The following is a 57,671-nucleotide window of genomic DNA, read 5'->3' on the forward strand; positions in this document are numbered from 1 at the left end:
TCAGTTTTCAAAGATCTATTTCTTTGTTGCCGTAACAACTTTTTAATAATATCAAACTCGTTAATGTTTGTCAACAAGTTTTTTATTATTTTTTTGTGTTGATGTTTGTTACTTCTTCTCTTGAAGCAACTTCAAAATAATAACATGTCTCAATATTAATTGTCAACATTTTTTTTAATGTTTTTTTATTATTTTCGCCATCACTGGCAACACATAGTAATATACTACTTTTTAAATTATTTGTAAACATCTTTTTAAATGTATTTTTTGTTTTTAAATATTTGGTACAATAGAACTATAATAATTGAAGTGGAGGAAATATGTTATGAAGATACTTGTTGTTGATGACGATAAAGAAATTGTTGAGTTATTAAGCATTTATGTCAAAAATGAAGGCTACGATGTCATCAAAGCCTATGATGGTAAAGAAGCTTTAAGCAAAATCGCAACAAATCCTGATATAAATTTAATGATCTTAGATATTATGATGCCTAAGATGGATGGGATGGAAGTTGTTAAAGAACTACGTAAAGAATCGCAAATTCCAATCATTATGTTAACAGCCAAAACAACTGATATGGATAAAATTCAAGGTCTAATTGCTGGTGCTGATGATTATGTAACTAAGCCTTTTAATCCACTAGAAATTATGGCTCGTGTCAAATCCTTACTACGCCGTACTAATATGCAAATCAAAAGTGAAGTGCCTGACGTATTAGAGATTGGTCCTTTAGTTATCAAAAAAGATTCTCATGAAGTAGTCACTGATAAAGGAATTAGTATTCAATTAACTGCTTTAGAATTTGGTATTCTTTATTTATTAGCTAGCCATCCGAATCGCGTGTTTAGTGCTGATGAAATTTTCGAGCGTGTCTGGCAACAAGAAAGCCTTGTTTCTGCCAAAACAGTTATGGTACATGTAAGTCATTTGAGAGATAAAATTGAAGAAGCAACAAATGGCGAAAAGGTCATCCAAACAGTTTGGGGTGTTGGCTATAAAATCGAAGGATAAGTCTCAAACCTATAATCGTATTCGTCTCACATCAAAGGAAAAAAGTGAGCTCTTAATAGAAGGTTTGGTAACAATCATTCTATTAATTCTCCTTAACCTTGCTATGTATATGATTCTTGTCCAAATAATTCAAACTAGTGTATCCCTTGAAAGTTTTACCAATCGTTTCATGCCCTCTATCTATGATGCTTTTTATAGCCCTAGAGCGATGATTTGGAAAAAACCTATTTTTGCTTTAATGGCAGTACTTGATATTGCTATTCTTTACTGGCGATTAATTCGTCGTTACAAACAAATGCAGCAACGTCATATCATTAGTGAACTCCATTATATCTCTAGTGGTCATTATGATCATCGTATTCCATTTGATTTAGGTGGGGACTTAGGTAAGCTCATTCGAAGTATTAACGCTTTAGTAGATAGTACAGTAGAAGCTATTGAAGAAGAACGTCGCATCGAACAATCAAAAGATGAGCTGATCACTAATGTTAGTCATGATATTCGAACCCCGTTAACTTCTATCATCGGTTATCTGGGTTTAATAGAAGAAAGGCAATATTCTAGTGAAGAAGAATTGCTCAAATACACCCACACAGCTTACTTAAAATCTAAACAAATGAAACTCTTAGTTGATGATTTATTTGAGTATACTAAAGTAAGGCAATCAAACACACCCATCAATCTAGTGACGTTTGACATGCAACAACTAATTGCCCAAGTAGTCGTAGATTTTGAATTAGATGCTCAAAAAAAAGAAGTTACTATCGATTTTGAACCGTCTCCTCCTTCTCTACTTATGTCAGGAGACACAGAGAAATTGGTTCGAGTCTTTGATAACCTCTTATCTAATGCTATTAAATATGGAACAGACGGAACACAAATTATTGTCATTTCCGAGAAAAAAGAGAATGAAGTTATTATAACCGTCAAGAACGATGGCAAGGAAATCCCTAAAAAATCCCTAGATCTATTATTCGATCGCTTTTACCGTGTAGAGGAGTCACGTTCTCAACAAACTGGTGGGACAGGTCTTGGCTTAGCTATCACCCAAAGTATTGTGGATCTTCATCATGGTCAAATTTATGCTACATCAGAAAAAGGTTGGACTTCTTTTATTATCCATCTACCTCTTGAGCAGCCTAATCATTCTAACAATTAAAGAATCTAGTCGTTTGCCTAGATTCTTTTTTTTTGTTAAATTCTATATAGGATAAAAAGATACAACTGAAAGGATTCTTTTTTATGAAACATACCACGCGCCATCTGAGAAGGATTGCTTGCTTTATTGCCATTATTTTTTTATTAATAGCACCTTTTCAAGTTCAAGCAAAAAGTAATGCTTTTTCAGTCAATGCTAAAGCGGCTCTTGTCGTTGATGCTAACTCTGGAAAAATACTTTACAATCAAAATGGTGATGAGGTACTAGGAATTGCCTCAATGACCAAACTTCTATCAGCTTATTTAATTTATGAACAAATCGAGTTAGGAACTATTTCTCTAAGTGATCCGTTACCTATTAGTGACTACTTAGTTAAACTTAGTCAAGACCCTGACTTATCTAACATTCCTATTGAGAAAGAGCATGCTTACACAGTGGAAGACGCCTTAGCTGCTTCTCTTATTAGTTCTGCTAACTCTCTCACATCAGCTTTAGCTGAGTATGTAGCAGGTTCTGAGGTTGCCTTTGTTCAAATGATGTACGACAAACTAGATGAGTGGGACATTCACGATGCCCTTTTAGTCTCTGCATCAGGTCTTAGCAACGAGTATATTCAAGCACCCTATTACGGCCAGACAAAAAAACTAGACGAAAATATGATGAGCGCTAAAGATATTGCCATTGTTGCTCGCCATCTTCTGGAGGATTACCCAGAAGTACTAAACTTTACTTCTCTACCTAGTATGACTCTTTTTGAAAATAGCAAAGACCCGTTAACTATCTGGAATTCTAATAACATGTTACCTGGATATGATTACTTTATGAAAGGCGTGGACGGACTTAAAACAGGAACATCTCCTGTTGCTGGCGCTTGCTTTATCGGTACTCTTAAACAAGATAACACGCGCTTAATTACGGTTGTTATGGGTGTTGATGACAAAGAATACAATCGATTTGACGAGACAACTCGTATGATTAATTATGTTAATAGTACTTGGCAACATAAAACCCTTATGACTAAAGGTGAGGCACCAACTGTACCTACCGTTGATGTTAAAGGCTCAAAATACAAAAAAGCCGACTTAGCTCTTAGTCAAGATGTCACTGTTTGGACTCATCCTGAAGACACTATTGAGATGACTCTAGATCTAACAACCAAACAAGTCAGCTCATCAGGAAAAATAAAAGCACCTATGAGTAAAAAAACAGTAATCGCTCACCAGTATGTAACGAACAAAAGTGATACTCTAGGCTACTTAACGCCTGAGGATAAACAAAAGAACTATGTTCCCGTGACCTTAAAAAATAACCTAGAAAAAGACAATATCTTCTTACAAGCTTGGTATCTCATCTCAGGAAAAGCTTAATTAGACTTGATTTGACAGATACAAAAAAAATAGCTATACTCTAGCTAATAATAAGTGTCGAAAGATTAGTACTTAATCTCTACTGTTTTAGAGAGCTAACGGTTGGTGAAAGTTAGCACAGTAATTAAGGAATCCACTTTCTAAAGACGTGTAACGAAAACAATGATTAAGTTACACCGGAAAACAAACTCCGTTAACAATAGTCAATGAAGGCACGAAACTGTGCAAATCTGGGTGGTACCGCGAAATTCAACCTCTCGCCCCAAAAATCTGAATGGATTTTTGGGGTTGAGAGGTTTTTTATTTTCATTATTAATAAGGAGGAAGACATATGTTAGATGTAAAATTTATTCGAACAAATTTTGATACGGTCAAAGAAAAATTAATGACTCGTGGGGTAAACGAAGAGGTTCTTAATGATTTTGTCGCTCTTGATCAAGAAAGACGTAACCATTTAGTTAAAGTAGAAACTCTTAAAAAAACACGTAATGACGTGTCTCAAGAAATCGCTACTTTGAAACGCAACAAAGAAAATGCTGATGATAAAATCAATGAAATGAAAGAAGTTGGGGAAACAATCAAAGGATTAGACGAAGAAATTCGTGTCATTGATGAAAAACTCCAAACAATCTCTCATACATTACCTAACTTACCTCATGCTGATGTACCAGTTGGAGCAGATGAGGAAGATAATGTAGAAGTTAGACGTTGGGAAACACCTAAAACATTTACCTTTGAGCCAAAACCTCATTGGGAAATTGCTGAAGATTTAGGTATTTTAGATTTTGAACGTGGAGCTAAAGTTTCTGGTAGCCGTTTTGTCTTCTATAAAGGCTTAGGTGCTCGCTTAGAAAGAGCTATCTACAACTTAATGTTAGATACTCATGTTTATGAGCATGGCTATATTGAAATGATGACACCTTATATCGTTAATGAAGCTTCTATGTTTGGGACAGGACAATTTCCTAAATTTAAAGAAGATGTCTTCCAAATTGAAGATAGCAACTATACATTAATTCCAACAGCTGAAGTACCATTAACAAACTACTACCGTGATGAAATTTTAAACAATGAGCAATTACCTGTTTATTTCACTGCTCTAAGTCCATCATTCAGATCTGAAGCTGGTAGTGCAGGGCGTGACACTCGTGGGTTAATTCGCCTTCACCAATTCAATAAAGTAGAGATGGTTAAACTAAGTCATCCGGAAACTTCTTATGATGAGTTAGAAAAAATGACCGCAAACGCTGAAGCTATTTTACAAAAATTGAATTTACCATACCGTACTATTACTCTTTGTACAGGAGATATGGGCTTCTCTGCTGCAAAAACTTATGACATTGAAGTTTGGATTCCAGCTCAAGATACTTACCGTGAAATCAGCTCTTGTTCAAACTGTGAAGACTTCCAAGCAAGACGTGCTAAAATTCGTTTCCGTAACGAAGAAGGTAAAACAGATTATGTTCATACATTAAATGGTTCTGGACTTGCTGTTGGTCGTACAGTAGCTGCTATTTTAGAAAACTATCAAAATGAAGATGGTAGTGTTACTATTCCTGAAGTACTTGTTCCTTACATGGGTGGGTTAACTACTATTACTAAATAATAAAAAATCATCTGTCACTACATAGCGACAGATGATTTTTTATTGTTTTTAAGATTCGATTGAATAGTTTGGTGCTTCTTTTGTAATTTGAACGTCATGAGGATGAGATTCACGTAAACCTGCTCCACTCATTTGAACAAATTGAGCGTTGTCACGTAACTCTTTTAAGTTACCTGCGCCAACATACCCCATACCTGCACGAAGTCCACCAATCATTTGGAAGACGATATCTTGAGCACTACCTTTGTAGGCAACACGTCCTTCAATACCTTCTGGAACTAATTTATTAGCTTCATTGACTGAGCTTTGGAAGTAACGGTCACTTGAACCTTTAGCCATAGCGCCAAGAGATCCCATACCACGGTAAGTTTTGAAACGACGTCCTTGGAAGATTTCAAATTCACCTGGTGACTCATCTGTACCAGCTAACATAGAACCAAGCATTACTACATGTCCACCAGCTGCAAGAGCTTTAACGATATCTCCTGAATATTTAATACCACCATCAGCAATAATCGCTTTACCATACTCACGTGCCACACTAGCTGCGTCATAAATAGCTGTTAATTGAGGTACCCCAACACCAGCGACTACACGTGTTGTACAAATTGATCCAGGACCAATTCCCACTTTAACCACGTCTACACCTACATCATAAAGAGCTCTTGCTCCTTCAGCTGTTGCGATGTTACCAGCAATGATAACAACATCTTGAAATGTTTCGCGAATTTCTTTAATTTTACGAATAACGCCAGCACTATGTCCATGAGCTGTATCAATAATTAAAGCATCTACTCCTGCTTCAATTAAAGCTTCAGCTCGCTCAAATGTATCACTTGTTACACCAACAGCTGCTGCTGCTAATAAACGTCCGTGCTCATCTTTTGCGGCATTTGGGAATTCGATTACTTTTTCAATATCTTTAATAGTAATTAAACCACTTAATTTACCTTCGTCATCAACAAGAGGTAATTTTTCAATTTTATGTTTTTGTAGAATGTTTTCAGCATCTTTCAAAGAAGTCCCCACTGGTGCGGTTACCAAGTCTTCTTTTGTCATCACGCCTGAAATTGGTTGTTGGTAATCAGAGATAAATCTCAAATCACGGTTAGTTAAAATACCAACTAATTTTCTATTTTCTAATGTCTCAACGATTGGAACACCACTAATACGGTAAGTTCCCATTAAGTTTTCAGCCTCAGCTACTAAACTTTCTGGTGTTAAGAAGAATGGGTCAATGATAACGCCACTTTCAGAACGTTTTACCTTTCTTACTTCATCAGCTTGCTCTTCAATCGACATGTTTTTGTGAATAACCCCTAATCCACCTTGTCTTGCCATTGCAATCGCCATTTTACTGTCTGTAACAGTATCCATACTTGCACTCATAATTGGAATATTTAGTTTTAAATTCGGTGCAAGTTCCACTGATAAGTCCACATCATTTGGTAACACATGGCTTTCGGCTGGAATTAATAACACATCATCAAATGTAAAACCTTTTTTTGCAAATTTTGATTCCCAATTTGTCATTAGAAAATAGCACTCCCTTATTTTTGTTTTGTTTACAAACATATCAAAAAAAAAGACTTTCGTCAATCAATTAAGGTTATAAAGAAAACAAGATGGGAAAAAACTTACCTAACTCTTAGAATCTAAGCATTAAGTTATTTTTTCTCATCTTGTTAATTATGATATTAACGACGCATAAACATCGTTCCTTGGAAATTGTATTTTTTCTTCAACCAGTAACGTAAACCAAATGTACCTGCTCCTAAAGCAATCGTAATCATTGGGTCTAAAACTGGGTTGATTGATGGTGGTAAGAATACAGATACACCAAAAATTAAGAACCATGGCAAGAAACTCACAGCCATAATTAAACCTGTTTTTAATACGCCTGGACGTTTACTTTGATCAGCACCTGGCTCATCATAGATATAGATATAACGGTAAATCAGGTAGAATGATAACGCTCCTGATAACCCACCTAAGACTAATGATAAAATCCCTTGGCTACTTGCTCCTGTTTTAGACATCATGGTAAATAATGATGTTAACACGGCTAAGAAAGTAAATAGCATTAAGAAATTATCTAACATAATCGTTCCAAAAGTCATTTCACGTAATGGTTCTGGCGCATTAAGGATACTTTCTGCGGCTTCAGTTGGTGTTCCAAACAATTGTTTAGCTGTTATACCAGTTTTTTGTCCTTCAACTAATTGAGTCAATAAGTCGTTTAAAGCCACTACTTTTTTCTCTTCAGCAATATCACTTGTTGAAAGAGCTTTGTTGATATCAAAAATAAATTGGTCATTTTTTTTGGTTAATTGAGTCATTAACTCACGATTTTGAGCCACTTTTTGTTGTAGTTCTTCTCTTGTTTCTTCCACTTGTCTCACCTTTATTTTCTTTTTTAGACGTTAAATCTAAACAACATAACGTCGCCGTCTTTAACGATGTACTCTTTACCTTCTAAACGCACACGACCAGCTTCTTTAGCGGCTGGCATACTACCATGCTCTTTTAAATCAGCATAAGAAACAGTCTCTGCACGAATAAAGCCACGTTCAAAGTCTGTATGGATGACCCCTGCACATTCAGGTGCCTTCATTCCATTTTTAAAAGTCCACGCTCTTACTTCTTGCTCACCTGCTGTAAAATAAGTCGCTAAACCTAATAAATGATAAGCGGCGCGAATTAATTTATCTAAGCCTGATTCTTCAATTCCTAATGCTTCTAAAAAGTCAGCTTTATCTTCATCATCTAACTCAGCAATTTCTTCTTCTGCACGAGCACAAACTGTAATTACTTCAGCGTTTTCTGTTGCTGCAAATGTTTTAACTTGTTGTACGTAATCATTACCTTCTTCATCTGCCACTTCGTCCTCAGCAACGTTAGCTACATAAAGAACTGGTTTAGTTGTTAATAAGAATAACCCTTTAACAATTGGTAATTCATCGTCAGAAAACTCAATGGTTCTTGCTGATTTTCCTGCTTCTAATACAGGTTTGATTTTTTCTAATACTGCTAATTCAGCAACTGCTTCTTTGTCTTTCGTTTTAGCAATTTTTGCTACACGAGTCATACGTTTATCAACTGATTCTAAGTCAGCAAAAATTAATTCTAAGTTGATGATTTCAATATCTTCTAAAGGATTCACACGACCTTCTACGTGAGTAATGTTTTCATCATCAAAACATCTAACCACATGACAAATCGCATCTACTTGACGAATATTACTTAAGAATTTATTTCCTAAACCTTCACCTTTACTAGCACCCTTAACAATTCCTGCAATATCTGTAAATTCAAACGTTGCTGGGACTGTTTTTTTAGGTTTTACTAATTTAGTTAATTCATCTAAACGATAATCTGGTACTTCAACCATTCCAACGTTTGGATCAATCGTTGCAAATGGGTAGTTAGCAGCTTCTACTCCTGCTTTTGTAATTGCATTAAACAAAGTTGATTTACCAACGTTTGGTAAACCGACAATTCCTGCTGTTAAAGCCATTTATTTATCACTCTTTCTTTTTAGTTATCTTCGCTTTTTTTCTCTAACACTTTTTTCATTTTTTTAGCAAATTCTTTTCTAGGCATCATCACAATATGTTGACAGTTGACACATTTAATCTTGATGTCCATGCCCATTCGAATAATTTCCCACCTATTAGTTTGGCAAGCGTGGGGCTTTTTCATTTCAACAATGTCGCCTAAATCATACATAAAGACGCCCTCCTAATTCTTATAATTCACAACGTATATCTTAACACAAAATGCCTATCTCTTGTTGGTGTAATAGAAAATAAATTTCCACCTAAACGAAAACAGAAGTATCTCAAAAGGTTGACTCTTTTTGAGATACTTTAACTGTTTTAATCATCAAATTTAATCTCAAGTATATCAAGAATACGAGTTAAATCAGATTGAGATAAGTATTCAATTTCAATTTTACCTTTGCCATTTTTTTCTTGAATGGCCACACTTGTACCGAACTTATCCGTCAAACGATCTTCACTTGCTCTAATATAGTAAGGTTTTGGTGTTTGTTTTTTCGCTTTTTTAGCAGGTTTTAGTTGTTTATCATTCATTTCTGAAACAATTTGTTCCAACTGACGCACAGTTAATCCTTCTTTTAACACACGATTGGCTAATGGAATAATGTCTTTTTCATCTTTTAACCCTAATAATGTTCTAGCTTGCCCCATAGATAGTTGCTCTTTTTGCACTAAATCTTTAACCACTTGAGGCAATGTTAATAGTCTTAAGTAGTTTGCAATATAAGGACGACTCTTACCTAATTGCTCAGATAATTCTACTTGCGTTAACTTTAAATTCTTCATTAACATTTCATAGGCTTCTGCTTCTTCCATTGGGCTTAAATCTTCCCGCTGTAAGTTTTCTAAGACAGCAATTTGCATCATACGAGCTTCATCAAATTCTCTAACGATTGCAGGGACTGTTTCTTTACCTGCTAGTTTTGATGCTCTAAAACGACGTTCACCTGCAATGATTTCATAACCTTTAATCGTTGATTTTCTAACGATAATAGGTTGGAATACACCTGACTGGCGAATCGACTCTGATAATTCTTTTAAAGCATGTTCATCAAAGGTTTTTCTTGGTTGATATGGATTTGGACGTAAGTCACTTAAAGGGATCTCCATGACTGTGTCTTTTTTCTCATCTACTTCTTCAATTTCTGAAAAATCTTTAAATAAGGCATCAATGCCTCGACCTAACCCTTTATTAGTCTTGCTCACGATTCATCACTTCCTTCGCTAAGGCATGATAATTCTCTGCACCTTTTGATTTTGGATCATAGTCAATAATCGATTGACCATGACTTGGAGCTTCTGACAGTCTGACATTTCTTGGAATAATCGTATCATACACACGTTCTCTAAAGTATTTTCTGACTTCTTCAACCACTTCAGAACCTAAATTAGTTCTTGCATCATACATAGTTAATAACACACCTTCAATGCGAAGATCTGCATTAAAATGTTTTTGAACTAAGCGGATTGTATTAAGTAACTGACTTAATCCCTCTAAAGCGTAGTACTCACACTGCACAGGAATTAAAATGGAATCACTGGCAGAGAATGAGTTAATTGTTAAATGCCCTAAAGACGGTGGGCAATCAATTAACACATAATCATATTCATCGATTACTTCTTTTAAAGCTAATTTTAAACGTGATTCTCTAGCCATCATTGAAGTTAACTCAATTTCAGCACCTGATAATTGAATCGTTGCTGGTGCGATTTCTAGTCTTTCTCTAGCAGTTTGTTGAATGACTTCTTTAATAGGAACTTCATTCACTAATACATCATAAATATCTTGTTCTACATCTGATTTTTTTATCCCAATCCCACTTGTCGCGTTTCCTTGAGCATCCATATCGATTAGTAAAACGCGTTTGCCTGCATCTGCTAAACAAGCGCCTAAATTGACAGTAGTGGTTGTTTTACCAACACCACCTTTTTGGTTTGCAACTGATATTACCCGTGCCATTATCTTTCCTCCATTACTTTCCTTAACATGTCTTTTACATTAAAGGTTTCTTATTAGGTGTTCCTGGTTTTCTTGGATATTTATTTGGCGTCTCTTTTTTCTTATCAATAGCTACAATGTAGCGTTTATCTTCACTAAATGGCAAGGACACTTCTGTCTCTTCACCTAGTTTACCACCTAAAATAGCAATGGCTTTCTTGCTTTCTACAACTTCTTCTTCACTTTTAGCCGCTTTTAACGCTAAAAATTGACCGCCTTTTTTAACCAAAGGTAAACACAATTCAGATAATACATTTAATCTAGCCACAGCTCGTGCTGTCACTAAATCATAATGCTCTCTATGAGCTTTATTTTGACCAAATGTCTCTGCTCGGTCATGATATAAATGAACATTTTCTAAGCCTAACTCTTCAGCCAATAACGTTAAAAATTTAATGCGTTTATTTAATGAATCGACGATAGAAACCTCTAAATTCGGGTAAACGATCTTTAAAGGAATACTTGGAAAGCCTGCGCCTGCCCCAACATCACACAATGAGTAATCAGTTGCGCTTAAATCAATAGTTGTTGCTAATGTAATCGAATCATAAAAGTGCTTTAAATACACTTCTTCTAACTCTGTAATCGCTGTTAAATTGATTTTTTGGTTCCACTCAACTAATAGTTCGTAGTAAGTTTTAAACTGAGCCATTTGCTGTTCTGATAACTCGATACCGATTTTAGCTAATTCTTGTCTAAAAATTTCTGGTTTCATCTCTACACTCCTTATTGTGAAACAAAAAATGTTTCACAGATAACTCTACTCTAACGCAAAAAAACAAAAAATACAATGGATATGATGTAAAAAAAGATGTTTCATGTGAAACATTTTAGGTGTTACACATAAATAGACACCTAACTCATATCTATAAAAAAGTAGTAAGGAAACGGATTTCCTTACTACTGTCTCTCTATATTATTGTATTGGTTAATCTCTTTTCGCTATTTTACCTTGTTCGATATAGTCTAAATTGCTATATTTTCAGATATAAAAAAGAAGCAAATTAGAGTGTGAACTACTAACTTACTTCTATTAAATATCATTAATTGTTATTAGTTCTAATATGAATAGCATTCAACATGACATTCAAAAGTAAATCTAATTTATGTGGGCACATATAATTATCTGCATTAACTATAAAAAGCTTTTTTGCATTTCTTCATAATCTTCCATTGCTTTAATTATTATTAATTTTAAACTTTCATCATCATTGTAATTACCTTCAATAACTGCACAAATTATATCTGTACAATCTTCCTCAGATAAAACATTTGCTGCTAGAAGTACCACTATATTTTCAGTTACATCAATAAAATCTGAAAGAACGTTACTATAACCATTAAACAATAAGAATCCTACTGATAATGCTATTGCACTTCTTTTATTACCATCTTGAAAGCAATGAAATTTAGTAATTGCTACAAACAACCGAGATAACTTACTTATAAATGTTGGATAATATAAATCATTTTGTATCTGAGTCAATACACTTTCTAAAGTTTCTGGATTGATAATACCAGAATAAGTACTCTCACTAACTTCCATAGTTTTTAAATAAATATCTTGAACCATTTCTTCGTTTAAATAAATTATTCTTTTTTCTGTCATAATTATTTATCCTTGAGCCTATCAAATGTATCTTGCATCATACTTAATCGTTTGCTTAATTCCATACTTTTTTCTCCAATGAACCGTTCGTATTCACCTTCATCTATAGGCGCTATATACTCTTCTAAAGGTAAATGCTTTGCATTTCTAAAGGCAAAATCTCTACTAGCCATCTTCATTCTTGCTTTTTTTATTAAAGGTTCCCATAGAGGCATAGTACTAAATTCATCTATCATTTGGTCTAATTCACTGGATGTTAGTTTAACATTACCCTTTTCTATATACTTAGCTTGCATCATTTCGGATAGTCCATTTTCATAAGATGAAACTAAATCAATAATTTCAGAGTACATTGTTTCTCTAACTCTATCATTTTTTTCTAATTTTAATATTTTTTTGTAATCCCTGGCTCTCTCTTTAAATATTTTTTGATAAATTTTATCTGTATATATAGCATATTTCACATTTCCCATATCTAAATAATTATTTAAAGCATCCGTATATTTTTTTCTGTAATTTTCATTGATATATACCGATTGTACATAATCTTCATCTCTTTGATTGATATACTTTGTATTTCCTCCAACCTTTGAATTCATAACATCTATAACAATATCTAAAATCGTACTTCTTACTGATCTAGCTTTTTCACTGTTTGTCAAGAGCATAGCATAATTAATTAACGTACGAAAGCTTGATACGCTTAGATTTGTTACTAGGCGACCGACATCAATGTCGGTCGCTTGTCTATTTGCTTTTTCTCTAAATTCTTTTAATTCTTTACCTCGTAGTACTTTTAAATCATTTTTTTCCAACTCTTCTTTATTATCATTAGATAAACGCTCTATTGTTCTGATATCAACTTCAAAAAAATCCGCTATTTGTTGCCGAGTATAGTAAACAATTCCATTCATTTCAATACCTTTTAAATTGAATTGTTTTTCAGCTTCCTTAATTGCAAACCTATTATTTAAGACATTTTGCCTCTCTACTTGATTCTGCATTAGTTTATTCACAAGTTTTCTCCTTAAAATAATTAATTTACGTATATAATCATCAGTATATCAATATACAAACTATGTATCAAATTAGTATTATTTAATTTATAAACTCACTCTTAAGTAGCTTTGTAACGCTGCAACGCAACATGAAACGCAACGCTATTTTTGTGTGCAACCTTTTTTAGTTTTGTGTGCATACTTTTTAAGCTAAATTTTGCATAGAAATGTAATAAAAAGTAGTAGTAATTTAACTATATATTGAATATTATTCTCTCAAACCTATTACTTAGAACATAGCTTAAAAGAGTAAATAATAGCTATTAGAGATGACTTAGTTTTAACCTTATAATCATACTAAAACTATTACAAACCTTGCTATACCCCTTCTATTTTAATCGGGGCATGATTTAATAATTAAGATACAACGCTGCTATCTTTTGTAATCAATTTTCCCTTTTCAAATAAATTAAAAGCCAATACAAACTAATGCAGTGACTTAAATAATTAGCTACTTTATACATTCCTCGATTATCTCAAACAGTTCTATCTTTTCATTAGAGATGTTTCCATAAAAGGCGTTGAGTATTTCATCTTGCCCACCATTTTTTATATTATAGATTTCTGTTTCTAATATGTTTATATCTCTACTTTGTTCTAAGATTAAACTTACTGACTCATCTCTAGAGCCATGTTTTAATGTGTCCAGTAGCTTTTTACCGTCCAGTGCTTCCACTATCCAATTATAAGCATGAAGCCTTAAAGACTGTTTATAAGCTTCTTCTCCAAAGGCTAGTAATGTATCATTTAATATCTCACTTTCTTCTGCTTCTTTTAAAGCATGATCTATTATTGGAATATACAAAGCTTTTCTATCAATGTAAGTTTTTGGTTGATTCATTATATAATTACTTTTTGAGAAATATATTGCTTTTTAGACGATATGGCATTCAATTTAAAAACAAGAATTTTGAGCATAAGAAAAAGGCTTGATACTAAGCCTTTTCCTCATCTCTTTTAGCTATCTTCCCTTGTTCAATATATTCAAAAATATACGGTCAACCATTGTCTTATAACATTAAATACGTTGATAATATAGGCTTTTATAAAAAATAATAATCATTGATTATCATTGATTACTAACAAACCGTAGTCAATATCGTAGTCAAAAACTTAGCTTTGGGGCATGACCTATCTGAAAAAATCAGGTAGGTTTTTTAATTATTAATTACTTTTAAATTACCTAAGTAAATTTTTATTTCTTCCTTAACATCATCATATCTATCGTGAACTTCATCTAAACTTGTTTCAAATATATATTTATAATTATCATCATTCATATCTATAAGCCTTAAAACAAAATGCTGATCAACATAAAAATTTCTTTGATCATTTGTTTCAATAATATTGCTAATTATATCATCAACATTTTCTGGCATCAAAGCTCCATATTTAGTTATAAATTTAACTAACCTATTTCTAGAAATTCTAACTTTTTCTAATCTATCTGAGAACTCCTCCTTCTCTTCTTTTTCATTTCTAACAACTTTCTCTATTTTAGGGGCGACAGCATTAAAATCCAATATAAAATCTCCTAGCAATTCTAATAATTCAACGAATAATTCAAATTCTTTTTCGTACTGTTTGTTAGTCATAAATAACACGCTGTCTTGTTTAGTTTTTATATTTGACAATTCTTTTTCTAATTCATATTGCTTCTTCTGAAGAACATCTTTCTTTTTATAATCTAAATATATTTTTATTAAAAGAATGATAAAACTAGCACCACCTAAGAAAGTAAAAACCTCACCTAACATTTTCATCTTACATATCACCTCAAAAAACATTATATCAAATTAATTAAAATGAGGTAGGGGGGGGTAGTGCGGAAATCTTTGTCGCATTTGCGGAGTTGCCCCCATCCACCGGTATCCCGTTTGACAATTTTTAATCAAACTTTTTAGGTGGGGGTACTTATAAAGCTTGTTACATCAACAAAAAGAGATATCCTCATGGAACAAGGACACCTCTCTCTTACATCGTTAGGTATTTTTATAATAATAATATTTATTCTATATATAGGAACAAATATGCATAAACTACACATGTTTAATCATTACTATTACTTGATATCATCTAGGATAACGAAGTGTGGTTCATGTACTGTCTGCACATCTGCACGTAGGTAAGCTCTAATTTTAAACTTCAAGTTACTGAAGGCATCACCTGCTACTCGTGTCACTTCAATAGTTACACCAGTTCTAACTCCGTACCAAAGCTTAGTGAAGTCACCAATGATAGCAAAGCTTCCGTTCTTATCTGTCCCTAAGTTGTTAGGCACTTGAGTAGTTGTAAGCTTATGAGTTAAGTTCTCATAACTCTTTGGTGCGTTCAATGGTTGACCGCTTGAGTCTGTCAGTGCATCAAGCTCTCCGTATGTTCTTGGTGAATAGATAACTCCGTTCGGTGTTCCGTTCTCTGAAAGGATTGAAGTCACTGCCTTACTGAACTCCTTGTAGTTCTCTAGCTCTTTGCCTACTGGTTGTTTGTTAATACCAGCAATGTTATAGATTCCTTTAGGTTCAATCTTATCACCTTTACCAAGTAAGCCAGCTCTATCAAGCTCTAATGCCAATGAGTTAACAATGCTTTGAGTCACTACTTCATCAATGTTAAGTGCATCTTCAAGCAACTCAATAGTAATGTCAGACATACCAACCAACGTCTTAGCTTCAAACTTCACTGGTTCAAAGTCTGCATCTGATTCATTAATCTTTTCTCCTTCTGCTTTCCAATGTGGTTTGATATCACCTGTCTGTTTAGCAAAAACTAAAGTGCTTGAGTCCATCGGTACTGTTCTAGCTCCTGCTGTCATTAAAACAGATTGAGCACGAACCATATTAATTAACTCATTTGATAATGGTGCAGGAATTAAGACTCCACCACTACCATCTCTATTAGCTGCCACAACCTGTTGCTCCTTATCTGCTCCCTCCCATTTACCTGTCGCCATACCTTTAACCAGTTTACCGATACTCATATTAGAAAACTCTTTACGCTCGTAACTGCTTTGAGTTGTTTTAAACTGTTGATCTGGTGTAAGGATTTGAACTTTTTCACCATCTTTATAAAAATGTTGCTGATCCAATTTATTACTAATATTATTTTGAGTTTGTTGATTTTTAAAATTTTCTTCCTCTAATCGTTTTATTTCTTCTTTTTCCAAAGCGTTTTGGTATTGGTCTTTCAATTCCTTATAATAAGGGTAGTCAGCCATTAATTGATTTTCTGATAAGTCTTTATGCTTATTAACAAACTCCATCATTTCATTTTTTATTTCTTCTGCACTCTTTACGTTTTGATTTAATGTTAATACCATTTTGTCATCCTCTTTCTTTTCTTCAAATTTTATTGGATTGTGTTGCAATTTATTAACTACGTCCGATTGTTTAAATTTTGCCACCATATCAGTGGCTTGTGTTACTTCATCAGTTAGCCCATACTTAAAGCATTCATCAGCAGAAAGCCATGTTTCTTTATCCATCAAATCAATTAACAGATTTTTATTAATCTTTCCTGCAGATTTGTTTAGATATGACGATAAAATACTTTCACGTATCTTATCCAAATCATCTGCTACTTTTCTTAATTCTTTTGCGTTACCATAAGAAACGCCTAACATTGGATTATGGATCATCATCATACTGTTTTGGGGCATGATGATTTTATCTCCTGCCATTGCAATTACTGTCGCAATGCTACAAGCTACTCCATCTATATGGACTGTTACAAACGCTTTGTGGTTTTTTAGCATGTTATAAATGGCTATACCACTAAACACACTGCCACCGTAACTTTGAATGCGTACCTCAATTTCATTAATATTTTGCATCTGCTCCAATTCATTTTTTATATCTAAAGCACTAGTTTCATTTGAATACTCATAGCTTTCATTGACAATATCGCCATAAATACTAATGACTGCTTTATTGTTACTCATTTCTATTTGAAAAAATTTATCCATATTATATTCCTTTCTATTAATTTTATTTTTTATTTTTGAGGTTTATCTCTAATTAAGTTGATTTTTTTCACTCTCACTTTTTTTCGAGCATCAACAACTTACAAATACTTGGACAGTTTGGACACTACTCTTAAAACATTGATATATATAGGTTTTGAAGGTACTGTTTTACTTTTTTTCTGACAATCACTTGGACACCTACTTGGACATCACTGGACACCTGTCCAACCTTTTATATAGAGGTGTCCAACCTTTTGTCAGCATTTAGAGTTTTAAACATACTACAAACATTGTTAAATCAACGTTTATAGATACCTGTCCAATATGTCCAACGTTTTTGAAGTTGTTACATCTCTAAATTATTTCTTCTTGTAAAACTAACCCTATATATCGCCATACTCTAATACCTGATACACTTTGTTTTTTCTTATAAATGCCATACTTTTCTAAATCTTTTGTAAATTTAGGCTGTGACAAAGCTTTTAAGTTTTCATCAAAACAGAAATCTACATATTTATCATAAATTTTCTTGCTAGATTCACCTGTTTTACTTTCTTTGTCAATCTCACAATACTCCTCTATGAACCTAGAGATATGATCTATATCTTTTATCCATTCTTCTTTAGCTTTTGCCATAGGCTCTGATACTGTGAATTCCTTACGTTTCAAAGCTTCATAAAAGATACGCATACAATAAAGAGTAAATACTGGTATTTCTTCCTCAATTGCTTTTAAATCGTGTTTACGGATAAAATCATCATCAATTACTTTAGTGAATGGTATTACATTTAAACGCCTTAGCCAGCCACTTGATACATCTGACCAAGTTGGCAAATTATTAGCAGAAAAAATTAATTTAGCAAAATTTTTAAAGTTAAAACCATCCTTACCTTTTCGCTCTGCCATAAGATAATCTCCACCAGTTAGCGATTTAATCAATCCAGTTTGAGAAATAAAACTTTCTTCTATATCAGCAAATAGATTGGCATTTTTTGCGAATAATTGGCTAGTAGCAAATCTATTTTGTTTATTCCCTAAATCTGATAAATTAACAGTCGAAACATTCTCATCGTTCAACATCTTAATAACATGGTTGATGAATACACTCTTGCCATTTTTTCCTTTGCCATGTAAAATGAAGATAGCTTGAAAAGGTTCATAGCTTCTATAAAAGCAATAGCCTATCATTTCGGATAAATGTCGTGCAGACATCTCATCACCAGTTAAGTCTTTAAGCCAATCTAAAGTCTTGACTGGCCTTTTTGTGTCCTCGACATTAATAGGATATTGATGCGACTGAAATATATAATTTTCTGGATCATGCTTTTCTAATTTATCCGTTTTAAAATTATATGTTCCGTTTTGAAAACTGACTAAGTTAGGACTGCTATTATTAAAAGGATTATCTTTAGTTGTCGTATCATAACTTTTTATCATGATGAATCGTTTAACATCAGATAAAGTCTTTGTACTCCACTTACCAACGCTTTCTAGCTTTTCAGTGATATAAGCATCTAGGAAGTCATTTAAGTCATCTACTCGCCATATACCTTTATCTATTTGAAATCTCGCTCCATAAGTCAGTGAACCTGTTCTTATGATTGGTATTTCTTTCATAATGGCATAACCTAATTTATTAGGAAGGACTTTGCTGTCTCCGTTATCCTTGTAATATATCCAGTCTGGTGTCTCTTCTTTTTGTTGGTTTAAAATTTCTTGATTTTCTTTTATAAATACTTTTGTTTCATCAGATATATTTTTCAAATAATAACCTCCCTCCTAGTTTCCTTTTTAACCATGCTTTTAAATATAGTGTTTACTTCTTTTTCAGCTAAAGGAATATCTACAAAATTTTCATTTACAACTAAAAGTAATGTGTAAATTGTTTCTAAATCTGTTCCTAATGCTAGGCACTTAGAAACGAACCTCATAAGAAAATCATTTCTATTTCCTTCTTTTGCTCCTGATACCATATCTTTTAAAAAAGTTGCCGTATATTTCACTTTTCTAGTGTTCACAGACGCATTCTCAGGCATTTTAAAATTTTGTTGTGATTGATTATCCGTAGAAGTCGCTAGAGTATCTAATAAAAACTGCGGTAACTCTGCCAATTCTGTTATATTCCCACTTACTCGCCTATAAGAGTTTTTATCTATCTTACTAGGTGCTGCGACAATATAAGAATTTTCTGCGATTATATCAATCCCATTAAATTTATTTATTTGTCTTTCGATTGTCAGATTATCAGGATATTTAAAATAAATGTGCAACCCTCCTGAAGCAGTTTTCACTCGTAAAGTATCAGGCAATTTCTCAAAATGATTTTCTAAAGTTTCAAGTGTTTTATAACCATCTTTCTCATGAATATCTATATCAAGGACTACTAAACCACTTTCTTTACCAGTTCTTATACCAATATTAGAAGATATAGCCTGTTCACTACTTAACCAATAGTCAGCAATAATACTTTGGTCTGTTGTGGCAGATTTAAAACCATTTGAGAAATTATCACTCTTAACTGGTATCTTGGTATTTTTAACTAATGGTAGAACTGGAAAACCTAACTCTGCATATTTCAACGCTATATCTAACGTGCTAAATTCTTCCACTGGATCACCTGCTTTTATCTGTTACTAATTTAAAATCTGTTCCTGATATACTTAAAACCCTATTATCATTTGTATATAAGCTTGCGTTTGAATACTCGCCATCTTTACAAAGTGGATAGCTTACACTATGGAAAAATGTTTTAAATAATGGTATTGATTGTTTAATGTTACTGGTATCTTTAAATTCTAAAATTTTCATTTTCTACACCCCTATTCAAAAAACTCAATAATATTATCAGTTTGTTGTCTTGAAGCTATTTCGATACATGAAATTAATCCAATCAAACCGTCTAAATCACTAACACTTATTTTTTCAAGGTAAGTAAATTTATCATCAGCAAAGGCTTTTAATCCTTTAATTGCATTTGATAAATCATTTTGATTTCTCAATAAATCTGTTGAAACTAATTCTTTTTTCATCTTTCTATCTCCTTTATATTTCTACTCATGCCCCTCAGCATGCGTTTTATATACTATTTTTTTCTACAAATTTCTTAACTTCTGATTTACTAATTTTTTGAACTCCATCAACTGTAAAAACCTTAAGACCTAATGAAATATATTTTTTCAATGTATTCCGACTAACGCCGATATACTGACAACATTCTTTTAAACTCATATATTCAGGAAGATTATTTTTCTGTATCTCATCTTGAATAAATGGTTTTAACTCTAAAATTGCAACATCTACAAATTGCTTTGAAAATTCTTCTGACAACTCTATGTGGTCTATTTTTAAATTCATGAGAACCTCCTTTAAGGAAACATTTCCCAACTTACTAGTCAAAAAAAATTTCATCTATCGTGATATCTTCTTTTATTTTTTTGAAAATATCTTTGATGATAATTTTTTCGCTATCTTTAAATGGAACTTTGCCACGTTCTTTCTCTGAATAAGATTGCCTAGATATCGATAATCTTTCAGCTATTTGTTTTTGCTTTAAATTACACATTACCCGATAGCCTGCTATTTTTTTCATAATGTCTCTCCTTTCTTTGCGGGAAACATTTCCCAACTTGACACAAGTCTATCATGATGAGATACTACTGTCAAGAAACAATTCCCAACTTTTATTGGAAAGGAGTTTTTATGAACGAGAATGATGGAAAACAAATAGGAACAAGAATTAAATCTGTTAGGGTATCAAAAGGAATGACTATGGAAGAATTTGGAGGTCAACTTTCTCCTAAAGCTTCAAAAGGAACAATCTCTAAATGGGAAAACGGAAGGTATCTTCCTAATAATGATAGGTTAAAACAAATAGCCGAAATAGGAAACGTTTCTATTAATTACCTTTTAGAAGGTAAATATACTTTGAAAGATATCCATATTATGCCAGAAGAAGAAAAAATAAAACTTTTTCAGCAAGGTTCAGCATTTTTCGATACATCATCAGACGATTACCTTTTGATGATGGTTGAAAGATTTTCAAACGAAATTAAAGATGACCAGATAAAAAAAAATCTAGCAATTAGTCTCGATTCACTAGTAGAAATAAAAAATGGCAATATTCCTAAAGAGCATTTAGATTCTGAATTAAAAGATATATCTGAATGGTTTAAAGAATTACCTTATAAAGTATCAAAATTATAACCTCCTCCACTCATGCCCCTCAGCTGTAACATGAGGAGGAAATAAATTGGCACAAATCATTTCATATATCAAAAAAGATAATAGCAAGGCTTATATGTATAAAGTTTATCTTGGTGTTGATCCAATTACTGGAAAAGAAAAACGAACAACAAGAAGAAATTTTAAAACAAAAAAAGAAGCCCAAATTTCTCTATCTAGGCTATTACTAGATATTGAGAAAAACGGACTTCAAACAAATAATAATACTAATCATATAAAGACATTTAACCAATTACATGAACTATGGTTTAAGCAGCACTCAAAGGATATTAAAAACACAACTATCCAACGTATAGAGCAACATTTTAATAACCATATATTACCTAAAATGGGAGATATGGCATTAAATAAAATTACTCCTCTATACTGTCAAGATTGTTTAAATGAATGGTCTGAAAAATTAGCCACTTATAAACAATTAAAAACTTATGTAAATATGGTCTTTAAATATGGCATTTTAATAGGTGTTATAAGCGATAACCCTATGAGTAGGACAATAACCCCTAAACAGAAAAATAAAGCTCCTGTGAATGTATCTGATAGCTTTTATACAAAGAATGAATTAAAACAATTCTTTGATTGCTTGGAAAAATTAAATGATAAAAGGGCTTATGCTTTCTTTAGAGTCTTAGCATTTTTAGGGCTAAGAAAAGGCGAGTGCATGGCTCTTCTTTGGAAAGATATAGATTTTGTTAATCGATTAATTACCATTGATAAAACACTGGTAGAATTGCAAGATGGTTCTTTTGTCGTCAACTCTACAAAAACAGAATCTTCAACAAGAACGATTCAAATGGACGATAAAACCACAAAAATCTTAAGAGAATGGAAAAACCACATCATCAGAGAAAAATTTGCTCTAGGTATTAGAGACGATAATTTTTCCGACAATGTGGTATTTTGTAACTCTGTATTTGAACGTGATAGACAGTATCTATATAAAGCCTATCCAAATCATGTAATGGCTAAAGTGAAAAAACACTTTCCAAAAATAAAGATAATAAAAGTCCATGATTTTAGAAAAACAAACGCATCTCTTTTATTTGAATCAGGTGCGAGCATTAAAGACGTATCACAACGTCTAGGACACAAAAATACAAAAGTAACGACTGATATATATGTAATGGTCACGCCTACCAAACAAAAGGAAACGGTTGAATTATTTTCTAGCTATATGAATTTTTAAAACCGTAGTCAATATCGTAGTCAATTAGTATTCAATGGTTTATATCACTTGGTAAACATTGATAAATCAAGGTTTAATCTTGTTTTTTCGCTATTTTACCTTGTTCAATATAAACCATTAAGATACTGATATCTGCTGGGTTAACACCGCTAATACGACTAGCTTGAGCGATTGTTTCTGGTCTGATTTTTTCTAACTTTTGAACAGCTTCAGTCGCTAAACTATTCACTTTTGTGTAATCAATGTTTTCTGGAATACGTTTAGCTTCCATACGTTTCAATTTATCTACTTTATCGTTGGCTTTTTTAATATAGCCAGCGTACTTCACTTGAATTTCGACTTGTTCGTACACATAACGTGGAACTGCCACTTCTGGTGTATCAATGAACTTAGCAATATCTTGATAAGTTAATTCTGGACGTTTCAATAAGTCAGCTGCTAAAATACCATCTTTTAAAGCGGCACTATTTTTCTCAGCTAAGTAAGCTTGTAATTCTTTAGTTGGTTTTAAACGAATTGTTTCTAATCGCTTCATCTCTTTAGCAATCATTTCTTTTTTAGCTTCATACTCTTCATAACGCTCGGCATTAACTAAACCAATGTCATGGCCTGTTTCAGTTAAACGTAAATCAGCATTATCATGACGAAGTAGCAAACGGTATTCCGCACGTGACGTTAATAAACGATAAGGTTCATTAGTTCCTTTAGTAACTAAGTCATCAATTAGCACACCAATATAAGCGTCACTACGTTTTAAGACTAAAGGTTCTTTACCTTGGATTTTAAGTGAGGCATTAATTCCAGCCATTAAACCTTGGCAAGCTGCTTCTTCATAACCAGATGTTCCATTTGTTTGACCTGCTGTATAAAGTCCAGCTATTTTCATTGTTTCTAACGTTGGGCGTAATTGATGAGGAACCACTACATCATACTCAATAGCGTAGCCACTACGCATGATTTCTGCATTTTCAAGACCAGCCACACTATGAATAACTTCGTATTGTACATCTTCTGGTAGCGACGTTGATAACCCTTGAACGTAAACTTCTTCTGTCTCTGCTCCTTCTGGCTCTAAGAAGATTTGGTGACGCGGTTTATCGCTAAAGCGGACAACCTTATCTTCAATAGAAGGACAATATCTAGCGCCTACTCCTTCAACAATTCCCGTAAACATTGGGGCACGGTGTAAATTCTCACGAATCACTTCATGAGTATCTAAATTAGTATAAGTTAACCAACAAGGTAGTTGATCTTGTTTATACACGTCATCTGTTGTTTCAAAACTGAAATGATTTGGTGTTGTATCTCCTGGTTGGATTTCAGTCACGTCATAATTAATCGAACTTGATTTCACACGAGGAGGCGTTCCTGTTTTAAATCGTTCAATCTCAAGTCCCAACTCTTTTAAGTGATCTGCTAAACCAATAGCTGGTAATGAGTTGTTTGGACCAGATGAGTATTTCAAGTCACCAATAATGATTTCACCACGTAAAGCAGTTCCTGCTGTAATAATAACGGCTTTACTGAAAAATTGAGTCCCTGTACTAATCTCCACACCTTTTACAACATTATCTTCAACGATTAGTTTTTCAACAATCCCTTGACGTAAATCTAAGTTAGGTGTTCTTTCTAATGTATGTTTCATCTCTGTTTGGTAAGCAAACTTATCTGCTTGAGCTCTTAATGCTCTCACAGCTGGTCCTTTACCTGTATTTAGCATACGCATTTGAATATAAGTTTTATCGATGTTTCTACCCATCTCTCCACCTAAAGCATCAATCTCACGAACCACAACTCCTTTAGCTGGTCCTCCAATTGATGGATTACATGGCATAAAACCAATGATATCTAAATTTAGTGTTACTAATAATGTCTTCATGCCCATTCGTGCTGCAGCAAGTGAAGCTTCTGAACCTGCGTGACCACCACCGACAACGATGACGTCGTATTGTTGTTTTTCCATTATGTTAATCTCCCTATTATTTACCTAGACAAAATTGACTAAACAATTGTGTAATTAATTCATCTTGAACACTGTCACCAATAATCTCACCCAATAAATCCCAACTTCTCGTCATATCGATTTGAAGTAGATCGACCGGCATATCCATCTCTATCCCATTTAATACCTCATCTAATGCCATGTTGGCTTGCTCTAAAAGCGCAATATGACGTGAATTAGAAATATAAGTAGCATCTTTTTCTTTCCCTGAATTAACAAAGAAAGTATCTTTAATGCGCTGTTCTAATTGGTCAATCCCTTCACTTGATGTGACTGAAATAGCCAAAGTTATTTCTTCTTCTAGATAGGTGTTTAATTTTGCTACATCTAGTTGCGTATCTAAGTCCATTTTATTTAATAGAATAATGCGGTGCATTCCTCTTGTTAACTCAAGTAATTCTCTATCCATCTCTGTTAGTGATTCACTTTGATTAAGAACAAGTAAAATCAAATCGGCCTCTTGAAGAGCCTTACGACTACGTTCAACACCAATTTTCTCAACCACATCTTCCGTCTCACGAATACCTGCTGTATCAATTAACTTAAGTGGCACACCGCGCACATTGACATACTCTTCAATCACATCTCGCGTAGTTCCTGCAATATCTGTGACAATAGCTTTATCTTCTTGAAGTAAGTAATTAAGTAAACTTGATTTTCCTACATTAGGGCGACCAATAATAGCTGTTGATAAGCCTTCTCTTAATATCTTCCCTTGCTTAGCTGTTAGTAGTAGGTGATCAATTGATCTTTTGACTTCTTCTGCTTTTTCTTTCATTAACTGAGTCGTCATCTCTTCAACGTCATCATATTCAGGGTAATCTATATTTACCTCTACTTGAGCTAAAGCTTGTAAGATATGTTGGCGTAACTCTTTAATCAGAACTGACAATTTACCATCTAATTGATTCAAGGCTAATTTCATAGATTCATCTGTTTTAGCTTGGATTAAATCCATAACGGCCTCTGCTTGAGATAAGTCCATACGACCATTTAAAAAGGCACGCTTTGTGAATTCTCCGGGCTCTGCTAAACGTGCGCCTTGTCTTAACAATAACTGTAAGACTTGGTTGGCAACGACCATTCCCCCGTGACAATTAATCTCCACAATATTTTCTCTAGTAAACGTCTTTGGTGCTAACATAATTGAAAACATGACTTCATCTAAAATTTCTGTGGTATCTGGGTCTTTAATGTGACCATAATGAATCGTATGACTAGGTACATCTGTTAATTGTTTTTTTGCATAAGCTGTTACTTTATTGGCAATGACAACTGCATCATCTCCACTTAAGCGGACAATACTAATAGCTCCTTCACCAGGTGGCGTTGAAATGGCAGCAATTGTATCAAATTCTTTTGTTATATTCATGGCAAATTAAGTCCTTTCTAAAAAAATCCATATAAAAAAGTGCCTACTCCACCCTTTTTGTTCAACTCAAAAAAAGTGGATACGCACTTTGACTGCTATCCGTAATTATATTCATTAGCATGATAGCACAAACTTAGAATTTTGACAATTTATTACCCTACTCAAGCTTATCTATTTTATAAAGAAATAAACAGTGGGTCATAGCCCATATGAGCAAGAACTTTAATAAAATCATTAAACTGAATCATTAAAGTTGTTTTATTAGTGTTCGGGTGAAAACCAACCGTGTCATTAGTATCAATACAGCCATCAATGACAACTGTAATTTGTTTCTCTTTATCTGCTGGTAAAGCAAACGGAGTCACTGTGCCTGGTGGTGTCCCTAATAAGTCCAATAGACTTTCTTCAGAAAGAAAAGACAATCTTTTTTCATCTAAGACTTCTGCCAATTCTTTCAAATCAGCTTGTTTTTCATCGGCTAAAATCACTAAATAAATTTTCTTGCCTTTTTTAGCTTTTAACACTAAATTTTTAACTTGTGGACCAGGTAACTCAAATGGAACATTTTTCACTGATGTAATAGTTGGATGATCCACTCGTTGATACTCAATTTGTAGGTCATGTAATAAATCATAGGCAGCTTGTTCTGATACGATCATAAAAAAACAACTCCTTTTTCACATTTTGTTTGTCGGATATATCGCATAATATTCAACAAATGACTATTATTGTGTAAAACAACTCTGTTTTAGATGTTGTTTTACGCCGTTTTTGGTATAATAAGCACGTAATAATTATTCAAGGAGAGTGAATTAATGAATAAAAAAGAAAAACGACATCATTTAATCAAAGAAATCATCTCTCACAATCATATTGACAATCAACAACAACTTTTAGAGCATTTAAATAAACATGGCATCGACGCCACTCAAGCAACTATTTCTAGAGACATGCAAGAATTAAAAATCCATAAAGTCCATGATGGCTCTGGTCGTATTCGCTATAGTCTCTTTGTTGAAGCAGATAAGGCATCTGATGATAAACTAAAAGAAGTATTTAAAGATTTCGTCAATAGTGTGGCTCATGTCCAAGTAATGAATATCATTGCAACGCCACTTGGAGCGGCAGACATTGTAGCAGCTGAGATTGATGAGTTACACTTACCAGAAATTGTTGGCACACTTGCTGGTACAGATACCCTAGTTCTCATTTCTAAAACGGAAGCTGAAGCGAAGATTCTTAACAAACAACTTCTTAGTTACCTCAACTAAGTGACATGAGCCACAAACTATTTAACCTCAATAAATAAGTCATCGAACACGAAAGATTGTTTCAACTTGGTGTGTTTAATGACTTATTTTTTAGTTATCTCAATCTCTTAATTGATTACACACTCGCTTTTAAAAGCATATCAATATGAGGAATGTCATCTTCTAAATACACATCTGAAACAACGTTAAAACCAAACGACTGATAAAAATCAACTAAATAATTCTGAGCAGAAATTTTAATGTCTTTATGTGTCTCTAAACCATTGATTTCTGCTAGAGTTAACGCCACAATTTTCTTTCCTAATTCTTGATTACGGTAATCTTTTACCACTAACACACGACCGAAAGTCACAACGTCTTCTCTTTCCATGATTCTCGTATAGGCAACTAATTGCCCCTCTTTTTTTAACATCACATGTTTTGCTATTCTGTCATCTTCATCAATTTCTTGATAGGGGCAATTTTGCTCTACGATAAAGACTTTTACTCTTTCTTGTGCCACTTCAAAAAATTCTGTTGACGTCATTTGGTCTAACTCTTTCACGATTAATTCCATCTAGTCACTTCTTTCTCATTTAGTTTAAAAAAAGCACATGAAATTAACATCGATTAAAATGTAATTCATGTGCTTTTCGTTCATTTTAAACAATTACATCATATCTGGTGATTGAATACCTAATAGACGTAAACCTTCTTTAATAACAACTGAAACAGAGTAAACAAGACTTAATCTTGCTTCTTTTTCAACATCATCAGCCAAAATTTTATGTTTAGAATAATACTTATTGAATTTTTGAGCTAAATCGATTAAATATTTAGCCATAACAGATGGCTCATATTTTTGATAAGCTTCTACTACTTTGTTAGGGAAATTATCTAAAGCTTTAACGACTTCCCAAGAATCAACATCATTTAGTGATCCTGGTTTAAAGTCTTCAACTGACCAATCAGCTTTGCTTAAGATACTTTCACATCTAGAACGTGTGTATTGTACGTAAGGACCTGTTTCTCCTTCAAATTGAATAATATCATTCAAGTTAAAGTCAAACATGTTCATACGGTCATTTTTAAGGTCATGGAAGATTACTGCCCCAACACCAACTTGATGAGCTACTTCATCTTTGTTTTCAAGACCTGGGTTTTTCTCTTCAATACCTTTTTTAGTTGCGGCAATTGCTTCATGTAATACTTCTTCTAAAAGAATAACATTACCTTTTCTTGTTGATAATTTTTTACCATTAGCAGTAATCAAACCAAATGGAATGTGTTTGATGTTGTCAGCCCAATCATAGCCCATTTCTTTAAGAACAGCTTTTAATTGTTTGAAGTGACCTGCTTGTTCGTTACCTACAACATAAAGAACTTCAACAAAATCGTATGTGTTAATACGGTACTCAGCAGCTGCTAAGTCACGAGTAATGTATAGAGTAGCACCATCTGATTTTCTGATTAATGCTGGATTTAAGTCATATTTCTCTAAGTTAACAATGTCTGCTCCCTTATCTGAAACAAGTAAATCTTTTTCTTCTAAAACTTCGATAACATGATCCATTTTATCGTTGTAGAAAGCTTCACCATTTTCAGAATCAAATGTAATTCCTAGCATATCATATACTTTGTTGAATTCTTTTAATGATTCTTCACGGAACCATTTCCATAAACGAACTGCTTCTGGATCATTGTCTTCTAATTTTTTGAACCATTCACGACCTTGATCTTCAAGCTCTGGATGTTCTTCAGCTTCATCATGGAATTGAACGTATAATTTTAATAACTCAGCGATTGGTTCTTTTTTAACAGCTTCCTCATCACCCCATTTTTTAAAGGCAACGATTAATTTACCAAACTGTGTTCCCCAGTCACCTAAGTGATTAATACGAATTGGCGTATAACCAACTTTAGCTGCTAGTTCTGCTAATGAGTTACCAATAACTGTTGAACGTAGATGTCCCATTGACATTGGTTTAGCAATATTTGGTGACGATAAATCGATTGGGATATTACCACTACCAATATTAGCATCTCCATAATGTTCTTTTTCTTTTACGATTGTTTCTAAAACATGTTCACTGACTTCTTTTTTATTTAAGAAGAAGTTAATGTAACCACCTGTTGGGACAATATTTTCATAATGCTCTTTGCTTAGTTTTTCAACTAACTCCTCAGCAATCATGTTTGGTGCTTTACGGTAAACTTTAGCTAATGAGAAGACTGGAAAAGCATAGTCTCCGTGAGAACTTGTTTTTGGTACTTCTAAAAATTGATAAATCTCTTCTTCTGTTAGTGATTCTCCAATCACCGCTACTAAATCTGCTGCTATTAATTTTTTGTAATCCATCTGTTTTCTCCTCTCTTTATTTCAAAAAAAAGTCCGCCTCTCATTACTACACATCTAGTAACAAGAGACGAACTTGAATATCCGCGGTACCACTCTTTTTGTTGGAAAGTCCAACCACTTTATCATCATTATTAATTTTTATAAAAATAGGTGCGCTTCCTTATTAAGCATTGCTTTGGCTCTCACTAACCCAAAGTCGCTGATTCAATGAATATCTTATAAGTACTTTAGTCTATTATTTGCATTATAGCAAATTATTTTCTAAATGCCTAGCTAAAAATTAACATTGAACCAATTAAGATGATTAAGTTAATGATTCCCATGATAATCAAAGGCTTCATAATGAATTTTATCCAGGTTGAGTAATTAACCTTGGTAATTTCAAGTCCCCCCATAACAACACCTGATGTTGGTGTAATTAAGTTGATTAAACCACAACCGGAAACAAAAATCATTACCATAACATCTGGACTTAATCCAACTTCATTTGCTAAGGCACCCATTACTGGAATGGATACGTAAGCTAATCCTGAAGTTGATGGGATTAAGAATGATAAGAATAAGTATAGTGCAAAGGCTCCAACAACAAATAGGATTGGAGAGAGACCTTTTAAGACACCAGCTGCTCTATCTAAGATAAATAAATCTAAGTGAGTTGTTTGCATTAAAACAGATGCTCCACGAGCTACAACAATGATTAAAACAACTGATAACATATCCGCAGCTCCTGCTACGAATGTATTAACGATTTCTTTTTCTGGGAATTTGTTAATAACAGCCACTACGATCCCCATAACAAAGAACCACATAGCTAAATCACCAAAGTACCATTCACCAAAGCTGTTACCTGTTAGCACAGATGTCCAACCTTCAAAAACAGTAATACCAAATTCGCCCCAAGGAATTAGAGACACAATCATTACTAAGAAGGTAATACCAAAGACTGTTAAAATAGTTTTATGTTTTTTCGTAAATTCTAAATCTTCTGCTGCTTGGTCACCAAATAATTCATGCATATCTTGTTGCTCTTGTAGAGACAGAATTGTAGAACCCTTATCTGCTTTTACTTTTTTAGCATATTTAGTGACAATAAAAATTGAGAAAATTGTTGTACTTACCCAAAGTAGCGTTCCAACGATTAAGATTGTTCCAACGTGTGGCTCAATCCCGATTCCCTTTAAAGCATCCATTGCGGTACCAGTTGCAAATGGGTTTACAGTTGAACCAATAACCCCTGAACCAGATCCTAACAGAACAGTACCAATCGCCACGATACTATCAAATCCTGATGCTATCATGGTCGCTCCTAAAAGCGTGTAGAATGGTATTGTTTCTTCTGCCATTCCGTAAGTAGATCCTCCAATAGAGAATAAAATCATAAGAATAACAATAATAATGATTTCATTACCTTTAAGTTTCTTAACAACGTGTTGAATACCAGATTCTAATGCTCCTGTTTTCGTTACGATATTTAAGAAACCACCTAATACCAGAATAAACACACAAATATCAATTGCTTCTTTAAAACCAAAAAATGGTGACATAAAAATGTCAGATAGTTTTGCACCAATCACGTGATCAGCAATTCCTGAGCCATCTCTTAACTCTTGTGGAGAGAAGGTTTGGCCGTTTAGGAAAATAGTAATTACCCCTAATAGAATAATGATAATAAACAAAATACTAAAAGAGGTGAGCTCTCTTTTTTTCTTCTCCGGTTTAGTCATAATAATCATGTCGTGTCATACGTTTAAGTATCACACTACTCCTTTCTCTTTAGTGAGATACAAACTCAATCGTTTAGTAAGTCATTGAAAAATGAAGTATCCAAAAAGGTTAAGTACTTACGACTGTATTTAATTTTTTTAGCTGTAACCAGCTTTTTAATCACGATACTAGCTGTTTCTCTTGTTGTACCACTAGCACGTGCGATGTCATTGATTGTAATTGGGCTAGAAACAATAACTGTCCCAGATGGGTATTGTTTTTCGCCCAAATCTTTGTAAATAATCGCCAAAGTAGCAGTGACTCGACAATCGGCGTTATTAATAATTCCTTTTTGAATTTTAAAAATTTGAGTTCGTAACAATTTTGATTGCTCCTGTATTACTGTGATTAGTTGTAACGCACTATTGCTTACAACTTCTTCAAAGATTTTGACAGGGATCGAAATAATTTCTATATCTGTATAAGCAACTGCTGAAACATAGTGTTTTTTGTCTGTAAACAAGTCTAAATATAATAATAAGGATTTTGCTTTTTTAAAATGCAAATAAGTAAAAGTACCAGTTTCATCAATCTTCTCAAGTTTAATAATACCTGAAACAAGGAAGTAAACGTGTGAACGGTCATCATCCACATCAAATAAAACTTGACCTTTGCTATAGGATCTAGCCACACTGACATCCCGAAGCTTTTGTATATCTTGGTCAGAGAGATATCGAAAATCTTTGTGTTGTTTTCCTAGTTCTTTTTTTATCTCCATTTTATTCCCTACTTTATAAAGTTATTGTTGTACCCACTTCTGAATCACTTGTTAACTTCCCTAAACATTCTAGAGATGTGATAACAGCTTTTTTACCTGGATTATTTTGCGCAAATTGGATAGCTGCTTCAATCTTAGGTAGCATGCTTCCTGGTGCAAAATGACCTTCCGCTTTATATGTTTCAAGTTCAGCCACAGTTACATTCGTTAATTTTTCTTCGTTTTCCTTACCATAATTAATGTAGACATTATCTACACCAGTTAGCACGATAAACATATCTGCTTTCACTAAATGAGCTAGTTTTTCTGAAGCAAAGTCTTTGTCAATAACGGCTTCTGTTCCTTTTAATGAATCACCAACAACAGGAATTCCCCCGCCACCACAAGAGATAGTAATCACATCATTATCAACTAATGTATTGATTGTTTTTGCTTCGTGAATACCGATTGGTTTTGGACTTGCTACAACTTTTCTAAAGCCACGACCAGCGTCTTCTTTAAAGATAGCGCCTGTTTTAGCTGCTTCTTCTTTAGCAACTTCTTCTGTTAAGAATGGACCAATTGGTTTTGTTGGGTTACTGAACGCTTCGTCATTTTCATCAACAACTACTTGCGTTAAGACAGTCACAACTTCTTTATCAATCCCTGCTTGTTTTAATTCATTCGTCATGGCATTTGATAACCAATAACCAATACTTCCTTGTGTCATAGCCACACAAGTGTCTAAAGGCATCGCTGGATTTTTTTCTGAATTAGCTGCTTCTTGTTGCAGTAATAAATTTCCAACTTGAGGGCCATTCCCATGAGAGATGATCAATTTATAATCTTCTTTAACTAATTCTACTAAGTGTTTTGATGTATCGATTAATGCTTGTTGTTGTGCTTGTGCACTTGCATCACTAGATAAAATCGCATTTCCACCTAAAGCAACTACTACTTTTTTCTCCATCTAGCATCCTCCTTATTAATAGAAAAAGCAGCACGGACAATAAACACATGCTGCTTTCAACCATTCCTACTGTACGTATGGAATAAATAAATTACCTAAAGTTGCGGCCATAATCGCTTTGATTGAGTGCATTCTGTTTTCTGCCTCTTCAAATTGACGACCATATTTACTTCTGAAGACTTCATCTGTAATCTCCATTTCAGAGATTCCGAATTTTTCTTCAACCATTTTTCCATATTCAGTTTCAGCATCATGAAACGCTGGAAGACAGTGAAGAACAATTAAGTCTCCATCTAAGTTTTCTGTTTTTTCAAGCATGCTCATATTAATTTGATAAGGTCTTAATAAGTTAACACGTTCTTCAAACTTATCTTCTTCACCCATAGATACCCACACGTCAGTGTATAATACGTTAGCGCCTTTAACTCCTTTTGCCACGTCGTCAGTAATCATTAATTCTGCACCAGATTCTTTAGCGAATTCTTCTGCATAGTTAACTACTTCTTCAGTAGGGAATAACTCTTTTGGTGCACAGATACGAACGTTAACACCTAAAATAGCTCCTGTTACTAACAAGCTATTCGCCATGTTGTTACGGCCATCTCCAACATAAACTAATGTTACACCTTCAAGTTTTCCGAAGTTTTCTTTGATTGTCATAAAGTCAGCGATCATTTGAGTTGGATGCCATTCATCTGTTAAACCATTCCATACAGGAACGCCAGAGTGTTCTGCTAATCCTTCTACAACTTCTTGACTGAATCCACGGAATTCAATTCCATCAAACATACTACCTAATACTTTTGCAGTATCTTCAACTGATTCTTTTTTACCTAACTGAATATCATTTTTTCCTAAGAATTCAGGGTGTGCTCCTAAATCAATGGCAGCAGTTGTGAAGGCTGCTCGCGTACGAGTTGATGTTTTTTCAAATAGTAATGCGATATTTTTTCCTTCTAAGTAACGATGAGGAATACCACGTTTTTTCAAATCTTTTACGTGAATACCAAAATCCACCAAATACTCTAACTCTGCACGTGTAAAATCTTTTTCTGCTAATAAACTGCGTCCTTGGAAAACTGATGTCATAAAAATTCACTCCTAAGTTTTTATTTAATTAAATGTCTTCTCTTTCTAAAGGCATACTCATACATCTTGGGCCCCCACGGCCACGAACTAATTCACTGCCTGGCATGCTATTTAATTTAATACCAGCTTCTTCTAATAATTTGTTGGTAATTGGGTTACGGTCATAAACAACTACTTCACCTGGAGCAATTGTTAATGTGTTTGAACCATCATTCCATTGTTCTCTTGCAGCTGCAGTTAAGTTACCGCCACCACAACGAATTAAGTGAACTTTATCAAGATGTAGATATTTACATAAGATATTTTCTAATGTATCTTCTTCTCTTAAAATTTCTAATCCATTACTTCCATTAGTAATTGAATAAACAACTAAGTCTCCTTCAATTTCTGGGTGGATTGTAAATTTGTCATAGTCAACCATTGTAAATACTGTATCTAAATGCATAAATTTACGATATTCACCAATATCAAATGCTAAGATATGTTTGAAGCTCATTCCTTGATCAAAGATAGTTTTAGCCATTTTTTCAATTGATGCTGCATCTGTACGTTGAGAAATACCGATTGCTAATACATCTTTAGATAGAATTAATTCATCTCCACCTTCAATACGAGTACTTTCATCTCTGTTGTACACTTTTGGCACATCTTTGCCAGCAAAGCGAGGGTGGAATTCGAAAATATATTGTGCATAAATAGTTTCTCTATTTCTTGTTTCTGCAAACATACGGTTTAATGAAATACCATGTCCGATTGTTGCAAATGGGTCTCTTGTGAAATAAAGGTTAGGCATTGGATCAATAACGAATGGATATTCTGATTCAACCATATCTGTTAAACTAGATTTTTCGAATTGAGGCAATTCTACTTTTTGCATACCTGCCATTGTTTTATCAATCAACTCTTTGTTGGTTGGTAAAGATAATAGTAATTCTTTTGCTTTTACTTTAGCTGTTTTACTTTTAATATTTGCTTCATCTAAGTATTGATCGATGAAATCCATTTTGATTTTGTCATTAAGTAATGACTCTGCTGCTAAGTTTTCTAAATAAAGAACTTCGATACCTTTTGATTCCAGAATCTCGACAAATTGATCATGCTCTTCTTGAGCTTTTTCTAAATAAGGAATATCATCAAATAATAGCCTTTCTAGGTAATCCGGCATTAAATTCTCTAATTCTCCTCCTGGACGATGGACCAATACTGACTTCAATTTTCCAATTTCTGAATAAACATTAATCGGGCGACTCATGTAATCATTCCTCCTAATAAGTAATTAATAAGTTGTTTACAAATCAATACTACCATTCAGAAAACGTTTCCAACTATTTAATCTATCATTCTATTTGTCGAATATCCATCATTATTCATTTATATGAATAGGATTTTCGTACACGTCAGTGTTCCATCAATTATTGTGCGTTATTTCACTAATAATTATTCGCTATTTTTTATTATTATTCAACACATTTTTAGGGAACATGAAAATATCAATGATTTTTAGGGTGATAAAGAAATTGTCTTAAGAATTGATTCACTTGTTCTGCTCTTTTTTTGTCTCTTGAAATAATTAGAATGGAGTCATCCCCTGCTATACAACCTACTATATCTACATAAGTACTTCTGATACTATCAATTAATACACCCACAACTTGACCATTGCCAGGTAATACCGTTAATAGATTGGTAAACTCTACCTGGGTTAATGACACCCCAGTATCTTCTATTACTTGGATCAATCGCTCTTCGTCTGTACGTTTTTTTTTGCCGATAACTGAGTTATTTAATACGCGGTAGAAAATTTCTCCTGTATTTGTCTGACTTTTAACGATGTTTAATTCTCTGATATCTCTTGAAATAGTTGATTGTGTCACATAAATATCTTCTCTTTCTAGCCGTTGCATCAGTTCTTCTTGAGTACCTATATTGTTTTCAGTGAGAATTCTTTTGATGATTGCTTGTCGTCTTCTTTTCTCCATAATTAAATACCCCTTTTTATAAACTTTATACATTAATTTAACAATATTCCATTCATAAAATCAATAATATGCATGCATAATCTATCGTTTATCATAAATTGTTAATAATATTCAAAAAGAATCTAGCAATCACTTGTTCGAACACAAAAAAAAGAGTACATGCAAATTCGCATATACTCTCTTTAGTCTTTATTTTTTTAATTCAATCACTAGGTAACGATGAGGCTCATTACCTTCAGAATGAGTAGCTATATTTGATTCGCCTGATAGAATAGAATGCACTTGTTTACGCTCGAAAGCTGGCATTGGTTCTAAAAAGACTGGTTGGCCTGTTTCATTTACTTTTCTAAGTGCTTGATGAGCTAACCTCTCAATAATTGCCTCACGTCGTTCTCTGTAGTCTCCTACATTCACCACAATTGATAAACGGTTTTTAGCAATTCGATGGATATACACTTGAGCCAAATACTGAATAGCGTTTAATAGCTTACCGTGTTTACCAATGAGTAAGCCTTTTTTCTCTGTTTCTAGACTAAACATAATGTAATTTTTATTACGTAATACTTTTACCATAGCAGGGGCACCTAAATCTCTAGTAATATCTGTTAGATAAACTGCTAAGGCTGTTACTGCTTCGTCATCTGTTAAATTAACTAACTCAACATATTCAGAAGACTCTATGACAACTGCTTCTTCAACTTCTGGTACGTGTTCTTCAACAACTGTTTCGATTACTTCTTCTTTTATCACTTCAGTTGATTCAACAACTTCGACAACAACAACTGCTTCTTGTTTACCAAATCCTAAAAATCCTTTTTTACCTTCTTGAATAACATTGATTTTAGCATCATCTTTTGTTATTTGAAGTGCAGATAAGCCCATTTCTATGGCCTGGTCTACAGTTTCACCTGTAAATTTTGGCATGATAAGAACCCCCTAGTATAGTAAATTAATTAATTATTAGCGTTTTTTCTTCGGTTGATTTGCTTTACGCAATGCTTTTTCTAAATCACGTTTTTTCTTTTCAACTGCTTCTCGTTCATTTCTAATTTTAAATGGGTTATTAATGATTAAAGTTTGAATCACTTGGAACCCGTTTGAAATTACCCAATATAATGACAAACCACTGGCTAAGTTAACACCCATGAAAAGAATCATGACTGGCATCATGTAATTCATTGCCTTCATTGAACCCTGTACTTCTACTTGACCCATGGAAGTTAATTTTGTACTAATGAAAGTAAAGATTGCCGCTAATATAGGTAATATATAGTAAGGATCAATTTTACCTAATTCTAACCAAAGGAAAGAACCAGTTCTTAATTCAGGTGTGCGGGAAATAGCTTGCCACACTGCCATCATAATCGGCATTTGAACTAATAGAGGTAAACAACCAGATAATGGGTTAACACCACTCTCACTATATAGACGTTGTTGCTCTTCTTGTAATTTTCTAGCAGTTTCTGCATCTTTTGATGCATATTTTTCTTGTAACTCTTTTAACTTCGGTTGTAAATCTTGAGTTTTACGCATACTTTTTGTTTGGTAATGCATAAGAGGCATTAAAATTATTCGGATAATAATAGTAAATAGGATAATACCTACCCCGTAATTACCAAATGACAAGAATTTAATCGCTTCTCCAAAGTAATAAACTATGTAGCGATCCCACAATCCTGTACTAGCAGTGCTAACATCTCCTGTTCCACAACCTGTTAATAGGAAAACAAGTCCAAACATACTCAGGATGAGCAGCCATTTTTTCATCTTCTTCACTCACTTAACCCTCGCTTATTCTATTATATTTGCTAATTTAAACACATGCTCTATATTATTTTTTACTTCTTCTAATGATAAACCAACAATTTTAGGTCTAGCAATTAAGACAATATTATAGTTAGGTTTGATCTCTTCTTTTAATTCAAACAAGGATTGTCTCATTAAACGCTTCACTCTATTTCTCGTAACAGCGTTCCCAACTTTTTTACCCACGGATAAACCCACTCGAAAATGAACATTCTCCTCTGCTGGGTAAATATATACCACAAAATTGCGATTAGCATAAGAATCTTTTTTATAAATAATGGTTTGAAATTCTTTCTCTTTCTTGATACGGTAAGATTTTTTCATCGCTGACATACCTTTAAATTCTATAATATTTATGATAACAAGAACATCATTATCATAGCATACAGCACTGTCTTTTTTCATTTTTTTATAAAAAAAAATCACTGATTCAAAGATTCAGTGATTTATGCTGCTAATGCTTTTCTTCCTTTACGACGTCTACTTGCTAATACACGACGACCGTTTTTAGTGCTCATACGTTTACGGAAACCATGAACTTTTTGACGTTTACGTTTTTTTGGTTGATATGTTCTTTTCATTCAATCCACCTCCTAAAACTAAATATGCTTTCTAAATCACTTAGACAGACTATGACATTATACATAGAAAACACTAATTTTGTCAACTCCCCTTCTAAGCTTTTATTTATTTTTCTTCCAAACAACTTATACACAAGTGAATAAGTTGTTTCCACAAATCTGTTAGTTCACATTTTTTACTCAAAAGTTATTTTTTAGTTGTTAGTCAGTTATCAACAGGTTAACAACATGTTACAAACTTATCAACAGTTGTAAAAAAATGTGTTAATAAGTTGTTTAAACTTCTACATCATACTGTTCTCACTTGTGTATAACTTAGTTAATAACTAATACTTCTAAAAAGTTGTGCACACGTTTTTTTCTCTTGTGGAAAACTTTATTCTCACCTTGTTAATTTACTATCCACAATTGTAAAAATCAGTGGAAAACTTTTTTTAAAAATGCTAGAATGGACTAGAAACTAATTTTTTAGGGGGATCGTTATGCCCAATATTGACTATATATGGAAAGAATTGGAAGATGATTATCGAAAGATATTAACACCTCCAAGTTTTAATGCTTGGATTGAACAAGCTAAACCAATCAGTTTAGTGGATAACTTATTAACTATCGAAGTCCCTTCCGAACTTCACCGAGAATATTGGGAAAAAAATCTTGCTGCTAAAATTGTCGAAACAGGTTTTAAATTAACAGGAGAAGAAGTTACTCCTGTTTTTATTATTGAAGATGATAAAAAAGAACCTGAAAAAAATAAAGAAATTATCCCAACTGAGCTACCTGATATCGTAAAACAAAGTAGTAAAAAAGCCTTACTTAATTCTAAGTACACTTTTGATACATTTGTCATTGGTAAAGGAAATCAAATGGCTCATGCTGCGGCATTAGTGGTTGCTGAAGACCCTGGTGCCACTTATAACCCTCTTTTCTTTTATGGGGGAGTTGGTCTTGGTAAAACCCATTTGATGCATGCTATTGGCCATCAAATGTTGACTAACCAGCCTGATGCTAAAATTAAATACGTAACGAGTGAGTCTTTTGCTAATGACTTTATTAATTCTATTCAAAATAGAACGTCTGAAGCTTTTAGACAAGAATACCGTAGCGTTGATTTGCTTTTAGTAGATGATATTCAATTTTTTGCCGACAAAGAAGGTACTCAAGAAGAATTTTTCCATACATTTAACACACTTTATAATGAAGGTAGACAAATTGTCTTAACCAGTGATCGCTTACCAAATGAAATTCCTAAACTTCAAGAAAGGCTTGTTTCACGCTTTGCTTGGGGCTTATCTGTGGATATTACACCACCAGATTTGGAAACGAGAATCGCTATTTTAAGAAAACGAGCTAACGCTGAAGGCTTAGAAATTCCTGATGATGCTCTTTCTTATATTGCTGGTCAAATTGATTCAAATATTCGTGAGTTAGAAGGCGCTTTGGTTCGTGTTCAAGCTTATGCCACTATGAATGGCAACGATATTACAACAAGTTTGGCAGCAGATGCGCTAAAAAGCTTAAAACCAATGAAGCAAAAAAGTGAATTATCCATTCTTTTAATTCAAGAAGAAGTTTGTAAATACTATCATTTACAATTGAAGGATTTAAAAGGGAAGAAGCGTGTGAAGACAATTGTGGTTCCACGTCAAATTGCCATGTATTTATCTAGAGAGATGACTGATAATTCTTTACCAAAAATTGGTGCTGAGTTTGGAGGAAAAGATCACACAACAGTTATTCATGCTCATGAAAAAATTCAGCAATTATTAGAAACAGATCCTACTATTCAAAAAGAAGTCAATGAACTTAAAAATCTGTTGATAAACTAGTTGTGGATATCTAAAAAGATAACACTCAAGTTATCCACATGTTATTAACAAGGGAATTTTTATGCATTTCGTAGGGTTAAATATGTTATCCACAGTACTAACAGGCCCTACTACTATTACTATATTTATTATTATTATTTAAAAGGAGAAACTAATGAAAGTTACATTAAATCGAAATGCTTTTTTAGATGAGTTAGCAACTGTTCAAAGAGCTATTTCTGGAAAAACAACTATTCCTATTTTGACAGGAGTTAAATTAACGTTAACAGAACAAGGACTAACTTTGACAGGAAGTAATGCGGATATTTCAATTGAAACTTTTTTAAGCGTTGAAGATGAAAAAGCCAATATGTTAATTGAAAAAACTGGTTCAATTGTATTACAAGCACGTTTCTTCAATGAAATTATTCGTAAATTACCTGAGAGTACATTAACCTTAGAATTAATTGAAAATAACCAAGTAATTATTTCTTCAGGTAAAGCCTTATTCAACGTTAATGGCTTAAACTCAGAAAATTATCCACATTTACCTATTATTGATAATCAAAATACCTTTAAATTATCCGCTAGAGTTTTAAATAAATTGATTAGCGAAACTGTATTTGCTGTTTCTCAACACGAAAGTCGTCCTATTTTAACTGGGGTTCATTTTGTTTTAGAAAATAATGATTTATTAGCCGTAGCAACAGATAGTCATCGACTAAGCCAACGTGTCATTACTTTATCTGAATCAAACAATGCTTTTGATATTGTGGTTCCAGGAAAAAGTCTACAAGAGCTATCTCGTTCATTTAAAGATGAAGAAGAAATAGTTGAAATTTCTATTATGGAAAACCAAGTTCTCTTTAAAACAGAAGGAATGCATTTTTATTCTCGTCTATTAGAAGGAAATTACCCAGATACAAACCGCTTAATTCCAACAACATTTACAACAGAGATTGAATTTAACGTACCTGAATTATTAGCAGCTATTGATCGTGCGTCATTACTTTCTCATGAAGGTCGTAACAACATTGTTAAATTATCAATTAATTCTGAGCAAGTCTTTATTTATGGTAATTCACCAGAGATTGGTAATGTAGAAGAATCTTTAAACTATATCTCAGTGACTGGGGAACCTCTTGATATTTCATTCAACCCAGACTATATGAAGGCGTCCCTAAAATCATTTGGGAACATTGATGTAATCATTAAGTTTATCTCACCAATCAGACCATTTACTTTAGAGCCAAACAATGACGAAGTTAACTTTATTCAGTTAATTACACCTGTCAGAACAAACTAGTTACCTTTGAAAACTATCTTTATGATAGTTTTTTTTATTGATGATAAAAAAAAGCTCTATTTTACGTTTTAAGCAAGTTCTCCTTTAAAATGAAAAAAATGTCTATTTCATATAAATGTTCTTAAACGTAAAGAAAATTTGTTTTTAACTGTTAAAACAGGTATAATAGTTAATATGAAAACCTTGAAAAAGAAGGTGAAAATTTGTGAAAAAAAGTTTTTTATTAACTGCTGACTACATTACACTTGGTCAATTCTTAAAAGAAGTCGATGTGATTTCTAGTGGCGGGATGGCTAAATGGTATTTGCAGGAACATGCAGTCTACGTTGATGGTGAATTGGAAAATCGCCGTGGTCGTAAATTATATGCAGAGATGATGATTGAAATACCTGATTTAGGTACTTTTTTTATGGCTAAAATGCCATCAGATAGGGATTAACAACATGATTATTGAAAACATATCGTTACGTTCTTATCGTAACTACGAGTCTCTTGATTTAGCATTTTCTCCTAGATTAAACGTATTTTTAGGAGAGAATGCTCAAGGAAAAACCAATTTATTAGAAAGCATTTATGTTCTTTCTTTTGCTAGGAGTCATCGAAGTAACAATGAAAAAGAAATGATTCAGTGGGAGCAAGAATTTGCTCGTTTAGAAGGCAAGATTCAAAAAATGAATGGTTCTCTTGATTTGACGATGATTATTTCTAACAAAGGAAAGAAAACCAAAGTAAATGGCTTAGAACAAACTAAGTTAAGTCACTATATTGGTCATTTAAACGTTATTTTATTTGCACCAGAAGATTTACTTCTTGTTAAAGGAGCACCTCAAAATAGACGTCGTTTTTTAGATATGGAAATTGGTCAAATCAATGCCAATTACTTGTTTAATTTGAGTAAGTATCAAACAGTCTTAAAGCAAAGAAATCAATACCTCAAAAAAATAGCCTTTAGTGATAAAAAAGATTTGGTTTATTTAGAGGTTTTGTCAGAACAATTGGCAGAGGCTGGCAGTTCTGTTTTGTTCCACCGTCTGCAATTTATCCAAAAGTTAGAAGAGTGGGCTAATACCATTCATCAAAAAATAACTCATGGTAAAGAAGTACTAAAGATTCGCTACAAATGTCAACTTGATGTTACTAGCGACATGTCTGAAAAAGAGTTATTTGACATACTCTTAGAAGAGCTAAAAAATTCTACTAATAAAGATTTAAAACTATTAACAACATCCGTTGGTCCACATCGTGATGATTTGTTATTTTTTGTTAATGACAAAAATGTACAAAATTTTGGTTCCCAAGGTCAACAAAGAACCACAGCTTTGAGTTTAAAATTAGCAGAGATAGAATTGATTAATGACGAAATCGGGGAATACCCTATTTTATTATTAGATGATGTGTTGAGTGAGCTAGATGATGATCGTCAAGTTCATTTGATGGAGTACATTGAAACCAAGCTTCAAACATTTTTAACAACAACTAGTTTGACCCATTTGGAAAATAAATTAAGTATTACTCCAGAAATATTCTATATTTTTCAAGGAGTAGTAGAAAGGAATCGTGACTAATTTTGACAGAAGAAATAAACAACAACGCAGAATCTCACGCATATGATGCCAGTCAGATTCAAGTTTTAGAAGGATTAGAAGCAGTACGTAAAAGACCAGGGATGTATATCGGGTCTACAGGACCTCAAGGCTTACACCATTTAGTTTGGGAAATCGTTGATAACTCTATTGATGAGGCCTTAGCAGGATACTGTACAGAAATTAATGTGTCGATTGAAAAAGATAATAGTATTACAGTTGTCGATAATGGTCGTGGGATTCCAGTAGGGATTCAAGCTAAAACGGGACGCCCAGCTGTTGAGACTGTTTTAACTGTTCTTCATGCTGGTGGTAAATTTGGCGGAGGCGGTTATAAAGTATCTGGAGGTCTTCATGGTGTAGGTTCATCTGTTGTAAATGCCTTGTCAGAGCAATTAACGGTAAAAGTTCATGTAGATGGAAAAATCCATTACCAAGAATTTAAACGTGGTAAAATTTGTGATGATCTAAAAGTAATAGGTGAAACTGATCGTAGAGGAACAACTATTAACTTTAAACCAGACGGCGAAATATTTACTGAGACTACTGTCTTTGAATACGATAAATTAGCAACACGTATACGTGAATTAGCTTTCTTAAATCGTGGGCTTAAAATTACGATTGAAGATTTACGTGGAGAGGAATCAAAATTTGAAGCATTCCACTATGAAGGTGGGATTCAAAGTTACGTTTCTTTCTTAAATACGAATAAAACAGTTCTTTTTGATGAGCCTATCTACACAGATGGTGATCAACAAGGAATTACTGTTGAGGTAGCAATTCAATACACAGATGGTTATCATACTAACTTATTGAGTTTTGCGAATAATATTCATACTTATGAGGGAGGAACTCATGAATTTGGTTTCCGTACAGCCTTAACACGTGTGATTAATGACTATGCAAGACGTCAAAAATTAATCAAAGAAAACGAAGAGAATTTAAGTGGAGATGATGTTCGTGAAGGACTGACTGCCATTATCTCAATTAAACATCCAGAACCTCAGTTTGAGGGACAAACGAAAACAAAATTAGGGAATTCAGAAGTTCGTACAGTAACAGATCGTCTATTCTCTGAAGCGTTTAACAAATTCTTATTAGAAAACCCAGACACAGCGAAAAAAATCGTTGAAAAAGGGATTTTAGCGTCTAAGGCACGTCTAGCAGCGAAACGTGCTCGTGAAGTAACACGTCGTAAGGGTGCTCTTGAAATCAGTAGTTTACCTGGTAAACTAGCTGACTGTTCAAGTCGTGTACCTGAAGAGTGTGAACTATTTGTCGTCGAAGGGGACTCTGCCGGTGGATCTGCTAAAACAGGTCGTGATCGTCGTACCCAAGCGATTTTACCAATTCGAGGTAAGATTTTAAACGTTGAAAAAGCAACCATGGATCGTATTTTAGCTAACGAAGAGATTCGTTCATTATTTACAGCGATGGGAACAGGTTTTGGTGGAGACTTTGATATTTCGAAAGCTCGTTATCATAAATTAGTCATTATGACCGATGCCGATGTGGATGGGGCTCATATTAGAACCCTTCTTTTAACCCTATTTTATCGCTATATGAGACCTGTTGTAGAAGCAGGGTATGTTTATATCGCTCAACCACCTTTATACGGTGTGAAGCAAGGAAAAAACATTACTTACGTACAACCAGGTAAAGATGCTGATGATAGATTAGCTGAGGTAGTTGACTCATTGCCAGCAACACCTAAGCCAAGTGTTCAACGGTATAAAGGTCTTGGAGAAATGGATGACCATCAATTATGGGATACAACAATGGATCCAGAAAAAAGAACGATGTTACGTGTCAGTGTGGAGGATGCTATTAAAGCAGATGCTGTTTTTGAAATGTTAATGGGTGACAAAGTAGAACCTAGACGTGAATTCATTGAAGCCAATGCTCACTACGTTAAAAATTTAGATATCTAAAAAGAGATAAGGAGGATTGTTCATGTCTGAGGAAATAATTGAAAATATTAAAGATATAAATCTAACAGATGAAATGGAAGAGTCGTTTATTGATTATGCCATGAGTGTTATTGTGTCTCGTGCCTTACCAGATGTTAGAGATGGGTTAAAACCTGTTCATCGCCGTATTTTGTATGGAATGAATGAGATGGGTGTGACACCTGATAAAGCGCATAAAAAATCAGCTCGTATTGTTGGGGATGTTATGGGTAAATACCATCCGCATGGGGACAGTGCGATTTATGAGTCTATGGTTCGTATGGCGCAACCATTTAGTTACCGTAACATGTTAGTAGATGGTCATGGTAACTTTGGTTCTGTCGATGGTGACGGAGCGGCTGCGATGCGTTATACAGAAGCTCGTATGAGTAAAATTGCCGTTGAGATGCTACGTGATATTAACAAAAATACAGTTAATTTTCAAAATAACTATGATGAAACAGAACGTGAACCAGAAGTTTTACCAGCACGTTTTCCAAACCTATTAGTTAACGGAACAACAGGTATTGCCGTGGGGATGGCAACGAATATTCCACCTCACAACTTAACAGAAGTTATTGATGCATTGAAAGTTCTTATGGATAACAGTGAAGCAACAACTGCTGACTTAATGGAAGCTTTACCTGGACCAGATTTCCCTACAGGTGGTCTTGTTATGGGAAAATCAGGTATTCGTCGTGCCTACGAAACTGGTAAAGGAAAAATTATCGTTCGTGCTAAAGTGCATATTGAAGAGATGAAAAATGGTAAGGAACGTATTGTTGTAACTGAAATTCCTTACATGGTTAATAAAGCTAAGTTAGTTGAACGTATCGCTGAATTACACCGTGAAAAACGTGTGGAAGGTATTACTGATTTAAGAGATGAGTCTTCTCGTGAAGGAATGCGTATTTCTATTGAGGTTCGTCGTGACGTAAGTGCTTCAGTTGTCTTGAATAACTTATACAAATTAACGTCACTTCAAACAAGTTTTGGTTTTAACATGTTAGCAATTGTTAAAGGTGTGCCAAAAGTTCTTAGCTTAAAATCAATTTTAGAGCATTACTTAGCCCATCAAGAAGAAGTTATTGTTAGACGTACAGAGTTTGATAAAAACAAAGCTGAAGCAAGAGCTCATATTTTAGAAGGGTTACGAATTGCTTTAGATCATATTGATGCGATTATTAAAACGATTCGTTCATCAGCATCAGATGACATTGCTAAGCAAGCTTTAATCGATAACTACAGTTTATCTGACCGTCAAGCTCAAGCGATTTTAGACATGCGTTTACGTCGTTTAACAGGCTTAGAAAGAGATAAAATCGAGAATGAATATCAAGAATTATTGAAATTGATTGCTGATTTGAAAGATATTTTAGCTAACCATGACCGTGTTCTTGAGATTATTAGTACAGAATTAGATGAAATCCAACGTAAGTATGGAGACGACAGACGTACAGAATTATTAGTGGGTGAAGTCTTAAGCTTAGAAGATGAAGATTTAATCGAGGAAGAAGATATTGTTATTACTTTAACTCATAACGGCTACATTAAACGCTTGCCAAGTACTGAGTTTAGAACACAAAACCGTGGTGGTCGTGGTGTTCAAGGAATGGGAGTACATGATGATGACTTTGTTGAAAACTTAGTGTCATGTTCAACTCATGATAGTCTTTTATTCTTTACTGATACTGGTAAGGTCTATAAAGCAAAAGGCTATGAGATTCCAGAATATGGTCGTACAGCTAAAGGAATCCCAGTTATTAACTTATTAGGCATTGATTCATCAGAAAATATTGAAGCTATTATAAGTGTTGAAGGAAAAGCCGAAGAAGATCAATACTTATTCTTCTCAACTCGATTGGGAACAGTGAAGAAAACTTCTGTTTCTGAATTTTCAAACATTCGTACAAATGGATTGAAAGCAATTGGGTTAAAAGAAAATGACCAATTAATCAATGTGACTTTAACAGATGGCCATCAAAACATTATTATCGGAACACATCAAGGTTACTCTGTGTCATTTAACGAAGAAGATGTTCGTTCAATGGGACGTAGTGCAGCAGGTGTTCGTGGTATCAAATTGCGTGGAGATGACTATGTGATTGGTATGGACGTTCTACATCCTGAATCAGAAGTATTGGTGATTACTGAAAAAGGATATGGTAAGCGTACTGAGGCTGTTGAATATGCAATTAAAGGCCGTGGTGGTAAAGGGATTAAAACAGTGAATATTACAGAGAAAAACGGTAATTTAGCTGGATTAACAACTGTCACTGGTGAAGAAGATATCATGTTAATCACGAATAAAGGCGTCATCATTCGTTTTGACGTTGAATCTGTTTCTCAAACAGGTCGCGCCACACAAGGTGTGCGTCTCATTCGTTTAGAAGAAGATGCTCTTGTTTCTACAATGGCTAAAGTAACCAAAGAAGAAGAGGAAGAATTAACAGAAGCCTCTGAAGAAACAGCAGAATAATTTTAAAAGATGGTCTCAGAAGTAGTTTCTGTGACCATCTTTTTTTGTCACAAAACAAAAAGAATGTAAAAAAGACAAGTTCATTGGATATTTAGTACTAAATTTGATTGATTTATTACTCAAAGTGTAGTAAAATATTGAAATGTGAGTAAACAAGTCGTTTACTTTCCTTGTTCCTATTAAATAATAGGAACCTTTAGTCCATAAGGAGGTGAAAATCAATGAAACAGGCAAACACATACGAAATTATGTATATCATCCGTCCAAACATTGATGAGGAAGCAAAAACTGCTCTTGTAAATCGTTTCGATTCAATCTTGAAAGATAACGGTGCAGAAGTATTGGAATCTAAGTTATGGGGCAAACGCCGTCTAGCTTACGAAATCCAAGATTTCCGTGAAGGAATCTACCATATCGTTAAAGTTTCTTCAGCAACAGACGCAGCAGCAATCAGTGAGTTTGATCGTTTAGCTAAAATCAATGGCGATATCTTACGTCATATGATCGTTAAAGAAGAAAACTAATCAATGTTTCACGTGAAACATTAACAAAACGAGGGGAGAACGACAAATGATTAACAACGTTGTGCTAGTAGGAAGACTAACTAGAGATCCTGAGCTTCGTTTTACAGCAAATGGGTCAGCTGTAGCAACTTTTAACTTGGCAGTTAATCGTAACTTTACTAACCAAAGTGGAGAACGAGAAGCTGATTTTGTTAATTGTGTTATTTGGAGAAAACCAGCAGAAACTTTAGCTAACTATGCCAAAAAAGGTACGTTGCTAGGTGTTGTTGGACGTATTCAAACACGTAATTACGAAAATCAACAAGGTCAAAGAGTATATGTAACAGAAGTAGTTTGTGATAATTTCCAATTATTAGAATCACGTAATGCATCTGAGCAAAGACAACAAGTAGGTGGCTTTGGTAATCAAGATGCTGGGAATAATTTTAACAATTTTTCTCAAAATCAAAACAGTCAATCATTTGGCGGCCAATCTTCAAGTAAAAACGAAATGCCGAATTTCGACCGTGACAGTGATCCGTTTGGAAGCTCATCACAAATAGATATTTCGGATGACGATTTACCATTCTAAAATAGAATAGGAGGAGCAAAACATGGCAGCTCAACAAAGAAGAGGCGGAAGAAAACGTCGTAAAGTATGTTACTTTACAGCTAACCATATTGATAATATCGATTACAAAGATGTTGAATTATTATCAAGATTTATCTCTGAAAGAGGTAAAATTTTACCACGTCGTGTGACTGGTACTTGTGCAAAACATCAAAGAAAATTAACTATTGCAATTAAACGTGCAAGAATTATGGGCTTATTACCATTCGTTGGTGAAGAGCAATAATAGATTAAGACATTCATTTTAATTAATGAATGTCTTTTTTGTTTCACGTGAAACAATTTTTTATTGTTTTATGAAACATCATAAATATGTTAGAATAGTAAAGTAATCAATGAATAATATTTAATTATAGATAGGGAGTGTTTCTTCATGAAAGTAATTTTTTTACAAGATGTTAAAGGTAAGGGAAATAAAGGTGAAGTTAAAGAAGTTGCAGTGGGATATGCACAAAACTTTTTACTAAAAAAAGGATTAGCTGTCGAAGCAACTCCACAAGCCTTAAGTGAATTAAAAGGGAAAACAAAAGCTAAAGAAAAAGAAGATGCAGAAGTATTAAAAGAAGCGGAAGCATTAAAAGCAGTTATTGAAGCAGAAGAATTTGAGGTAGTTATTAAATCAAAAGCAGGAGACGATAGTCGCTTGTTCGGTTCAATTCCTTCGAAACAAATTGCAGAAGCTTTAGAAAAACAACATAACATCAAAGTTGATAAACGTAAAATGGATTTGAAACAACCTATTAAAGCATTAGGTTATACAAATGTACCAACTAAACTACATAAAGATGTTGTGGCTAAATTACGTGTTCACGTTATTGCAGAATAAGAAATAAGGATAGGTGAGTAAGAGATGGAACTTATCCAACAAGATAGGATACCGCCACAAAGTGTTGAAGCAGAACAAGCAGTTTTAGGTTCTGTTTTTTTAGACTCAGAGTCAATTGTAGAAGCAATGGAATACATTGAAGCAAAAGATTTTTATCGTCGAAGTCATCAAACTATTTTCCAAATCATGGTGGATTTAAACAATCGTAGTGAAGCCATTGATGCAATCATTGTGAAAGAACAATTGGAACAAAAGAATATGCTGGAAGATATTGGTGGTGTGAGTTATTTATCAGAATTAACGTTAAGCGTACCAACTGCTGCTAACGTTGGTTACTACGCTAAGATTGTAGAACAAAAAGCACTTCTAAGAAACTTGATTCAAACAGCCACAGAAATTGTGACCAGTGGTTTTGAACAAGAAGAAGATGTTGAAAGTATTCTTGATGAAGCTGAGAGAAGAATTCTTGAAGTATCTGAAAAAAGAAATCGAAGTGGTTTCTTATCAATTGCAGATGTATTGGGAGATTCTATTAATAATATTGAAAAGTTATCTCAACAAGGTGAAGCTATTACGGGATTACCAACAGGCTATCATGCCTTAGATAAAATGACAGCAGGTCTTCAAGCAGAAGAGCTAATTATTTTAGCTGCTCGTCCAGCCGTAGGGAAGACAGCCTTTGCTTTAAATATTGCGCAAAACGTAGGAACTAAAACAAACGAATCAGTAGCCATCTTTAGTTTGGAGATGAGTGCTGAATCACTTGTGAATCGTATGCTATGTTCAGAAGGCCTTGTAGAGGCAGGGCACTTAAAAACAGGTCAATTATCAGATGAAGAGTGGGATAATATTATTGTGGCTATGGGAAGTTTATCCAAAGCTAATATCTTCATTGATGATACTCCAGGGATTAAGATTTCTGAAATACGTGCTAAGTGTCGTAAGCTCCATCAAGAACAAGGTGGATTAGGTTTAGTATTAATTGACTACTTACAGTTGATCGAGGGAACTGGTCGAGAAAACCGTCAACAAGAAGTTTCTGAGATTTCTAGACAATTAAAAAAATTAGCTAAAGAATTAAAAGTACCAGTTATTGCCTTATCTCAGTTATCTCGTGGAGTTGAGCAGAGACAAGACAAACGTCCAGTATTAAGTGATATCCGTGAATCTGGATCGATTGAGCAGGATGCGGATATTGTAGCCTTTCTTTACCGTGATGACTACTATCGCAGTGAAGAGGGCGAAGATGAGGAACCACAAGAGAGTAATAATGTGATTGAAGTTATCATCGAAAAAAACAGAAGTGGGGCTCGTGGAACAGTAGAGCTACTCTTCATTAAAGAGTATAATAAGTTTTCTTCTGTATCCATGAGAGAAGAGTTTTAAGTTCGTTTATTAATGATAAATAACATTAATAATTAAATAACATTCGGTTTTATTGAAAAAACTTGTTTTTTTTGTTAATATAGTTAGGTAATAACATAAGAAGAATGGAGTGTTTATATGTCATCAGTTGTAGTAGTAGGAACACAGTGGGGCGATGAAGGAAAAGGAAAGATCACAGACTTTTTAAGTGAAAATGCTGAAGTAATTGCACGTTATCAAGGTGGAGACAATGCAGGACACACTATTCAATTTGATGGGACCACATATAAGCTACATTTGATTCCTTCAGGGATCTTTTATCCAGAAAAAATTAGTGTTATTGGTAATGGGGTAGTTGTTAACCCTAAGTCTATTACTAAAGAACTTAAATATTTAGCAGATCATGGTATTACGACTGAAAATTTAAGAATTTCAGATCGTGCTCATGTGATTTTACCTTATCACATTAAATTAGATCAATTGCAAGAAGATGCTAAAGGGGATCAAAAAATAGGGACAACCATTAAAGGGATTGGACCTGCCTACATGGATAAAGCCGCTCGTGTGGGAATTAGAATTGCAGACCTTTTAGATAAAGAGATTTTTGCAGAACGTCTAAAAAGTAATTTAGAAGAAAAAAATCGTTTATTCGTTAAATTATTTGATTCTGAACCATTAGCATTTGATGATATTTTTGAAGAGTATTATAACTATGGTCAAGAAATCAAGAAATACGTTACAGATACTTCAGTGATCTTAAATGATGCACTTGATGAAGGCAAACGCGTTTTATTTGAAGGGGCACAAGGAGTTATGCTTGATATTGATCAAGGAACTTATCCATTTGTGACATCATCTAACCCAGTTGCTGGTGGTGTAACTATTGGTAGTGGTGTTGGTCCTTCAAAAATCAATAAAGTAGTTGGTGTGTGTAAAGCTTATACTTCTCGTGTAGGAGACGGCCCATTCCCAACAGAATTATTTGATGAAACAGGAAACCAAATCCGTGAAGTTGGACGTGAATACGGAACAACAACAGGTCGTCCAAGACGTGTGGGTTGGTTTGATACAGTTGTAATGCGTCACTCAAAACGTGTATCAGGTATTACTAACTTATCACTTAACTCTATTGATGTATTGACAGGTTTACCAACTGTTAAAATCTGTACAGCGTACGAATTAGATGGCGAGAAAATCTATCATTACCCAGCAAGCTTGAAAGAGTTATCTCGTTGTAAACCAATTTATGAAGAACTACCTGGTTGGTCAGAAGATATCACTGGTTGTAAAACACTAGCTGAGTTACCTGAAAATGCAAGAAATTATGTGCATCGTATTTCTGATTTAGTAGGAGTTAGAATTTCTACTTTCTCAGTAGGACCAGATAGAACACAAACAAATGTTTTAGAAAGTGTTTGGGCACAAATTTAAAAGATGAGACAAAAGAAGAAGTGTAATTACTTCTTCTTTTTTGATTAAAAAGATAGTAATATGTGTGGAGGGGGTTGTATAAATGACAAAAAAATTTGATTTATTGGTTGATTCATGTTGCGACTTACCATTTGATTACTTAGAATCAAATGATGTTCAGGTAGTAAGTATGGTGATTAATTTAAACCATAAAGAATATGTAGATGATTTAGGAAAAACATTTGATTACAACTGGTTTATGGAACAATTAAAATTAGAAGAAATGCCAAGTACCTCACAAATTAATATTGGGACGTACAGTGAAGTGTTTAAACAATATGTGGGTTCAGAGAAGCCTCTTTTATATTTAGCTTTTTCATCTGAATTAAGTGGTTCTCAGAGAAATGCTTTTTCAGCACTACGTTTATTGGAAGAAGACCATGAGTCAGTTAACGTGAGTATCGTAGATTCAAAAGCAGCATCTCTAGGAGAAGGTTTACTGATTAAAGATATAATCAATCAACGAAACGCTGGGAAGAGCTTAGAAGAGGTTTTAGAGTGGTTAGAGGAGAACATTAGTAAAGTTCACTCATGGGTGACAGTTAATGACTTAAACCATTTAGAGCGTGGCGGTCGAATTTCTAAAACCAGTGCCGCTATCGGTAGTTTGGTTAAAATTAAACCAATCATTCATGTAGATGCAACTGGTAAATTAGTGAATGTTGGAAAAACCCGTGGTCGTAACAAGTCATTAGAAAAAATAGTATCAGAAACAAAGAGAACTATTTTAAATAGCGAAGAACAAAATTTATTAGTTGCCTATGCAGGGGATTTAGAAGCAGCTGAGCATGTTAAAGAGTTGATTCAAGAAATGATCCCAGTAAAATCTGTAGAATTATTACCAATGGGTCCAACTATAGCTAGTCATACAGGCTACGGAGCGATTGCTATCTTCTCTTATGGAGTAGCAAGATAAAGAAAATTTTCTCACTTTTTTGGTATTATTTATTATTTGTGGCATAATATAGATAATTAATGAACAAAAGGTGTGATAATTTGAAAAAACATTACCCAGAACTTTTATTGATGTTAAGCATTTTAGCTATTATTTCTATTTGTTTTTCTATTTATTTAGCACGTTTTTTTAACAATCAACAAGTAGAAGCTGCTCGAATTGCTGAAGAGACAGCTCTTAAAAAAAAGAAAAAAGAAGTTCCTAAGAAGACTTATGAAGAGACAGTCAATGATAAGATTGAAGCAGGAGACTTCCCTAATCGCATGAAAGTGCCGTTGATCTTACAAACAGATGGTTTATGGAAAGATCAGTTTTACGGAGTGGAAGGTGATGAGCCTCTTCAAAACACGTTAGCGATTAACGGGTGTGCTATAGTGTCGCTAGCCATGGTATATTCTTATTTAGAAAATGAGTATAAGACACCAATGGATATTTTATCTTGGTCAGGTAATCGTTACTTTAGTAAAGAAACAGGGACTGCATGGCATATTTTTAATGACTTTGCGGCAGCCAATAAGTATGAGTTTGAAGATTTGGGAGATCAGTTGCCTCTAGTAAAAGAGCAGTTGAAGCAAAATCATCCTGTTATCGTTTCAGTCAAACCAGGTTACTTTACTGATGTTGGTCATGTTATGGTCCTAACAGGCTATAATGAAAAAGAAAATACGTTCTGGCTTAATAACCCTAGTGATACAAAAGAAAAAGGGGATACAGGCAGAGCCTTTACAGAAGAAGAAATACAAAAAGAGAGTCTTCATTACTGGACTATGTACAAAAAGAAAGGCTAACCAATTTGGGTTAGCCTTTCTTTTTTATTTACCGTAAATTTGGTTCAATTGTTCTTGAACTGTTTTATTATCTAAGAATTCGTCATAAGTTGTTTCTGCACGATCCACAACACCTTTATCAGATACAGCAATAATACGATTAGCTGTTGTTTGGATAAATTGATGGTCATGTGAAGCAAATAGAATAGAGCCATTAAAAGCAATTAACCCGTCGTTAAGAGCTGTAATTGATTCTAAATCTAAGTGATTTGTTGGGTCATCTAAAACAAGAACGTTTGCTTTAGAAAGCATTAATTTAGATAACATACAACGAACTTTTTCGCCCCCTGAAAGAACGTTAACTGATTTTAATACGTCCTCTCCTGAGAAAAGCATACGACCTAAGAAACTACGTAGGAAAGTATTATCAGATTCTTCTTTTGAAGCGTATTGGCGTAACCAATCAACAATAGTTAAGTCGTTATCAAATTCATGAGAAGTATCTTTTGGTAGGTAGGCTTGGCTAGTTGTAACACCCCAACGAACGCTACCAGAATCAGGTTCCATCTCACCCATAATAATTTTGAATAGGATAGTTGTTGTAATATCATCTTTCGCGATGAAGGCAGCTTTGTCATCTTTTCTAAGCGTAAATGACACATTATCTAAAATTTTCTTGCCTTCAATTGTCTTAGAGATATTTTCAACTTGAAGTAAGTCATTACCAATCTCACGTTCTGCTTTAAATCCAACGAATGGGTAGCGGCGTGATGAAGGTTGAATGTCATCTAATTCAATTTTATCTAACATTTTTTTACGAGAAGTTGCTTGTTTTGATTTAGAAGCGTTAGCACTAAATCTAGCGATAAATTCTTGTAATTCTTTAACTTTTTCTTCTTTTTTCGCATTTTGATCAGATTGAAGTCTAGCTGCTAATTGACTTGATTCTAACCAGAAATCGTAGTTACCAACGAATAATTTGATTTTACCAAAGTCTAAGTCAGCCATGTGAGTACAAACTTTGTTTAAGAAATGACGGTCATGGGAAACAGTAATGATTGTGTTTTCTGAGTTGATTAAAAATTCTTCTAACCAAGCAATTGAATCACGATCTAAACCGTTTGTCGGCTCATCTAGAAGTAATACATCAGGTTGACCAAAAAGAGCTTGTGCTAATAACACTTTAACTTTTTGTCCTGCTGTTAATTCAGCCATCTTTAAGTCATGTAGACTTTCAGGAATGTTTAATCCTTGTAGTAAGCTAGATGCTTCTGGCTCAGCTTCCCAACCATTTAATTCAGCAAACTCACCTTCAAGTTCAGCAGCACGGATGCCATCTTCATCTGAAAAATCAGCTTTCATGTAAATAGCATCTTTTTCTTGCATCACTTCATAAAGACGTTTGTGTCCCATCATAACAGTATGTAGAACTGTTTCATCTTCATAGTCGAAATGATTTTGTTTTAAGGTTGCTAAGCGTTCATCTGGACCTAAAGTTACATTTCCAGTTGATGGTTCAATTTCTCCTGATAATATTTTCAAGAAAGTTGATTTTCCAGCACCATTAGCACCGATTAGGCCATAACAGTTTCCTGGAGTAAATTTAATATCTACATTTTCAAATAATTTTCTATCTGGAAATTGCAGACTAACATTTGATACGGTAATCATGTAATCCCTCACTTTTATTGTAGTCACTTTTTAGTGTGTCGCTTTCGATTATATAGGGCTTGTGAGGGGAATGCAAGAAAGTATGAAGGATTGTGATACAATACTCAAAAAGGAGGGGAAAAAGGGTGAAATCACTAATCGTTCTATTGATACTAATGATACTGATTCCTAGCTATTTTTTATATATGAGTATAAAGAATAAAGAAGAACGCAAGAAAAATATCAGTTTATTCATTCTAACAGCACTTCCAATACTAGTTATTGGAATGCAAGAAATGGGGTATCGTTTGTTTCAATCACAACTAACAAAAGAGAGCTATGCTTTATTTGAGTCTGTCTATCACATACCCAAAAGTGAGATCTTAGTTATTGAGCCAATGGATTCTCGAATAAAAAAAGGCATGAATTTAGAAATTACCACAAAAAAAGATTTTGCCTTTTGGCAGAAACAAGTTAAACAAAATAATCGTTTGTTAAATGGGGAAGACATTCCAGCAGAACAAGTAGATAAAGTGATTCAAGACATTAAGAATTGTGAAATTACGTATAGTTCAGGCTATGGTTTTAAACAGTTGCGTCCCTATACATTTCCTTTGACAAACATTGAATACAGACAAGAAGACGGTGTTTCTGTTGGCATCTCAACAGGAAAAAACAACCTACCTGAAGTGATTAAGTTATCTAAAAGAGAAGAAGAGAGTAAAAAGAGACTAGAAGCTTATTTTGCTTTTCCCATATCAGATAAGGAAGTCAAAGAGCTTATGGCTTATGCAAAAGACGCAGGTTACCCAATGGATGACTAAGACAATGAAAAACATCAATCCTTAAAAAAGAATTGATGTTTTTTTCATTAATTTTCTCTAGTTAAAATAGCTTGAGTAATGTCATAAATAATTTCTTTTGTTTGTTGCTTGTTGTTTGGTAATTTGTTAATAAGATCTAAAGCTTTTTCTGTATAGCTATCTGCTAACGCATAAGCTTTTTTAACGCCACCGTATTCAATAACACCTTGGTGAACACGCTCTGCTTCTTCATTTGTTAAGGTTTCTTTCTTTGCTAGTAGAGGTTCAAAAAAGGCTTTATTCTCTTCCATAGCACAGATTAAAGGTAAGCTATAAACCCCTTGTTTCACATCTTCTAAGACAGGTTTACCAATTGAAACTTCTGATTGAGAGTAATCTAAAATATCATCTACAATTTGAAAAGCTATCCCAATTGATTTTCCGATATCGCGACAAGTTGAAGCAAGTTTTGAAGAACCGCCATTTTCAAAGCAACCTAAGAAACAACTTAAGGCGAATAATTCAGCTGTTTTTCCTGAAACGTTTTGAAGGTATTCATCCACAGTGATGTCTGTGTTGTAACGGGTATTCATTTGACCTAATTCGCCAAGTAAGACTTTCTCCATACTTGATGTATTAAGTTTCACGCTTTTAAGAGAATCTGTGTATTGAACTAGTAGTTTGAAACAGACGATAAACAAATAATCACCAGAGTAAACAGCAACATCTTTATCGAATTTTGTTTGAAGAGTTGGTACACCACGTCGTACGTCAGCTTCATCCACGATATCATCATGAATGAGTGTTGCTGTATGAAGAGTCTCCATGGCAGCAGCAAGAGCAATGCTTTTCTTTTTATCTACGTCTTTTCCTAGTTCAGAAAAAAGTAGTAAGTAAGCAGGACGTAGTAATTTTCCACCTGAATGAAACAAATCTAAAATGGTTTGC

At 33.8% G+C, this 57,671-nt stretch carries 57 protein-coding genes and 1 other annotated feature (1 of these 58 running past the window's edge); of the genes, 22 read left to right on the plus strand and 35 right to left on the minus strand.

Annotation, left to right across the window (positions count from 1 at the left end):
- Positions 1–325 precede the first annotated feature (325 nt).
- The 4 genes from croR (at position 326) to serS (ending at position 5,144) form a co-directional block, all read left to right on the plus strand.
- Positions 326–1,012 (plus strand): response regulator transcription factor CroR, encoded by a 687-nt coding sequence (croR, locus tag DOK76_RS00600; RefSeq protein ID WP_206964176.1) that lies wholly within the window; start codon positions 326–328, stop codon positions 1,010–1,012.
- A complete protein-coding gene (locus tag DOK76_RS00605) occupies positions 957–2,171 on the plus strand; it encodes a sensor histidine kinase (RefSeq protein WP_206964178.1) in 1,215 nt (404 codons plus the stop codon). Before croR ends, DOK76_RS00605 begins: the two co-directional genes overlap by 56 nt.
- Positions 2,172–2,254: 83 nt before the next feature.
- The gene (locus DOK76_RS00610) at positions 2,255–3,538 is read left to right on the plus strand and encodes a serine hydrolase (protein WP_206964180.1); all 1,284 of its coding nucleotides are present in this window, start codon (positions 2,255–2,257) and stop codon (positions 3,536–3,538) included.
- A gap of 47 nt (positions 3,539–3,585) precedes the next feature.
- Positions 3,586–3,806: a binding site (T-box leader), on the plus strand.
- A 63-nt stretch (positions 3,807–3,869) separates the two neighbouring features.
- Positions 3,870–5,144 carry a serine--tRNA ligase gene (serS, locus tag DOK76_RS00615; RefSeq protein WP_206964182.1) on the plus strand — a complete coding sequence of 425 codons (1,275 nt, stop codon included), beginning with the start codon at positions 3,870–3,872 and terminating at the stop codon, positions 5,142–5,144.
- Positions 5,145–5,192: 48 nt separating this feature from the next.
- On the opposite strand, the gene guaB is transcribed toward serS, so the two are convergent.
- The 18 genes from guaB to DOK76_RS00705 all read right to left on the minus strand — a co-directional run bounded on the left by guaB (position 5,193) and on the right by DOK76_RS00705 (position 20,923).
- Positions 5,193–6,677 (minus strand): IMP dehydrogenase, encoded by a 1,485-nt coding sequence (gene guaB / locus DOK76_RS00620; RefSeq protein ID WP_206964183.1) that lies wholly within the window; start codon positions 6,675–6,677, stop codon positions 5,193–5,195.
- A 164-nt stretch (positions 6,678–6,841) separates the two neighbouring features.
- Entirely contained in the window at positions 6,842–7,537 is a 696-nt protein-coding gene (locus DOK76_RS00625) for a DUF1129 domain-containing protein (protein ID WP_206964184.1), read from the minus strand.
- 23 nt (positions 7,538–7,560) lie between these two features.
- On the minus strand, positions 7,561–8,661 hold the full coding sequence (gene ychF / locus DOK76_RS00630) for a redox-regulated ATPase YchF (protein WP_206964185.1): 1,101 nt from the start codon (positions 8,659–8,661) through the stop codon (positions 7,561–7,563).
- Positions 8,662–8,681: 20 nt separating this feature from the next.
- Positions 8,682–8,873, minus strand: coding sequence for a DUF951 domain-containing protein (locus DOK76_RS00635; protein WP_206964186.1), 192 nt, complete (start codon positions 8,871–8,873; stop codon positions 8,682–8,684).
- 149 nt (positions 8,874–9,022) lie between these two features.
- The gene (locus tag DOK76_RS00640; RefSeq protein WP_370590060.1) at positions 9,023–9,910 is read right to left on the minus strand and encodes a ParB/RepB/Spo0J family partition protein; all 888 of its coding nucleotides are present in this window, start codon (positions 9,908–9,910) and stop codon (positions 9,023–9,025) included.
- The gene (locus DOK76_RS00645; protein WP_206964187.1) at positions 9,897–10,664 is read right to left on the minus strand and encodes a ParA family protein; all 768 of its coding nucleotides are present in this window, start codon (positions 10,662–10,664) and stop codon (positions 9,897–9,899) included. The genes DOK76_RS00640 and DOK76_RS00645 overlap by 14 nt, the downstream gene beginning before the upstream one ends.
- 34 nt (positions 10,665–10,698) lie before the next feature.
- The gene (gene rsmG / locus DOK76_RS00650; RefSeq protein WP_206964188.1) at positions 10,699–11,418 is read right to left on the minus strand and encodes a 16S rRNA (guanine(527)-N(7))-methyltransferase RsmG; all 720 of its coding nucleotides are present in this window, start codon (positions 11,416–11,418) and stop codon (positions 10,699–10,701) included.
- A 420-nt stretch (positions 11,419–11,838) separates the two neighbouring features.
- Positions 11,839–12,312, minus strand: a complete 474-nt coding sequence (locus DOK76_RS00655; protein WP_206964189.1) for a type II toxin-antitoxin system death-on-curing family toxin — start codon at positions 12,310–12,312, stop codon at positions 11,839–11,841.
- A gap of 2 nt (positions 12,313–12,314) precedes the next feature.
- Entirely contained in the window at positions 12,315–13,328 is a 1,014-nt protein-coding gene (locus DOK76_RS00660; protein WP_206964190.1) for a DNA-binding protein, read from the minus strand.
- Positions 13,329–13,821: 493 nt separating this feature from the next.
- Complete coding sequence (locus DOK76_RS00665) at positions 13,822–14,211, minus strand: hypothetical protein (RefSeq protein ID WP_206964192.1); 390 nt, start codon at positions 14,209–14,211, stop codon at positions 13,822–13,824.
- Positions 14,212–14,527: 316 nt separating this feature from the next.
- A complete protein-coding gene (locus DOK76_RS00670; protein WP_206964194.1) occupies positions 14,528–15,133 on the minus strand; it encodes a hypothetical protein in 606 nt (201 codons plus the stop codon).
- A 299-nt stretch (positions 15,134–15,432) separates the two neighbouring features.
- The gene (locus DOK76_RS00675; protein ID WP_206964195.1) at positions 15,433–17,334 is read right to left on the minus strand and encodes a head maturation protease, ClpP-related; all 1,902 of its coding nucleotides are present in this window, start codon (positions 17,332–17,334) and stop codon (positions 15,433–15,435) included.
- Positions 17,335–17,688: 354 nt separating this feature from the next.
- The gene (locus tag DOK76_RS00680; RefSeq protein WP_242542146.1) at positions 17,689–19,098 is read right to left on the minus strand and encodes a DNA primase family protein; all 1,410 of its coding nucleotides are present in this window, start codon (positions 19,096–19,098) and stop codon (positions 17,689–17,691) included.
- Positions 19,095–19,943 carry a bifunctional DNA primase/polymerase gene (locus tag DOK76_RS00685; protein ID WP_206964198.1) on the minus strand — a complete coding sequence of 283 codons (849 nt, stop codon included), beginning with the start codon at positions 19,941–19,943 and terminating at the stop codon, positions 19,095–19,097. The genes DOK76_RS00680 and DOK76_RS00685 overlap by 4 nt, the downstream gene beginning before the upstream one ends.
- 4 nt (positions 19,944–19,947) lie before the next feature.
- Positions 19,948–20,142, minus strand: coding sequence for a hypothetical protein (locus DOK76_RS00690; RefSeq protein ID WP_206964200.1), 195 nt, complete (start codon positions 20,140–20,142; stop codon positions 19,948–19,950).
- A gap of 11 nt (positions 20,143–20,153) precedes the next feature.
- Complete coding sequence (locus DOK76_RS00695) at positions 20,154–20,363, minus strand: hypothetical protein (protein ID WP_206964202.1); 210 nt, start codon at positions 20,361–20,363, stop codon at positions 20,154–20,156.
- 46 nt (positions 20,364–20,409) lie between these two features.
- Complete coding sequence (locus tag DOK76_RS00700) at positions 20,410–20,688, minus strand: helix-turn-helix domain-containing protein (RefSeq protein ID WP_206964203.1); 279 nt, start codon at positions 20,686–20,688, stop codon at positions 20,410–20,412.
- 34 nt (positions 20,689–20,722) lie between these two features.
- A complete protein-coding gene (locus DOK76_RS00705) occupies positions 20,723–20,923 on the minus strand; it encodes a helix-turn-helix domain-containing protein (protein ID WP_206964205.1) in 201 nt (66 codons plus the stop codon).
- A gap of 110 nt (positions 20,924–21,033) precedes the next feature.
- Between DOK76_RS00705 and DOK76_RS00710 the strand changes: the two genes are divergently transcribed.
- Together DOK76_RS00710 and DOK76_RS00715 are read left to right on the plus strand one after the other, a co-directional pair.
- Positions 21,034–21,537 (plus strand): helix-turn-helix domain-containing protein, encoded by a 504-nt coding sequence (locus DOK76_RS00710; protein WP_206964207.1) that lies wholly within the window; start codon positions 21,034–21,036, stop codon positions 21,535–21,537.
- A gap of 46 nt (positions 21,538–21,583) precedes the next feature.
- Positions 21,584–22,762, plus strand: coding sequence for a site-specific integrase (locus DOK76_RS00715; protein ID WP_206964209.1), 1,179 nt, complete (start codon positions 21,584–21,586; stop codon positions 22,760–22,762).
- Positions 22,763–22,835: 73 nt separating this feature from the next.
- Here the strand turns inward: DOK76_RS00715 and mnmG are convergent, their stop codons facing one another.
- The 3 genes from mnmG to DOK76_RS00730 all read right to left on the minus strand — a co-directional run bounded on the left by mnmG (position 22,836) and on the right by DOK76_RS00730 (position 26,795).
- Positions 22,836–24,725, minus strand: coding sequence for a tRNA uridine-5-carboxymethylaminomethyl(34) synthesis enzyme MnmG (mnmG, locus tag DOK76_RS00720; protein ID WP_206964211.1), 1,890 nt, complete (start codon positions 24,723–24,725; stop codon positions 22,836–22,838).
- 16 nt (positions 24,726–24,741) lie between these two features.
- Positions 24,742–26,136: a tRNA uridine-5-carboxymethylaminomethyl(34) synthesis GTPase MnmE gene (gene mnmE, locus DOK76_RS00725; RefSeq protein WP_206964214.1), complete on the minus strand. Its 1,395-nt coding sequence runs from the start codon at positions 26,134–26,136 to the stop codon at positions 24,742–24,744.
- A gap of 176 nt (positions 26,137–26,312) precedes the next feature.
- A complete protein-coding gene (locus tag DOK76_RS00730) occupies positions 26,313–26,795 on the minus strand; it encodes a YbaK/EbsC family protein (RefSeq protein ID WP_206964216.1) in 483 nt (160 codons plus the stop codon).
- A gap of 156 nt (positions 26,796–26,951) precedes the next feature.
- Here DOK76_RS00730 and argR point away from each other — a divergent pair, with 156 nt between their 5' ends.
- On the plus strand, positions 26,952–27,407 hold the full coding sequence (gene argR / locus DOK76_RS00735; protein ID WP_206964218.1) for an arginine repressor: 456 nt from the start codon (positions 26,952–26,954) through the stop codon (positions 27,405–27,407).
- 115 nt (positions 27,408–27,522) lie between these two features.
- Here argR and DOK76_RS00740 read toward each other — a convergent pair whose 3' ends face one another.
- From DOK76_RS00740 to rpmH, 12 genes are all read right to left on the minus strand, one after another.
- Positions 27,523–27,963, minus strand: coding sequence for a GNAT family N-acetyltransferase (locus tag DOK76_RS00740; protein WP_206964220.1), 441 nt, complete (start codon positions 27,961–27,963; stop codon positions 27,523–27,525).
- Positions 27,964–28,056: 93 nt separating this feature from the next.
- Entirely contained in the window at positions 28,057–29,745 is a 1,689-nt protein-coding gene (gene argS, locus DOK76_RS00745; RefSeq protein ID WP_206964223.1) for an arginine--tRNA ligase, read from the minus strand.
- A gap of 269 nt (positions 29,746–30,014) precedes the next feature.
- Positions 30,015–31,469, minus strand: a complete 1,455-nt coding sequence (locus DOK76_RS00750) for a YfcC family protein (protein ID WP_242542147.1) — start codon at positions 31,467–31,469, stop codon at positions 30,015–30,017.
- A 65-nt stretch (positions 31,470–31,534) separates the two neighbouring features.
- On the minus strand, positions 31,535–32,140 hold the full coding sequence (locus DOK76_RS00755; RefSeq protein WP_370590061.1) for a Crp/Fnr family transcriptional regulator: 606 nt from the start codon (positions 32,138–32,140) through the stop codon (positions 31,535–31,537).
- A gap of 100 nt (positions 32,141–32,240) precedes the next feature.
- Positions 32,241–33,176, minus strand: a complete 936-nt coding sequence (arcC, locus tag DOK76_RS00760) for a carbamate kinase (protein ID WP_206964227.1) — start codon at positions 33,174–33,176, stop codon at positions 32,241–32,243.
- Between the two features lie 66 nt (positions 33,177–33,242).
- Complete coding sequence (gene argF, locus DOK76_RS00765; RefSeq protein ID WP_206964230.1) at positions 33,243–34,265, minus strand: ornithine carbamoyltransferase; 1,023 nt, start codon at positions 34,263–34,265, stop codon at positions 33,243–33,245.
- Between the two features lie 28 nt (positions 34,266–34,293).
- Positions 34,294–35,517, minus strand: a complete 1,224-nt coding sequence (gene arcA, locus DOK76_RS00770; RefSeq protein WP_206964233.1) for an arginine deiminase — start codon at positions 35,515–35,517, stop codon at positions 34,294–34,296.
- A 238-nt stretch (positions 35,518–35,755) separates the two neighbouring features.
- Positions 35,756–36,244: an arginine repressor gene (locus DOK76_RS00775; RefSeq protein WP_206964235.1), complete on the minus strand. Its 489-nt coding sequence runs from the start codon at positions 36,242–36,244 to the stop codon at positions 35,756–35,758.
- A 189-nt stretch (positions 36,245–36,433) separates the two neighbouring features.
- Complete coding sequence (gene jag / locus DOK76_RS00780; protein WP_206964237.1) at positions 36,434–37,168, minus strand: RNA-binding cell elongation regulator Jag/EloR; 735 nt, start codon at positions 37,166–37,168, stop codon at positions 36,434–36,436.
- A gap of 36 nt (positions 37,169–37,204) precedes the next feature.
- Positions 37,205–38,020, minus strand: coding sequence for a YidC/Oxa1 family membrane protein insertase (locus DOK76_RS00785; RefSeq protein ID WP_206964239.1), 816 nt, complete (start codon positions 38,018–38,020; stop codon positions 37,205–37,207).
- Between the two features lie 15 nt (positions 38,021–38,035).
- Positions 38,036–38,374, minus strand: coding sequence for a ribonuclease P protein component (gene rnpA, locus DOK76_RS00790; RefSeq protein WP_206964241.1), 339 nt, complete (start codon positions 38,372–38,374; stop codon positions 38,036–38,038).
- 122 nt (positions 38,375–38,496) lie between these two features.
- Entirely contained in the window at positions 38,497–38,631 is a 135-nt protein-coding gene (rpmH, locus tag DOK76_RS00795; RefSeq protein WP_086340753.1) for a 50S ribosomal protein L34, read from the minus strand.
- Between the two features lie 482 nt (positions 38,632–39,113).
- On the opposite strand from rpmH, the gene dnaA reads away from it, so the two are divergent.
- The 14 genes from dnaA to DOK76_RS00865 all read left to right on the plus strand — a co-directional run bounded on the left by dnaA (position 39,114) and on the right by DOK76_RS00865 (position 54,291).
- Positions 39,114–40,457 (plus strand): chromosomal replication initiator protein DnaA, encoded by a 1,344-nt coding sequence (gene dnaA / locus DOK76_RS00800; RefSeq protein ID WP_206964243.1) that lies wholly within the window; start codon positions 39,114–39,116, stop codon positions 40,455–40,457.
- 154 nt (positions 40,458–40,611) lie between these two features.
- Positions 40,612–41,742 carry a DNA polymerase III subunit beta gene (dnaN, locus tag DOK76_RS00805; protein WP_206964246.1) on the plus strand — a complete coding sequence of 377 codons (1,131 nt, stop codon included), beginning with the start codon at positions 40,612–40,614 and terminating at the stop codon, positions 41,740–41,742.
- 205 nt (positions 41,743–41,947) lie between these two features.
- On the plus strand, positions 41,948–42,181 hold the full coding sequence (gene yaaA / locus DOK76_RS00810) for a S4 domain-containing protein YaaA (protein ID WP_206964248.1): 234 nt from the start codon (positions 41,948–41,950) through the stop codon (positions 42,179–42,181).
- Between the two features lie 4 nt (positions 42,182–42,185).
- Positions 42,186–43,307 (plus strand): DNA replication/repair protein RecF, encoded by a 1,122-nt coding sequence (gene recF / locus DOK76_RS00815; RefSeq protein WP_206964250.1) that lies wholly within the window; start codon positions 42,186–42,188, stop codon positions 43,305–43,307.
- Between the two features lie 2 nt (positions 43,308–43,309).
- Positions 43,310–45,256 carry a DNA topoisomerase (ATP-hydrolyzing) subunit B gene (gene gyrB / locus DOK76_RS00820; RefSeq protein WP_206964252.1) on the plus strand — a complete coding sequence of 649 codons (1,947 nt, stop codon included), beginning with the start codon at positions 43,310–43,312 and terminating at the stop codon, positions 45,254–45,256.
- 22 nt (positions 45,257–45,278) lie between these two features.
- On the plus strand, positions 45,279–47,753 hold the full coding sequence (gene gyrA, locus DOK76_RS00825) for a DNA gyrase subunit A (RefSeq protein ID WP_206964254.1): 2,475 nt from the start codon (positions 45,279–45,281) through the stop codon (positions 47,751–47,753).
- Positions 47,754–47,974: 221 nt separating this feature from the next.
- Positions 47,975–48,277 carry a 30S ribosomal protein S6 gene (rpsF, locus tag DOK76_RS00830; RefSeq protein WP_086340746.1) on the plus strand — a complete coding sequence of 101 codons (303 nt, stop codon included), beginning with the start codon at positions 47,975–47,977 and terminating at the stop codon, positions 48,275–48,277.
- Positions 48,278–48,323: 46 nt separating this feature from the next.
- The gene (ssb, locus tag DOK76_RS00835) at positions 48,324–48,848 is read left to right on the plus strand and encodes a single-stranded DNA-binding protein (RefSeq protein ID WP_206964256.1); all 525 of its coding nucleotides are present in this window, start codon (positions 48,324–48,326) and stop codon (positions 48,846–48,848) included.
- 22 nt (positions 48,849–48,870) lie between these two features.
- Complete coding sequence (gene rpsR, locus DOK76_RS00840) at positions 48,871–49,113, plus strand: 30S ribosomal protein S18 (protein ID WP_086340744.1); 243 nt, start codon at positions 48,871–48,873, stop codon at positions 49,111–49,113.
- A 147-nt stretch (positions 49,114–49,260) separates the two neighbouring features.
- On the plus strand, positions 49,261–49,713 hold the full coding sequence (gene rplI, locus DOK76_RS00845) for a 50S ribosomal protein L9 (protein ID WP_206964257.1): 453 nt from the start codon (positions 49,261–49,263) through the stop codon (positions 49,711–49,713).
- 24 nt (positions 49,714–49,737) lie between these two features.
- Positions 49,738–51,099 carry a replicative DNA helicase gene (gene dnaB / locus DOK76_RS00850; RefSeq protein WP_206964259.1) on the plus strand — a complete coding sequence of 454 codons (1,362 nt, stop codon included), beginning with the start codon at positions 49,738–49,740 and terminating at the stop codon, positions 51,097–51,099.
- A gap of 117 nt (positions 51,100–51,216) precedes the next feature.
- Complete coding sequence (locus tag DOK76_RS00855; protein WP_206964261.1) at positions 51,217–52,509, plus strand: adenylosuccinate synthase; 1,293 nt, start codon at positions 51,217–51,219, stop codon at positions 52,507–52,509.
- A gap of 82 nt (positions 52,510–52,591) precedes the next feature.
- Entirely contained in the window at positions 52,592–53,464 is an 873-nt protein-coding gene (locus DOK76_RS00860) for a DegV family protein (protein ID WP_206964263.1), read from the plus strand.
- An 80-nt stretch (positions 53,465–53,544) separates the two neighbouring features.
- Positions 53,545–54,291 (plus strand): C39 family peptidase, encoded by a 747-nt coding sequence (locus DOK76_RS00865; protein ID WP_206964265.1) that lies wholly within the window; start codon positions 53,545–53,547, stop codon positions 54,289–54,291.
- 24 nt (positions 54,292–54,315) lie between these two features.
- Here the strand turns inward: DOK76_RS00865 and DOK76_RS00870 are convergent, their stop codons facing one another.
- Complete coding sequence (locus DOK76_RS00870) at positions 54,316–55,941, minus strand: ABC-F family ATP-binding cassette domain-containing protein (RefSeq protein ID WP_206964267.1); 1,626 nt, start codon at positions 55,939–55,941, stop codon at positions 54,316–54,318.
- Positions 55,942–56,066: 125 nt separating this feature from the next.
- On the opposite strand from DOK76_RS00870, the gene DOK76_RS00875 reads away from it, so the two are divergent.
- Positions 56,067–56,744 (plus strand): hypothetical protein, encoded by a 678-nt coding sequence (locus DOK76_RS00875; protein WP_206964269.1) that lies wholly within the window; start codon positions 56,067–56,069, stop codon positions 56,742–56,744.
- Positions 56,745–56,791: 47 nt separating this feature from the next.
- Here DOK76_RS00875 and DOK76_RS00880 read toward each other — a convergent pair whose 3' ends face one another.
- Positions 56,792–57,671, minus strand: partial view of a polyprenyl synthetase family protein gene (locus tag DOK76_RS00880; RefSeq protein WP_206964271.1) — the 3' portion only. 107 nt of this gene lie beyond the right edge of the window; the window shows 880 of its 987 coding nt (coding positions 108–987); its start codon lies off the right edge, out of view; the stop codon is at positions 56,792–56,794.

It is taken from the genome of Candidatus Vagococcus giribetii (assembly GCF_017316185.1).
GTDB lineage: Bacteria > Bacillota > Bacilli > Lactobacillales > Vagococcaceae > Vagococcus > Vagococcus giribetii.

Excerpts from the sequence above, each read along its gene's own strand:
- croR (WP_206964176.1), top strand. The coding sequence starts at position 326 with ATGAAGATACTTGTTGTTGATGACGATAAAGAAATTGTTGAGTTATTA.
- DOK76_RS00605 (WP_206964178.1), top strand. The coding sequence starts at position 957 with ATGGCGAAAAGGTCATCCAAACAGTTTGGGGTGTTGGCTATAAAATCG.
- DOK76_RS00610 (WP_206964180.1), top strand. The coding sequence starts at position 2,255 with ATGAAACATACCACGCGCCATCTGAGAAGGATTGCTTGCTTTATTGCC.
- serS (WP_206964182.1), top strand. The coding sequence starts at position 3,870 with ATGTTAGATGTAAAATTTATTCGAACAAATTTTGATACGGTCAAAGAA.
- guaB (WP_206964183.1), bottom strand. The coding sequence starts at position 6,677 with ATGACAAATTGGGAATCAAAATTTGCAAAAAAAGGTTTTACATTTGAT.
- ychF (WP_206964185.1), bottom strand. The coding sequence starts at position 8,661 with ATGGCTTTAACAGCAGGAATTGTCGGTTTACCAAACGTTGGTAAATCA.
- DOK76_RS00635 (WP_206964186.1), bottom strand. The coding sequence starts at position 8,873 with ATGTATGATTTAGGCGACATTGTTGAAATGAAAAAGCCCCACGCTTGC.
- DOK76_RS00645 (WP_206964187.1), bottom strand. The coding sequence starts at position 10,664 with ATGGCACGGGTAATATCAGTTGCAAACCAAAAAGGTGGTGTTGGTAAA.
- rsmG (WP_206964188.1), bottom strand. The coding sequence starts at position 11,418 with ATGAAACCAGAAATTTTTAGACAAGAATTAGCTAAAATCGGTATCGAG.
- DOK76_RS00655 (WP_206964189.1), bottom strand. The coding sequence starts at position 12,312 with ATGACAGAAAAAAGAATAATTTATTTAAACGAAGAAATGGTTCAAGAT.
- DOK76_RS00665 (WP_206964192.1), bottom strand. The coding sequence starts at position 14,211 with ATGAATCAACCAAAAACTTACATTGATAGAAAAGCTTTGTATATTCCA.
- DOK76_RS00670 (WP_206964194.1), bottom strand. The coding sequence starts at position 15,133 with ATGAAAATGTTAGGTGAGGTTTTTACTTTCTTAGGTGGTGCTAGTTTT.
- DOK76_RS00675 (WP_206964195.1), bottom strand. The coding sequence starts at position 17,334 with ATGGATAAATTTTTTCAAATAGAAATGAGTAACAATAAAGCAGTCATT.
- DOK76_RS00690 (WP_206964200.1), bottom strand. The coding sequence starts at position 20,142 with ATGAAAATTTTAGAATTTAAAGATACCAGTAACATTAAACAATCAATA.
- DOK76_RS00695 (WP_206964202.1), bottom strand. The coding sequence starts at position 20,363 with ATGAAAAAAGAATTAGTTTCAACAGATTTATTGAGAAATCAAAATGAT.
- DOK76_RS00700 (WP_206964203.1), bottom strand. The coding sequence starts at position 20,688 with ATGAATTTAAAAATAGACCACATAGAGTTGTCAGAAGAATTTTCAAAG.
- DOK76_RS00705 (WP_206964205.1), bottom strand. The coding sequence starts at position 20,923 with ATGAAAAAAATAGCAGGCTATCGGGTAATGTGTAATTTAAAGCAAAAA.
- DOK76_RS00710 (WP_206964207.1), top strand. The coding sequence starts at position 21,034 with ATGAACGAGAATGATGGAAAACAAATAGGAACAAGAATTAAATCTGTT.
- mnmG (WP_206964211.1), bottom strand. The coding sequence starts at position 24,725 with ATGGAAAAACAACAATACGACGTCATCGTTGTCGGTGGTGGTCACGCA.
- mnmE (WP_206964214.1), bottom strand. The coding sequence starts at position 26,136 with ATGAATATAACAAAAGAATTTGATACAATTGCTGCCATTTCAACGCCA.
- DOK76_RS00730 (WP_206964216.1), bottom strand. The coding sequence starts at position 26,795 with ATGATCGTATCAGAACAAGCTGCCTATGATTTATTACATGACCTACAA.
- argR (WP_206964218.1), top strand. The coding sequence starts at position 26,952 with ATGAATAAAAAAGAAAAACGACATCATTTAATCAAAGAAATCATCTCT.
- DOK76_RS00740 (WP_206964220.1), bottom strand. The coding sequence starts at position 27,963 with ATGGAATTAATCGTGAAAGAGTTAGACCAAATGACGTCAACAGAATTT.
- argS (WP_206964223.1), bottom strand. The coding sequence starts at position 29,745 with ATGGATTACAAAAAATTAATAGCAGCAGATTTAGTAGCGGTGATTGGA.
- DOK76_RS00750 (WP_242542147.1), bottom strand. The coding sequence starts at position 31,469 with ATGACTAAACCGGAGAAGAAAAAAAGAGAGCTCACCTCTTTTAGTATT.
- arcC (WP_206964227.1), bottom strand. The coding sequence starts at position 33,176 with ATGGAGAAAAAAGTAGTAGTTGCTTTAGGTGGAAATGCGATTTTATCT.
- argF (WP_206964230.1), bottom strand. The coding sequence starts at position 34,265 with ATGACATCAGTTTTCCAAGGACGCAGTTTATTAGCAGAAAAAGATTTT.
- arcA (WP_206964233.1), bottom strand. The coding sequence starts at position 35,517 with ATGAGTCGCCCGATTAATGTTTATTCAGAAATTGGAAAATTGAAGTCA.
- DOK76_RS00775 (WP_206964235.1), bottom strand. The coding sequence starts at position 36,244 with ATGGAGAAAAGAAGACGACAAGCAATCATCAAAAGAATTCTCACTGAA.
- jag (WP_206964237.1), bottom strand. The coding sequence starts at position 37,168 with ATGCCAAAATTTACAGGTGAAACTGTAGACCAGGCCATAGAAATGGGC.
- rnpA (WP_206964241.1), bottom strand. The coding sequence starts at position 38,374 with ATGAAAAAATCTTACCGTATCAAGAAAGAGAAAGAATTTCAAACCATT.
- rpmH (WP_086340753.1), bottom strand. The coding sequence starts at position 38,631 with ATGAAAAGAACATATCAACCAAAAAAACGTAAACGTCAAAAAGTTCAT.
- dnaA (WP_206964243.1), top strand. The coding sequence starts at position 39,114 with ATGCCCAATATTGACTATATATGGAAAGAATTGGAAGATGATTATCGA.
- dnaN (WP_206964246.1), top strand. The coding sequence starts at position 40,612 with ATGAAAGTTACATTAAATCGAAATGCTTTTTTAGATGAGTTAGCAACT.
- recF (WP_206964250.1), top strand. The coding sequence starts at position 42,186 with ATGATTATTGAAAACATATCGTTACGTTCTTATCGTAACTACGAGTCT.
- gyrA (WP_206964254.1), top strand. The coding sequence starts at position 45,279 with ATGTCTGAGGAAATAATTGAAAATATTAAAGATATAAATCTAACAGAT.
- rpsF (WP_086340746.1), top strand. The coding sequence starts at position 47,975 with ATGAAACAGGCAAACACATACGAAATTATGTATATCATCCGTCCAAAC.
- ssb (WP_206964256.1), top strand. The coding sequence starts at position 48,324 with ATGATTAACAACGTTGTGCTAGTAGGAAGACTAACTAGAGATCCTGAG.
- rpsR (WP_086340744.1), top strand. The coding sequence starts at position 48,871 with ATGGCAGCTCAACAAAGAAGAGGCGGAAGAAAACGTCGTAAAGTATGT.
- rplI (WP_206964257.1), top strand. The coding sequence starts at position 49,261 with ATGAAAGTAATTTTTTTACAAGATGTTAAAGGTAAGGGAAATAAAGGT.
- dnaB (WP_206964259.1), top strand. The coding sequence starts at position 49,738 with ATGGAACTTATCCAACAAGATAGGATACCGCCACAAAGTGTTGAAGCA.
- DOK76_RS00855 (WP_206964261.1), top strand. The coding sequence starts at position 51,217 with ATGTCATCAGTTGTAGTAGTAGGAACACAGTGGGGCGATGAAGGAAAA.
- DOK76_RS00860 (WP_206964263.1), top strand. The coding sequence starts at position 52,592 with ATGACAAAAAAATTTGATTTATTGGTTGATTCATGTTGCGACTTACCA.
- DOK76_RS00870 (WP_206964267.1), bottom strand. The coding sequence starts at position 55,941 with ATGATTACCGTATCAAATGTTAGTCTGCAATTTCCAGATAGAAAATTA.